The sequence below is a fragment of the Microcella sp. genome (genome assembly GCF_051860105.1).
In the GTDB taxonomy this organism is placed as follows: Bacteria; Actinomycetota; Actinomycetes; order Actinomycetales; family Microbacteriaceae; genus Microcella.
The window spans coordinates 48,917-93,262 of sequence record NZ_JBHYEO010000011.1; the positions used below are offsets into that span (position 1 = coordinate 48,917).

A 44,346-nucleotide genomic window follows, 5' to 3' on the forward strand; every position below is an offset into this window, starting at 1 on the left:
GTGGGGGGGCCCCTTTTCCCGTATCTCTAGCTGGGGGGTGGGCGCCCCCCCGGCTGTGCTCCCGGTTACTGGTGTCGGGGCGCGAACGGCGGGTCAGCTCGAGATTGACCTACGCGGCGCGTTGTCTGAGCGCCGCGAGGCTCCGTGAGCTCATGCCGAACGCGGCGTTGGGCGACAGGCCTTCCTCGCGACGGTAGGTGTAGCCGCCAATGATCGCCGCCGCGATCAATTCACCGTTAGCGACGTAATCCCCGAGGTGCCGTTCGGCCATGTGCTTGATGCTGTAGCTGCCGTAGTCGTAGTTGATGGTCTTGCGAGGTACGACGTTGCTCTCCAGCCAGTCGCGGATCTCCGCGACGTGGTTCGCGCGTTGGCGGAGTTCAAGGCGCCATCCGACAAACCGATCTCGACGAGCTTCGAGCGGCAGGTCGAAGTAGCCTGCCCCGAACCCGTTGATGCACAGGTGCGGTTCGATGGTCATCGCCACCGCGAGATCCCGGTCTGCAGGTGAAGCCCTCAGCAACGCATCCCACGACGCGTAGCCGGCGTTCACGGCGACCAAATGCTGCACCTTTTGCAAGCCGACGAGCTCTCCCTCGATCGACCCGCCGATTTCACGGTGCCGCGCCTTGGCGAGGTCCTTAAAGTAGCGAATAGTGTCCATGTTGATTCACATTTCTGGCTCGTCCGTGCTCGCATAACGGTGGAGCCAATATGTGTGATCAACGGATTTGGCACTACCGAACTACTGGAAATGGCGAAGCCTTCACGCGAGCCGCGGGCACATTCCGGTGCCACGTAGCAGTTTACGCGTGATGGCTACCGACCGGAAGCACCGGCGCCGCGCGGGGTGTGAAACCACCGCCTTACTTCCCGTGGCTCACGCGCTCCGCAGTCCGCTCGAGTAGCACTTGACGTCGACTTTCGGGGCCTAAACGCCCAATGGTCTTCATCAGAGAACACGGTCAAACTCGCATCCGATGAAAGCCGGCTTCGTTCCGCTTATGGTTTCCACTCAATCAACGGGGCGTCGCCTCGGACGTACAGGGGATGTGTCGGCTGTCCGCCCTTGTTGAGCCCGAGCACGTGCAGCGCGGGTAGCAGTGTCAATGCGTGCGCCACTCGTTCAGGCGTGGCGTGATTGCCCCAGCCGGCCACCACTGTGCCGGTCGCCCGGCTTAAGGCCAAGTCGTTCTCTGGCCCTATGGGGTCTTTCGCTGCCTTCATGACCCTCGGGTAGGTGCTGCGAAAGGCAAAGAGGTTCAGGATGAGCATGCTGCCGAAGCCGTTGCGCTGGGCACGGTTGAAGCATCGCGTAAGGGTCGGGTCGAGCTCCTTAGCGTCAGCCGTACTCGGGTTGAGGAGTACGAAGGTAAGGGTTGGCTGCGTCTCGTCCCAGACACGGGTCAGCGAGTAACGATACGCACCGCTAATGTCGGCTGTGGCTGACACGAACTTCGTCACTGACGCGCGCCTTGGGGCAGCTCTCGCTCTTCTTCGTTCACAAGCTCGAGTTTGACATCTCATCGCGACTATTTGGGTGGGCGGTGCCACCGTGGCCCGTTCGCTTGATCGTGAGCGATCACCTTTGCGGGTTAACTCGTTCGATGGCGCTTGCCCACACCCACAAGCGATGCCGCCGTCCCGCGGCGTCGATGATCTCAACATGGACCGCGACGTCATTCCACTCGACGGCTACGCCCTCGAGCTGCGCCGCGGTCGGCGTGACTGAACCCGTGCCCTGATCGGCACCGGGGCGCCGTTCGATCTAGCTGGTTGAGCGGCTAAGTCCACTTCGATGGGCGAAAGACCAACCGGTCGGTTGACGCTGGCAACCTGCTGCGCGCGTGCCGCCATTTGCTGATCGATACGATCCGCATAGCGACGATTGGTGCCCATCTGTTCAGAGTGGAACATACGTTCGACAATGCGGGCCGGGCTCCCTGCTCTGTCAGAGCTGTGAGAAATCATTGCCTCATGACCGAAGAGGAACCTGGGGTTGCCCCCGTCGGACGGTGTAATTTCCGGCAGTCGGGCGCCGTCCACCGATTCGCCTGACTGCCTGACAGACTGAAGAACCGAACATGAGCGAATCGAGAAACCGACGTGGCAAATGAAGCAGTGAGCAGCTTGGCGCTGCGCGCTGCCCAAGCTGTCGACTGGAGCGGCGCCTCACCTGCTGGGGCTCTTCTCCACAAGGTATACATCGGCCCGGACCCAGACGGACTTGGCGGACTCCAGATCGCTACGGCAACCGTTGGCGCAGAGCCAGGGCGCGGTGTGCTGGACAAGCTCTTCACTCTTCGCAAAGGCAGCCGCACCATAACGCTCGTCGTGGCAGTCACCGACGGAAACCGCACCTGGCTCTACGGCCCCGACCCGCGCGCTGAAATCATTGTTCTGGCCGCAAACCAGGCACAGCGGCAACTTCAGTCAGTGCTCGATGAGCCCGACTCGACCGCAGCATTCAACAGAATCGCGGCACTTCGCCGGCAGGTCGACTCCGGCGGCGTGGGGTGGACGAACAACGGACTGTTCGCCAAGCACCACCTCGAGCACAACGTTCCCTCCCGACTCGACTGGACGTCCAAAGGCGAACAAGCGAAGCCCCTCTTGGCACTTCGTGGCAAACAGTTGATCGACGCGCTCGGATTTCGCGCTACGGCGGGCACCGGGGACACTCAGATCCTGGCCGCCGCAACGGGAGATTCGGAGGAGCCTCGTGCGGTGGCGGTGTTGCTCGATGAATCGGAACACTTCGACGCTAAGTCCCCTCGGTATCAGCTCACGCCCATCGCGTTCGGCCTGGCCGTGGCTCAACGTCAGGGCCTTCCGTGGGTTATCGGCCTCCGCAAAGACGCACTCCGCCTATACCCAGGCACAGTCGGCGTAGGTGTCGGTCAAAAGGGTCAGGTCGAGACCTTCTTCGAGATCGACCTCTCGTCCATCGATGACGCTCAAGCCGCGCTGCTCGCCCTGGTGTTTTCCGCAGCTGCACTGGCCAAGGACGGCACTACTGACGAACTGCTACGCGACAGCGCCCGCTACGCCATAGGGCTCGGACTACGACTTCGCCAACGCATCTATGAGGAAGTCGTGCCGCCAATTGCACGCGCCGTTGCGGAAAGGCTGCCGAGCATCGGTCTAAAGATCGACACCGACGGCCTGCACACTGCGTACGCGCTCACACTACGTATCTTGTTCCGTCTGCTCTTCCAGGCCTATGCGGAAGACCGCGGACTTCTACCGTCGGGGCGAAACGAAGGCTATGACGCCAACAGCTTGAAGACGATTGCCCGACGAAATCTGGACATTGACGCAACTGACTTCGGCGACGCGGCGTCGATCTGGCTTGACCTTGTGCAGGTGTGGAACGCAATCGATCAGGGCAACAAGCAGTGGCAGGTGCCTGCTTACAACGGTGGCCTCTTCGCGTCGGCGTCCACCCACAGTTCAGAGGGTGCGCTCTTGGCGCAGCTGTCGCTACCAGATTCCGTGCTGGGCCCGGCACTGCAGCACCTTCTTGTTGACGTCACGCCTGAAGGAGTGCCGGGGCCGGTGGACTTTCGAGCGTTGAGCGTTCGAGAGTTCGGAACGATTTACGAGGGGCTTCTGGAGTCGAGCCTTTCCATCGCGGATGCTGACCTCACGACCGACCGCAATGGTGCATGGAAACCCGCAGTAGCCGACGATCTGATCGAAGCCCCGAAGGGCAGCGTCTACTTCCATGGTGCATCTGGGGAGCGCAAAGCGACTGGTTCCTACTTCACCCCCAAGGTCGTCGTCGATCACCTCATCGAACGCTCCATCACGCCAGCGCTCGAGGCCCACCTCGAGAAGATCGCCGGAAGGCTTTCTCAAGGGAAGAGCGTTTCCCGCACCGAATTCTTCGACTTCCGTGTGGCCGACCTGGCGATGGGCTCCGGGCACTTCCTGGTCGCAGCAATCGACAAGATCGAAGCGCTGATGCGCACCTTCCTGACCGAGCATGACGTTCCCGACGTGCGTCAGGAGCTCCTCACCATCGCAGGTGTCGCGCGCGACGCTCTTGGTTCCGACGAGGTCGCGAAATCCGAGGTTGAAGAGGTCGGGTTGCTGCGGCGGCAGATCGCCCGCCGCTGCATCTACGGGCTAGACATCAACCCGCTTGCCGTCGAGCTCGCGCGACTCGCGCTCTGGATCCACACCTTCGTCCCGGGCCTTCCCATGTCGAACCTGGACCACGGACTTGTATGCGCGAACAGCCTTACCGGAATCGGCACGATAGACGAAGCCATCGACTCACTCGTCGGCGCACCTGCAAGCGCAAGCGCCACGCCCACCGTCTCGATACAGGACGATGGCTTGTTCGGTGGAGTCGACACCACACGCAGCGAAACCGGCCACCAACTCATGGTGCGCACAGCGGTCACCAACTACCTCAAGGACTCGCTACCGCTCCTTGCCGACGTCGCGAACGCGGCCGAGGCAGGCAAGGCAGAAGTGCAGCGAGCCGCCGAGCTGCTGGCAGAAGCGAAAGCCAAGGCAGCCCCTGCAAGCCGCATCTTTGACGCTGCAGTCGCGGTTCGTCTCGGACTATGGTCCGTCTCCATCACAAAAGAAGAGCACATCTCTCGACTGGTCGACACGACTGAGCCGGCCACGATAGTTGCGCCACTCAAGCCCGCACACATGCCGGTGCTTTTCCCTGAGGTATTCGTCCGCGAGACCCCAGGATTCGACGTTCTCTTGGGCAATCCCCCCTGGGAAGAAGTGATGGTTGAAGAGCCAAAGTTTTGGCTCCGCGTGCGACCCGGGCTTCTAGGACTGAAGCCCGCAGAGTTGAAGGCAGAGATCGAGCGGCTCCGGAGCGATCGGGCAGATTTGCTTCCAGAGCTTCAGCGCGAGATCGACGCGGTCAACGCACTGCGAAAAGTCCTGTTGACAGGTCCGTACCCCGGCCTCGGCACGGGTGACGTAGACCTATATCAAGCGTTCGCATGGCGATACTGGCACCTGCTCCGCGAGGGCGGAACGATCGCCTTCATCACTCCCCGTTCACTTATGAACTCCGCAGGAACTGCCGAGTGGCGGAAGAATGTACTGCCGAAGTCGCGCGCCGAGATCGTCGGCCTGATCAACAATCGACAGTGGGTATTCCTGATCCACCCGCAGTACTCGATGTCCCTCAGCGCCTTGACGAAGACCCCCGACGGCAAGCTCCAAATCGCGGGTCCGTTCTCGAGCGAAAGTGAGTTCCTCGCCGGCCGTCACGATCTCGGGACGATCGACTTTGCGGCTCTGCTCGCCGCTAGCGAGCACGCCGCTCTGCCGAATCTTCCTGACTCTGACAGCGTCGAGATCTTCACCCAACTTCGAAAAGCCCCACGGCTGGACGCTGTTCGCCCCGGCTGGGACTTCCGGCCAGTTGCCGAGTTCCACGCGACGAATGATCGACCAATATTTGACGCCGGGCCCCAAGCGACGGGGCGTCTCGCAGTCCGAGGAGGTGCAGGCTTCGATATTTGGACGCCAGAAACCGCCGAGATCTACGCCTGGGCCGACCAGTCAACTGTGGAAGCCGCCCTTCAGGCGAAGCGTCGGCGGCAGATCGGACTTCGGGCAGCGGCCTTCTATGCCAAACCGTTGTTATGGGCGGCCGATCCAATGACGCTTCCATACAAGCATCCACGGATTGCATTCCGTGACGTGACCAACGCAACGAACACGCGAACGAGCATCGCCGCCTTGGTGCCGCCTGGAACCTTGTTGGTCAACAGCGCTCCGTACGCCTTTCGATTCGACGGGGACGAGAGTGCGGAGGCGTACTTGCTTGGCGTGCTCTGCTCGATTCCACTCGACTGGTACTCCCGCAAGTATGTCGAGCTACACATGAACCTCCACATCTTCAACGGTCTACCGATTCCGACCTACGACCCTGATTCGCCGATATCGAGACGGGTAGTTGTCGCTGCGGGGCGATTGGCGGCGATCGACGAGCGCTTTAGCGATTGGGCTGCACAAGTCGGTGTCGAGGTGGGCTCAGCGAAGGATGATCCGGTCAAGTCGGACCTCATCGCCGAGCTCGATGCGCTGGTGTCTTTGCTCTTTGGCCTTTCAGCGGAGCAAGTGCGACACGTCTTCGCGACCTTCCACCGAGGCTGGGACTACCAGGACAGACTCGACGCAGTGCTCGAGCACTACGAGAAATGGGCGGAGATGGCATGACCGAGGACCAACTTCCCGCGTTTGCCACCAACAACCCGTCGATGACGGTGGCGGCCGAAATCAACAAGATGTATCGGATCATCCGCACCAAGCTGGCAGTGACTCCAGCTGCGGCGATCGCCACCGCTTACATCAATCCCGGCGGTTTCGCGCTTCTCGCCGATGAGCTGGGGCAGGTACCACGAATTCGACTGCTGCTGGGCGCAGAGCCACAGGAGGACATCGTTCGCGCGATCGCCGGTGAGGACGAAGGCGCTGTCGAGCGCATTCAGGCCGCGCTCGACGAGCACGACTCGTGGATGAAGGCTGAGCGAGACACGACGGGCTTCGAACGACTGGCGTCCCGCAACGCGCAGGCACTGGTGGCGTGGCTTCGGAGCGTCAACGAACACGGCGGACCGCGCGTCGAGGTCCGGCGTTACGTCGAGGGATTCCTTCACGGCAAGGCCTACATCAGCGACGACTCGACCCTCGCCGCAGTTCTCGCGGGCTCATCCAACATGACTCTCGCTGGGCTGTCACGGAATGCTGAACTGAATCTCGGCTATCCGGCAGGCGACCCGCACTACGTCAAGAACGTGCGCGATTGGTTCGACGAGCTCTGGGCTGCAAGCGAGACCTACGATCTGGCCGGCTACTACGAACAGCAGTGGGCGCCCCATACTCCGTGGTCGGTGTTCCTTCGCATGCTGTGGGAGCTCTACGGCCCCCATCTCGATGAAGAGGCGCAGCCAAAGTCGACCGCATTCAACCTCACTCGCTTCCAAGCCGACGGTGTTGCCCGGATGGAGCGGTTGCTTGATGAGCTGGGCGGCGTTCTTGTGGCGGACGAAGTGGGTCTCGGCAAGACCTTCCTTGCTGCGGAAGTCATCCAAAAGGCCACCGAACAGAATCGTCAGAGGGTGCTCATCATCGCGCCTGCAGCGCTTCGCACGTCAATGTGGGTGCCGTTCTTGCGGAGGCACTGGTTCCGCGGCGTCGACGTCATGTCGTACGAAGAAGTCAGAAACAAGGTCGACCCCGAATCGACCGGATACGACGAAGCGTTCGTGAAGCAGGCAGAGGATTACGCACTCGTCGTCGTCGACGAAGCACATAACCTCCGTAATGCCGGCACCGCACGAGCGACTGCCGTCGACAGTGTCATCCTCAGCGGTCGGTACCCGAAGAAGACCCTGCTGCTCACCGCGACGCCGGTCAACAACTCCCTGAGCGATCTTGAGACACTCATTCGGTATTTCGTTCGCGATGATGCCCGATTTGCCTCAATCGGCATCCCGTCGATTCGCAAGTACATCCAAGCCGCTCGCGCGCTCGACCCGGAGAACCTCACCCCCGAGCACCTGTTCGACCTGATGGATCAAGTGGCCGTGCGCCGCACACGGAAGTTCGTGAAAGAGCTCTACCCCAACGAGGAGATCACCGGCCCAGACGGCAAGCCGATGCTGATCCGCTTCCCGCAGGCGAAGGTGCGGCGAATTGATTATGAGCTTGACGATTCAGACATCGAGCTGATCGACGCGATGATTTACGCCCTAGAGCTGCCCGACTTCGATGACCCCCACGATCTTTACCGCAAGCAGTCGGCTGACCCCAACCGACTGATTCTCGCGCGCTACGTGACCAGCGCCTACCGCACAGATGACGCCATGGAGGCCTACCAACTTTCCAACTCTGGTCTCCTCCGCTCAGCAATGCTGAAGCGTCTCGAGTCGTCACCACACGCCCTTCGCGCAACTCTGGACACCCTCACCCGCGCACATACCGCCTTCCTCGACGGCCTCGACAAGGGATACGTGCTCATCGGTGAAGCGCTGCGTGAGTGGGGCTCGTCCGAGTCGGACGACCTCGATCTTTTCGTCAAGGCGCTCGACGACGACGACAAAGAGCAAGCACAGCCGGTCGACCTTTACCGGGCCGATCAACTTCAAGCCGATGTGGAAAGCGACCTCGAACTAATCGGTCGCCTGCGCGCACTCGCGGAGAAGACCATCGCCGACGGCGAGCCGAAAGCGGATCAGCTCGTTAAGGAGCTGGAGGCGATCGCGACGGCCGCTCGCGCAGTGGACGCGCGTGGCGTGTCGTCGGGAGATCGCCGGAAGGTGATCGTGTTCTCCACATACTCCGACACCGTGGTCGCCCTTCACGAAGAGGTGACCGCCGCTATCGCAGCTGCTGCGGACGGCTCGCCACTTGCCGACTATCGGGACCGAGTGGCTCCACCAATTCTTGGCAACTACGCCTCGACCCAGAAGCGCGGCGACACGGGAAGCGTCGACCAGGGCGGCAGGGCATCCACGATCGCCGGCTTTGCTCCTCGGACCGCCGGCGAACTGAATGACGCCGGCGAGCCGCTGCACACCGATGACTTCGACATACTCATCACCACTGACGTGCTGGCAGAAGGCGTGAACCTTCAGCAGGCCGCACAGATCGTCAACTACGACCTGCCGTGGAACCCCATGCGAATCGTGCAGCGCCACGGCCGCGTAGACCGCATCGGTAGCAAGCACGAGACGGTGAACCTGGGACTGTTCTTTCCCTCTGATCGACTCGATGACCTCCTCGGGCTGGAACGGACCCTGCAGCGGAAGCTCGCACAGGCCGAGGCAGCGGTCGGCGCAGGAGAAGTTTTGCCTGGCCGCAAGGGCCGTGAGGTGGTCATCACAGACGCGTCGTCCCCTGACGAGATCGTCGAGCAGATCGAGGATCTGGTCGAGTCGAGGGGGTCATCTGCAGCACTATCGGGTGAGGAGTATCGACGGCGGCTTTACAACGCGTTCGATCAAGACCCTGTCTTTGGCCGCGAAGCAAAGGACTTGCCTTACGGCTCCGGCAGTGGCTACGAGAATCCGAGGCTCGAGGGCAACGCGTTCGTCTTCTGTGTGAAGATCGCCGGGCACTCCCAGCCATGGTTCCGACTGGTGCCGGTGACCGAACAGTGGGAGCCGATGCTCTATGAGGGTGAACCGATCGTTCAGTCCGACACGCTACGAGCACTCATCACCGCCGACCCGGGCGGGCCCCGAACTCCCCGGTGGATGAACGAGACGGTCTACGATCGCGCCTACGACGCGTGGGCTGTCGCGCAGGAGAGCGTCCACGCTCGCTGGCAGGAGCTCACTGATCCGAACAATCTGCAGCCTGACTCACCGAAGTCATTTCGTGACGCCTTCGATCTCGTGCGTGCAGAAGGTGGATTCCTCGATGACCAACGCGGGACGCTGCTACGCCTCCGGGCAGTGCCTTCGAAGAAGGTGGAGAAGTCGGTTCGTCGGGCGCTCAACGAGGGGCGCACCGCCCGTGAACGTGTTGAAAACGTACTCGCCGCACTCGACGCCGGCGGCATTCAGGCGCCACCACCAGTGAAGCCGTTGCCGTCGGTTGCGCTTGGTGAGGTCCGACTGGTTGCTTGGATGGCTGTGAAGGGCACGAAGACTGTTTGACGACCCTAACTGCACCCACGAAGTGGCAAAAGCTGCGTGGCTCGACCGGCGTAATCTCTAGTCGATACGCCCTCAACTAAACACCACCCCTCCAGTGTTCGATTCGGCATTAAGAGCACACCTGAGGGGGCATCCCCGTTTCGGTCGAACTTAGGAGAACAGTGAAGGCAGACGCCAAACCCCTGAAGCGGTTGCTGCCGGGCACCGATCGCTATGTCGTGCCGCTGTATCAGCGGCCCTATGTGTGGGTGCATGATGCAAACGACCCAGAAAAGGATCGGCTTGGCCCGTACTGGACCGACATCAAGGAGACCGCCGACGCCTATATGGAGCGATCGAAGTTGGTTGCTCAGGCTGACGGTGACGAGAGCCGCGTCGCGCCGATGACGCCACACTTCTTTGGTGCCGTGGTCATCGACCAGCCCGTCAAGGAAGGTGAGGTCACTACGCAGGAAGTAATCGACGGCCAACAACGCCTGACTACGACCCTACTTTTCCTGGCAGCGGCCACCAGAATGTGCGACGCGAAAGGGATGCATAAACACGCATCCAGGCTTCGTCGCCTCTGGCAGCAAGACGAGGATCTTGAGCTGACAGGCCTGGCCCGATTCAAGCTAAGCCCCACTCGACAAGATCAGGATGCGTTCTTGGCGGTGATGGAGGGCGTCTCGCTGGCGGGCAACCGCAAATCGAACGTTACTGACGCGTACAACTTCTTTGTGGGACAACTCGATGAGTGGGCTGAAGACCTTCCTGCTGGCAGCGAAGAACCCTATTTCGACGCCCTGCGGGACACGCTCTACGATCACCTATTGCTGGTCGATATTCGGCTAGAAGACGGAGACAATGCGCAGGGCATTTTCGAATCGCTGAACGCCCAAGGCGAAAAGCTTCTCGCGATGGATCTGGTGAAGAACGAGGTGTTCCGCCGTGCGAAGCGAGCAGGAACTGGAATCGACCTAGACGTTCTGGACCGTGAAACCTGGTCGCCACGTTTCTCGGAACCTTGGTGGAGAGCTTCGGTTCGACAAGGCCGGTACGTCCGACCTCGGGCCGAGCTGTTTCTCATGCACTGGCTCATCGACCAGAAAGGGAGTGACATCTCCGCGTCAGCGCTTTACATCGAGTTTCAGGCAATCGCTCGAAAGGAGATGGACGAGCCAAGTTTGGTACAGCCGTTCCTTGATCGATTCATCGCGGATGCCGACCGGTACAAGTCGTTGGACTCGCTAGCCGAGGGCTCACCAGAGCGCCGATTCTTCGACCGCCTGGCGATCGTGGACACCTCGGTGGTGTATCCGCTTGTGCTGAGGCTGTGGCGTTGGGCCGATGACGACCAGATCTCCAGAGCCGATCTGCGCCTCGCGCTCGTCGCAATCGAGAGCTACCTAGTCCGTCGCTTCGTTGTCATTCCCAGCGCCGGGAAGAACTACAACAACCTCGTACTCGGCTTGCTTCGGACGATCGGAACTGCCACTCAGCCCGTCAACAACCCCGTTCAGCAGTTGATCGGGTACCTGAGTGAGAGTGAGGAGAAGACCCGAGTTTGGCCAAGCAACGAGGCCTTTATTGACCAGCTGTCAATGCAGAAGTTCTATCAAGGGTATTCACGCCGGCGCGACGAGTTCTTGCTTCGCGTCATCGAGGATCGTCTTCGCAAGTCAAGCGCTAAGACCGAGCAGGGGAGTGCGCCAACAGGTCTCACGATCGAACACATCATTCCCCAGAGTTGGGAAGAGCACTGGCCCTTGCCTGATGCTGGCGATGACGTAGCCAACTTGCGGGCGGACAAAGTGCGAAGAGAGCGTATTCATCGATTGGGCAACCTTTCGCTTGTGACTGGCAGTCTCAATCCAGCCCTAGGCAACGATCCCTGGGCTTCGAAGAAGGCCCAGTTGCTTCAGTTCAGCACGCTGCAGCTCAATGCTGATCTGCTCACCAACCCCCTGTATTCAGTTAAATTCGATGAGGACTCCATCGACGAACGAGGCGAGAGGCTCGCCCGATTGCTTGTGGATGAATGGCCGGGGCCAGAGTCTTTCCTCTGAACACATACGCGCACACGTCAGCGACATCACCATGTGATGCAAGTCGTCGCTGTCGAACTGCTGCCGGAATCCCGAGGGCTTTGGAGAGAGGCGCCAGGACATGCAAGAGATCATCTGCCCCAACTGCGGCAAGGCCTTCACGATCGACGAGGCCGGATACGCCGACATCCTCAAGCAGGTGCGCGACACCGACTTCGAGAAGCAGCTGCACGAGCGGCTCGAGCTCGCCGACCGAGAGAAGCAGCGGGCGATCGAACTCGCCGAGACGAAAGCCGCCGGCGAGCTGCAGCAGGCTGCGGCCGCGAAAGACTCCGAGATTCAGGCGCTGAAGGCCAAGCTCGACGCGGGGGAGTCTGCCAACAAGGCGGCCGTCGAACTCGCTGAGGCGAAGCTCGCCGCCAAGCTCGCCGACGACGCCGCGAAGCTAGAAGCGGAAGTGGCGAAGAAGGTGTCAGAGATCGAGTTGCTGAAGGCGAGCATCCAGAACGGAGAACAGGCGAAGCAGCTTGCCGTCAAAGAAGCACTGAGCGCGGTGGAGCGCGAGCGCGACGAGCTGAAGAACGGGCTCGCCATGGCCACGATGGAAAGACAAGTCTCTGAGCAGGCGCTCGAAGAGAAGTACAAGCAGCAGATCAAAGATCGCGACGACGCGATCGAGCGGCTCAAAGACATGAAGGCGCGTCTGTCGACCAAGATGGTCGGCGAGACCCTTGAGCAGCACTGCGAGACCGAGTTCAACCGCATTCGCGCTACGGCGTTTCCGAAGGCGTACTTCGAGAAAGACAACGACGCGCGATCGGGCAGCAAGGGCGACTACATCTTCCGCGACAGTGATGACGCGGGCACCGAGATCGTGTCGATCATGTTCGAGATGAAGAACGAGAACGACGGCACGGCCACCAAGAAGAAGAACGAAGACTTCTTGAAAGAGCTCGACAAAGACCGCACCGAGAAGGACTGCGAGTATGCGGTGCTCGTGTCGCTGCTCGAGCCCGAGAGCGAGCTCTACAACAGCGGCATCGTCGACGTCTCGCACCGGTATTCGAAGATGTATGTGGTGCGTCCGCAGTTCTTCATTCCGATCATCACCGTGCTGAGGAATGCGGCTCTCGGGTCGCTGCAGTACAAGCAGGAATTGGCGTTGGTGAAGGCGCAGAACGTCGATGTGACCAACTTCGAGAAGGACCTCGATGCGTTCAAGACTGCGTTCGGGAAGAACTACGACTTGGCCTCGCGACGCTTCGGGGAGGCGATCACCGAGATCGACAAGTCGATCGAGCGGCTGAACAAGGTCAAGGAGGCACTGCTCGGATCGGAGCGGCACCTTCGGTTGGCGAATGACAAGGCTCAGGATGTGACGATCAAGAAGCTGACGCGGGGTAACCCGACGATGGCGGCGAAGTTCGCGGGGCTGGGGGACGGTGCGGGGGAGTGAACCCCTCTGGCCCGCGCAGTATTTTCGTTATACAATAATCAGCATGGAACGCGACGAGACCATCAACGGCAAGCCCGTCACGGAGGAGCAGATTGCCGCGTGGGCCGCTGAAGCCGAAGCGGGCTACGACGTCGCGGCACTCAAGAAGCGCGGCCGTGGGCGCCCGGGGCGTGGCGCTGAGCCTTCGCAGGTTGTCGCCCTCCGTCTGACCGCTGATGAGATCGCCATGCTCGACGCGCGTGCAGAGCGAGAGGGCAAGAGCCGGTCTGAGGTCATCCGCGAAGCGCTGACTGCGTGAGGGTTCACGACTCGGCGCTCAAGCACGGGGTGCTGCGCGACGACGCGATTCACGCCGCAACGTGGGCGCTGTGGATCGAAGACCTCGACGAAGACAGCCCTGCTCGGCAGTTGCGGCTTGGGTTTGACACGCAAGGCCGGCTACTGGAGACCGTGGTGCTCGTGTTCGACAGCGGCAACGTGCTCGTCATCCACGCGATGAAGGCGCGGCCGCAGATGCTCGATCTGCTGCCGTGAGACGGCGATCGCTTGCTCAAGTTGCGCATCGCGAGCCCGCTTGTGTCAGGGCCATGAGCTGCTGAGCCATTCGGCGAGCCCCTGCTTCTGCACCTTCAGGTTCTGGCCGGGCACATTGAGGGTCCACCCGAGGGCGCGGCGCCCGCCGACCGTTCCGGTGAGCAGCGTGGTGCGGGTCGTGCCGCCGAGAACGCGCTTCTCCTCGTGCTCGACCTCGAACATCCCGAATCGACGGAAGGTCTCGACGACCGTCTTTCCGTTGAGCACGATGAGGTCGTAGCCGCCCTGCGCGATCAGTGCGCGCAGGAACGGCAGGTCGTCGTCGACCAGGCGGTTCTGAACGTCGTTGCTCTCGATGCGCGACCACACCGGGTCGGTCGCCCATTGCACCAGGTCGAGGTGCACCGCCGTGCGGTCCTTGTAGGAGACGCCGAGAGGGTCCATCACGTAGGTCTGCATCGGCGAGAACCACGACCAGTAGGGGTTGACGTCGTAGTAGCGGTCGCAGCTCTCGGCGACGCGGAGTGCCTGCTCCTCGGTCGGCTCGTCATGCTCGCCGAGACCGAGGGCCTCGCGGTCGACGAACCGCTTCTTGGCCGGCTCGAGCAGTGGCTTGCCCTTCTTGCCCGAGCAGAACTCGCTGACGCTCGGGTTGATGCCGACGCTCGCGACGCGGGCCGAACGCGGGTCGCCGAAGCTCGTCACGGGGAGCGACCCCGGCACGATCGCCAGCCCGTCGGGGCGGGGGCGGCGGATGCGGTCGATGAGCAGCTGGTCGTCGATCAAGCGGGTCTCCTCTGGTGGGCTGCGGCGGATGTCGGTGGGTGGTGAGACAGTATCAGATGAATAATCTCAAGTCCGCGCAAACCGTGTGGTACGGTATTGACGCATTACAGCGCTAATCGTATCGACCTCCAGTTTCGGGGCTCGAGAACACAGGACCACAACACCCAGGAGGCCTTCATGCACACCACGATCCCCGCCCTCCACGTCGGCCAGGGCACCCACCAGGCCGGCCTCACCGTCTTCCCCGTCTGGGTCGATGCGCCGCGCATCGGCTCGCTCGACTGGTCTCCTGCGTCCCTCCGCATTGCCGAGCGAGCTGACGGTGCCGCTGTCGACACCCTCGAGGCCGAGAACCTCGCCGACCGCTCGCTCGTCGCCCTCGAGGGCGACCTGCTCGAGGGCGGCTGGCAGAACCGCATGCTCGCCCGCAGCATGGTGCTCGCTCCGCGCGAGCGCCGCGAGCTGCCCGCGCTGTGCATCGAGCAGGGCCGCTGGGGCGGAGCCGCCGACCACAGCGCGGGCGGCCGCCGCGCCTCGCTCGTCGTGCGCTACGGCGACGAGTCGGCGCAGCACCGCGTCGTCGATCCTGACGAACGCGGCGAGCTGCAGCGCGCCGACCGCCAGTCGCGCGTGTGGCACCGCATCGACGCCATCGAGCAGCGCCTCGGCCGCAGCGAGACGCGCTCGTTCACGCACCAGCTCGATCGGCAGAGCATCCGGGTGCCCCGCATGATCGAGGGCCAGCGCGGCGTCATCATCGGCATCGGCGGGCGCATCATGGGCCTCGAACTGTTCTGCTCGGGCTCGGGTCTGCGCTCGCGCTACGCCGGCATCGTGGAGTCCGCGGCGGTGGATGCCCGGCTCGCCGACCCCGTCGCCACCCCCGCCGAGCGGGCTCGCGCCTTCGCCCGCGCCCTGCAGGGTCGACGACTGCACGGCGGCGAGGCGGGCGAGCGCTGGTTCGAGGTCGCCCGTGATGACGACCGCATCGCCGCCACCGGGCTCGGGGTGCGGGTCGCCGGGGGCGCCGCCGGCCCGACCGAGCGCGGCCTGCTGCACCTCACCGCGCTCGACCGCGCCCACCCGCTGCTCGCCGCCGTCTGACCTGTGACGGAGTGTCTTCAGGCTGATGTGTCGTCGATGTCACATGACAACAGCGGCACATCGCCACTCGCGAGCTGGCCACCCCGGCGTACGTGAGCGAACCCGTCAATGTCAGTCCTCACGCTTACCGTTCGAGAACCCCAAGGAGACCGCATGACCCATTCCCTTCGCCCGTCCGTCTCGACCGACCGCGCGGCCGGCGTGCTGCTCGGCCTCGCCGCTGGCGATGCCCTCGGCGCCGGCTACGAGTTCGGCGACCCGCTGCCCGACGCCGCCGTCGTCGGCATGATGGGCGGGGGCGGGTTCGGCTGGGCGCCGGGGGAGTGGACCGACGACACCGCCATGGCCGTGCCCATCGCGCAGGCCGCCGCCCGCGGAGCCGACCTGCGCGATGAGGCCGTGCTCGACGGGATCGTCGCCGCGTGGATCACCTGGGTCCGCACGGCCGCCGACGTCGGCGTGCAGACCCGGGCCGTGCTCGCCGAGGCCGAGCGCACCGGGGGAACCGCGGCCGCCGCGCGCGCCGCCGCGCAGGCCCTGCACGAGCGCACCGGTCGGTCGGCGGGCAACGGATCGCTCATGCGCACCGCGCCCGTCGCCCTCGCACTCCTTCACGATGCGGACGCCGCCGCCGAGGCCGCGCGCGCCCTCAGCTCGCTCACCCACTGGGACGACGACGCGGGCGACGCCTGCGTGCTCTGGACCCTCGCCATCCGGCACGCGGTTCTCACCGGCGACCTGGATGCTCGCATCGGCCTGCCCGCCCTCCCCGCCGCACGGCGCGACCGCTGGGCCGCCCTGCTCGACGATGCCGAGCAGCGCCGGCCGCGCGACTTCGCGCGCAACGGTTGGGTCGTCGAAGCGCTGCAGGGGGCGTGGTCGAGCATCCACGGTGCGGTCGCCGCGCACTCCGATGGTGCTGCCCTCCGCGACGGGACTGCGCTGGTTGAGGGGCTCGAGCGCGCCGTCCGCGGCGGCCGCGACACCGACACGGTCGCCGCCATCGCCGGAGGGCTGCTCGGCGCGGCGTTCGGCGCGAGCTCGGTGCCGAGCGCCTGGCGGCGGGTGCTGCACGGGCACCCCGGCCTGCGCGCGCACGACCTCGTCGCCCTCGGCACTCTCGCCGCGCGCGGCGGAGAGCCCGACGACACGGGCTGGCCGACCGGCCCCCGCATGGACTACCTCGGCTGGTACCCCGAGCGCTCGCTCACCCCGCACCCGCACGACCCGGGGGTGCTACTCGGCTCGATCGTCGACCTCGACGAGTCGCCCGCCGACGCGGTCGTGTCGCTCTGCCGAATCGGGACTGACCAGCGCCGGGCGACCGACCACGTCGAGGTCTGGCTCATCGACAAGGACGAGCCGGAAGCGAACCCGAACCTCGACCTCGTGCTGCGCGACACGGTCGACGCCATCGCCGCCCTGCGCGCCGAGGGCAAGACCGTGCTGCTCCATTGCGTCGTCGCCCAGAGCCGTACGCCCTCCGTCGCCGCGCTCTATGCGGCGCTGCACCGCGGCGTGCCGGTCGAGCAGGCGCTCGCCGACGTCGTGGCGGCGCTCCCCGCCGCGTCGCCGAAGCGCTTCCTGCGCGAGGCCCTTACGCGCATCACCGATCAGGCCGCACGCTCGGCCACCGAAAGCACGGAGGCATCATGACCGACCCCACCTACACCGCCTTGCTGCTCATCATCGACCGCAGCGGATCCATGCAGGCGATCCGCGACGACATGGTCGGCGGGCTCGAGAGCCTGCTCGCCCAGCAGGCCGCCCTGCCCGGCCGACTGACCGTCGACATCGTCGCGTTCGACGACGACGTCGAGCACCAGGCGACCTTCGCCGACCCCGCGTCGGTGCGCGTGCAACTCGAGCCCCGCGGCATGACCGCGCTGCTGGATGCTCTCGGCGACTCGCTCGAAGGCTTCCGCTCGGCGCTCTCGGCCATGCCCGTGCACGCGCAGCCCGCGACCGTGCAGGTCGTCGTCGTCACCGACGGGCACGAGAACGCCAGCACGCGCTGGACGGGCGAGCGTGTCAACCGGCTCATCACCGGGCTCACCGACGAGCTGGGCTGGGACTTCGTCTTCCTCGCCGCGGGGCAAGACGCCATCGCGGTCGGCCGCGACCTCGGCTTCGACCCCGCCAGCTCGATGGCGTGGGACGTCGACGCCGACGCCGTGCAGGCCAGCAGCGCCTCGCTCGGCCGATACCTCACCGACGTGCGCGCCGGGTCGAAGAAGGAGTTCGACCGCAGCGAGCGCGTCATGGCCGCACCGAGCCGGGGTGCCGCGGATGCCGACCGCCTCGAGGACGAGAAGTAACGGCTACCCGCGCACCTTGCTGCGCACGTGCGCGGGGTCGTCGCGGCAGAACACCAGGTGTAGAGCACTGACGCTCTGTCCGCTCGCCTCGGCAATCAGGTCGGCGTAGGCGTTCAACTGCGTCCAGTAAGCCTCGACTGAGGTCTCAGTGATGCCCTGATCGGTCTTGAAGTCGACGATGACGAGCGAGCCATCATCCTCCCGATAGACCAGGTCGGCTACGCCCTCCACGATGATCGGCCCGGTCTCGGGCAGGTCGCGCACCGCCGACACGGGCAGCTCGAGCCAGTGCGGAAGCATCGCGGCGCGGGCCACCGGTTCCGCAGTCAGGGCCGAGCGGGCCATCGCCGCCACCGTGCCGGCGTCGACGCCGAGAGCATCCAGACCGGATGCGGAGGTGACCAGTCGCGCGAGCGCGTCGACATCAGCCTCCGCATCCAGCTCGCTCAATTCCATGACGCGGTGCACGGCGGTTCCCAGATCGGCGCCGCTGCCACCCTCGCCGTCGAACCGCCGCTCGACGAACAGTGCGTCGCCCTCCGCATCGGTGAAGGTGAGCGTCGGGATGAAGGGTTCTGCGCCGCCGTGGGCCATGCCGGTCACCGAGATGGTCGACGATCGTGCCGAGGCCCCTTCCCAGCGCGCGCGCTCGTCGAGCCAGGTGTCCCAGTCAACGACCGGTGCAGCCTCGCCACCACTCGTCCGGCTGCGGACTTCGGGCACGGGCGCGAGGTCGAGGGTGACACCGGCTGCGGCGCTGAGAGCGGGGGCGAGCAGGTGACCCCAGGAGGGGGCGCGCTTCGCCCGGAATCCCGACACGATCAGGTGCGACTCGGCGCGCGTGCACGCCACGTAGAGCAGCCGCAGCCGCTCTGCGAGCAGGAACTGCTTCTCGTTCTCGTAGGCGTCGCCATAGCCGGCCGACTCGAGCTGCTTCTCGGCACTGAAGGCGGCGAGCGGTCGACCGTCGTCCGTCCAGAGCAGGGTCGGGCGATTGCTGCTCCAGCCGGCGCCCATGCCGTGCAGCGCGACGATCGGAAACTCGCGGCCCTTCGACTGGTGGATGGTCGTGATGCGCACGGCGTCGAGATCTTCCTCAGGAACCGAGCGTTCGGCGACGCGTGCTTTCTCGTCCTGTTGCAGCTCGGCCCACTCCACATACTCACGCAGGCTGCCGTGGGTCGCGTCAGACCAGGCGTGCGCTTGATCGACGACGAAACGGATGCGCCGCCACACATCTCTCGAGCGCGGTGTGTCGAGCACCACTGGGCGCACGAGCCGCTCGCGGACAAGCCGCTCGATCACTGCGCCCGCCGTAAGCGTGCGCGCGTAGCGCAGCAGCAGGTCGAGAGAGCCGAGCGCCGCCGCCACGGGGTTCTCCTCCTGGCCGGCGGGCACCTCAGCCCCGATCATCCACCGCCCCCCAGCTGCGCGCCACCGCAGCAGGTCGTCGTCGCCGCACGCGTAGAGCGGCGAGCGCAGCGCCAGGACGAGCGCTGCTTCGTCGGCCAGGTTGGCGATCGCGCGCACGGCGAGTAGCAGGTCGGCGACCTCGCGGGTCGAGTACACGAGCGACGACGATTCGGCGACGAAGTCGATGCCGGCCGCCTCGAGCGCCGCTTCGAGGGCCGGCAGGGCGGTGCGGCTCGGCAGCAGTATGCACACGTCTTCGAGCCGGGCCTGCCGGCGCTCGTACGTCGTGGTTTCGCGGTTCTTCTTCTCGACCAGCCACGCAGCACCGGGCGCGCCCGGGTGGCGTCCGACGGCGCGCAGCACGGCACTCGCGATCGCCGCCGCCTCGTCGGCCTTGATCTGCGCGGCATTCCCGGCATCGGTGGCCGGCAGTACGACGACGGCGGGCCCGCCCTCGCGCGCATCCCACGCCGCACGATCGGGTGCGGGGGAGAGCGGCGTGTACCCCGGCTGGCGGTGTCCGTCGGCGACGATGAGCGTGCCAAATGCGGTGTTGATCCACTCGAGCACAGGAGCCGTCGATCGGAAGTTGGTGACCATCGACACCGCAGCACCGCCAGGTGCACTTCTGACCCGTTCGCCCTGCTCGATGTAGGTGGCGATGTCGGCCCGCCGGAAGCGGTAGATCGACTGCTTCGGGTCGCCCACCATGAACAGGCGCCCGGCGGGCGTTACCGACTCGACCCAGCCGTCAGCGGGCAGAACCGTGTCGGCCGCGATGCGCACGGCCAGCTCGGCCTGCAGCGGGTCGGTGTCTTGAAACTCGTCGAGCAGCAGGTGCGGGTAGGCGTCATGAAGCCGGGCGTGAGCGGTAGCCGCGCCCGGGCCGACGAGCAGGTCGCGCGCGAGGATGAGCAGGTCGTGGAACTCGAGGGTGCCGCGGCGACGCCGTTCGTGCGCCTCGGCCTCGAGCACCCCGCCGAGCGTCGCGATCACGCGGGTGAGGGCGGGGTCGATGGCGAGGCTCAGGGTCTCGGCCTTCAGCGTATTGATCGTGCCGACCAACTCGCGAACCTCTCCGATGTCGCGCCAGTTGGTGGTGCGCCCGGCGTTCGGGCGCGGGCGCTTGAGCGTCGCGAGCGCGGTGAGCTGGGCAGTGACGTCACCGCTCTCGGCCGCCGTCCGCAGCGCGTCGAGGCCCTCCTCGAGCAAAGGGAAACCGCGCACCATCGTGTCGTCCGGGTCGGTGCACTCCCCGCGCAGGTCCAGGATGCGCTGCAGCAGCCGCACGAGCGGCCCCACGTCGAGCGTGACCGGCCCGAGCAGCGGAGCGGGGGCATCCCGCACTCGATCCCAGGCGGCGTCGAGCTCGCGCGCGAGGTCCTCCAGGTTGCCGAGGGTCGCGCCGGCCGCCAGCAGCAGCTCGATCGCGGTCGCCGCGTCGCGGTCGCCGAACAGTGCGGCTCGCGCCCGCCGCCACCGTTGGGCGAACGCGATGCCGGCGCGCAACTCGTCCACGACCTCGATGCCCGGCGGCAGACCGGCCTCGATGGGGTTCTGCTCGAGCACGCGCGCGGCGAACGAGTGGATGGTGCCGATGGGGGCGGCATCGAGGTCGTCGAGCGCCGCATCCCGTTGCGCGGGGGTCAGCACGGTCGCGACCTGCAGCGCACTGCGCACGCGATCGCGCAGTTCACCGGCGGCCTTTTCGGTGAAGGTGATGGCGGCGATGCGGCTGACCGGAACGTCGGCGGCGATGAGCGCCAGTATGCGCTTCACCAGGTGGTGCGTCTTGCCGACGCCGGCACCCGCCTCGACGAACAGGGTCGTGGCGATGTCGGCGTCGATGCGATCGCGGGCGTCGTCGTCGATGAGACCGGTCATTCCGCTGCCTCCTCTGCGTCGAGGAAGAAGCGCCCGTAGGCGGCGAGTTCGGGTGTCTCGCGCAGCAGGCTCCATAGCCGCTCGAGGTCGGCCTCGCCGCTGAGGGTCGTGAAGCGCTCGAGGGAGCCGCCGGCCGGTCGGGCGGGGAAGACCCCCGCCCGGATCGCCCGGATGACCGCCGTTGTGTCGCTGCGCAGCACCTCCACCGATGCGTCCGTCATCGTGAACCCGAGCACGGGATCCTCGGGCGAACGGAGGTAGTCGTACTCGGTGCGCACCGTGCCCGTTGCGCCGTCGGCGTCGGCGATTCGGGCGGCGAACAGCCCGTACACCGCGAGCTGAAACTTCTGGCCGCCCGCCGTCGGGTCGTCGGCCGTGATGGTGAGCTTCTTCGGGCGCCAGCCCTTGTAGTCGATGACGCGCACGCCCTCGGGAGTGCGATCGATGCGGTCGACCTTGCCGCGGAAGCTGATGGTGAAGCCGCCGTCGAGCTCGAACTCCACCGGATCGTGCGACTCGGGGTCGTCGAGCCCGAACGGCTGCTCCGCCGACACCGGGCTCCAGGCCCCTGTGGCGACTTCGCGCCGCCACCACGCCTCGAGCTGCCCCGCAACGCGGCGACGGTCGCGCGTCTCGAGGTGCGGGATCCAGGTAGTGCGGCGATGCCCGTCGAAGGCCTTCTTGCTCTGTTCCAGCAGCAGCGCGAGCGTCGCTGTCGACGGGCCGCCGGCGAGGGCCGCCTTGGTGAAGGACTCGAGTGCCTCGTGCTGGATGTTGCCGAGTTCGAGCAGCGAGGGTTCGAAGTCGTCGACCTGCAGGTCGAGGGCTCGCACGCCGAGGATGCGCCGCACGAAGAAGAACAGCGGACTCGCGACCCACTCCTCGAGCTCGGTCGCGGCGATCGGGGCGTCGGTGTACGGGATGAGGTCGGAGACGTCGACCAGGTTGCCGGTGAAGCGGGTGAAGCGACCGCGGCGGCGATCATCGCGCATCGCGCGCGCACGGTCGAGCAGTTCGACCGCGGGGGCGGCCCGCCAGTCACCGTCGGTGCGTTCGGCCCGGATGCGCCACTCGGCCTCCGTGGGCGGAACCGTCGACGACGCTGGAGCACCGGTCAGCAGCGCATCGTGGTGGGCGCGCACGAGCAGCGTCTCGTGAGCATCCGGTACCCCCGTCAGCCAGCGGGATGCCTCGCGCTCGCCGCCGCTGCGCAGGTCGCCACGCGGCACGATGATCGTCAGCGATGTGCGTGCGCTCGCGAGGGTCTCGATGAACCGCTGACGGGCGACGGATGCTCGCTCGCGCATCGTCGGCAACCCCCACTGCTGCCGCACGGTGTCGGGCAGCAATGCGTCATCGCGGCCGCGCGCCGGCGCGATCCCCTCGGCCAGACCGACGACGAACACGTGGTCGAGGTCGCGCGCGACGCCCGCCGCGAACGACCCGAGCGCGACACCCGCGCCCTGCTGGCCATGCCGCGCACGGGACTCGACGAACTGGGTCTCGAGGGTGCTGCGCACGGCGGCGAGGGTCGGTCGCGCGCCCGCGATCTCATCGAGGGCGGCAAGCTCGCCGATAGTGCGGACGAGCTGCTCGCGGGCGAGGAGCAGCTCGGGGGGCTCGACGGCGATGGGGACGGCGAAGTGGGTCTCGACGAGCATGTGGAGGGCATCCGTCACCTCGGCCCAGTTAGCGCAGGCGGCGACCTCGCGGATGCTCGCCGCAATCGCCGCCAGGTACTCGTCCCACAGCGTCTGCCGTTTCAACCGCTTCTGCTGCTGCTCGTCGAGCGTGCCGCGCGCGGTGCCGTCGGCCCTGTCGGAGTCGGGCTCGGTGTTGCCGAAGAAGACGCCGCGCTCGGGATCAACCGGCTCATCGATGCGATCGCGGGCCATGATGCGCTCGGCTTCGGCGCTCGAGGGCAGCGGCTTCTCGCTCCAGCGGAGCACGCCGTCGGCGAGCACGTTCAGCACGGCCAGCGGGTCAAGATCATCCGGGTCGAGCGCGAGCAGGCGCAGCAGGCTGCGGCCGAGCGGGGTGTCGGCGAGCGTGCGAGCCCCGGGGCCGCTCACGGTGACGCCCGCCTCAGCGAGGTGGGCGTGGAGCAGCGTCCGGTAGGGCTCTCCCGAACCCCAGAACACGCCGATGCGGTGCCCCTGCACACGGTTGCGGAGCAGTTCGACGACGAGGCGGGCGACCGCTCGAGCCTCCTCGTCGGCGTCGCTCGCCGAGACCAGCCGATACGGCACGACATCGTCGCCGGTCGCCGCGAGCGGCACCTCGACGACGTCGTCGAGCGCCCGCAGGGATTCCGCCATCCGCCGATCGGCGTGTGGCGCCATGTCGTTGTGCCCGACGAGGATGATCCTGCCGAGTCGGCGTCGAACCGTCGGGTCGGCAAGAGCGTCGCAGGCGATCGTGAGGGCCTCCGCCGGCACGAGCCAGCCCCCGATGAGGGCCTGCATCGCTGCCCGGTGGATACGGACGACCTCACCTGCAAGACCGGGCGCCGCATCGAACAGGGCATCGTCTGTTCCGTCGAGCTGCTCGGAAGCGCGCGCGAGCGCCCGTACCGTCACCGGTTGATCGGCGACCTCGGCGAACGGCCCGGGCTCGGCGATGAGGGCAGCGCGAATCGCGGCTTGTCGGGCGGCCGGGGTGAGGGGCCGTCGCCCCGCACCGCGCGGGCTGCGAGCGACGAGGTCGGCGACCAGATCGGGGAGGGTTCTCGCCGTGACCCCGAGCGCGCCGCGTCCGCCGTGCGCGGTCCGTGCGATCACCCGCCGTGCGTCGACCGCGCTCGCCCGGCTTGGGGTGATGACACACACCGGCGCGAGCGAATCAGTGGCCTGGGCCCGATCGACCGCCTCGACGATGAGGTCGAAGGCGATCGCCGCGGGGGAGCGATCCATGGGTCTCCAGTGACTCGTCAGGGGTGAGGGAGCTTCGTGATTGCCACGCTACCGTTTGCCCCCGACGCGGAACAGGGTCAGTGATGCGCGACGCGAGCCGATCGTCAGAACCGCACGATCGACAGCTCGCGGCCGCCGGGGCCGTGCAGCGAGATCGACTGCAGGTGGGCATCCGGCCCGATGCGGTTCTCGGCGCGCTCGTAGGTCGAGACGAGCCCGCGGAACGTCCACAGCGCGGCGGACTCGTCGGCGAGCACCCTCGCCACCACGCCCCCGGGGCCGCGGTCGAGGCGGATCGTGTGGCGGGCATCCGACGGAACCTGCTCGAACGGCAGCCAGCCATCGCGCGACTTGCGCTGAGCCGAGGTCGTGAGCAGCCGGTCGGCGGGCACCTCGTCGCTGCGCGAGCGGGAGGTGCGGCGAGCACCGGTGCGCACCGCCTCCTCGTGCTTCGCCCGGCGCGCGGCGACCTCGTCGGCCGTCGGCTTGCGGAAAAGCCGCGACGGCTTGCCGACCGTTCCCGAGGTGTACTCGCCCGTCTCGACGAGCAGGGGCTCCATCATGCGGCGGAAGGTGTCGCGCTGCGGCGTCGACGGGTCGACGGCCGTGTGCAGCAGCAGCAGCTCGCGCAAGGTGAAGGCGGGAGGCATGAGGTTCCAGGGGTCGGGCATCGTCGCGTAGTCGGTGCGGATGCGCTCGACCGCGATCGCCAGGATGCGCCCGTGGTCGAAGTCGAGCGGGTCGGCGAGGTCGATGGGCACGCCCGCATCCGAGGGCAGACGCTCGGCGGGCAGCGCCATCGCGTGCGCGACCGACAGCACCCAGCCGCGGTCGTCGCGGTGCGGCTCGTCGAACACCTGCAGCTGCCGCGGCTCGCCGCCGCCGATGCCCGCCTTCGCGGCGAGCGAGCGCCGCACCGCGTCGACGAGCCGCTCGCCCTCGTGCAGGAACGTGCCGGGAAGGCGTCGACGTCCCTCGCGGCCGTCGACGAGCACGACGCACAGCTCGTCGCCGCGGACAGTGAAGACCGCGGTGTCGACGGCGACCGAGGGGCGCGGGTAGTCGGTCAGCGGGCGCGCGGGCGACGACGGGGGAGCATCCATGCGTCATATTCTCGCACGATCGCGCTAATCATCGTGCGCGCCGCTCAGAACCCGCGCCCGGCTTCTTTCAGCCGCTCCACCCGCTCCGCCACGGGTGGGTGCGAGCCGAGCCACTGCGCGAGCAGCCCCTCGCCGACGGTGTTGACGAAAAACAGCCCGCGCACCTCGAACGACGCGGCCTGCACCGTCGACGGGTGCGCGTGGATCTTCTCGAGCGCCCGCACGAGCCCCTCCGGGAAGCGCGTGAGCTCGACGCCGCTCGCGTCAGCGAGAAACTCGCGGCGGCGCGAGACGGCCGAGCTGATGAGCGGGCCGAGCACGAAGGCCACGGCCGCGAAGGCGGTGCCGACGACGATCATCACGAGCCCGAGCATCCCCATGATGAGGCCCAGGCCCAGCTTGAACTCGCTGAGGATCGACCGCACCAGCCCCCAGCCGAGCACGAGCAGCACGCCGGCGACCGAGGCGATCGAGCCGACGAGGGCGAACGTCGTGAGGGTGACGCGGCCGTCTTGGTTGACGATGTGCGCCACCTCGTGCGCGACCACCGCTTCGAGCTCGCTGTCGTCGAGCAGGTCGAGGGCTCCGGTCGTGACGCCGATGACCGCGTTCTTGGGGCTGAGCGACGCGGCGAACGCGTTGGGGGCGGGGTCGTCGATCACGCCGATGCGCGGCATCGGGATGCCCGCTCGAATCGCCGTCGTCTCGACCACCTTATGCAGCCGGGGTTGCTGCTCGGCGTCCACGGCCGCCCACCCGGCGGTGTTCGCGGCATCGCGCGTGGCGTGGCTCAGCGACCACCACTGGGGTAGATGGCACAGCGAGCGGGCAGAAGATCAGCAGCAGCCAGAACGGCCACACGTCGCCGACCACCCACGCGCTGAACACCCCGAGCCCGATCACGGCGACGCAGAACAGCGCGATGAGCAGGATGCTCCACCGCTTGTTGCGCGCGATCTGGCGGTACATGACGCGAATCTACCGGGCACTGCCGACCATGGCTCATCATCGGTACAGTCGTCATACCCCGACGAAAGCGAGAGCCTTGTGGTCTCCCTGCGCACACTTCTCATCGCCTGCGTCATCACCGCGCTGGTTGCCACCGGCGGCGGGATGCTGGGGGCCAGCATCCTGCTCGCACCGAGCACCCCGGCCCCTGCCGTCGAGGGCCCCGTCGAGCCAGGCCCTCCCGGGGCGGATGGCCGTGACGGGGTCGACGGGAGTGACGGGGTCGACGGGAGTGACGGGGTCGACGGGCGGGACGGGGTCGACGGGAGTGACGGGGCCCTGGGGCCTGCAGGGACGGCGGGTGCTCGGGGGGCAGGCGGCCCGGAAGGGCCGATGGGGCCGTTCGGGCCGCAGGGGCCGCGCGGGCCTGCGGGGGAGCAGGGCCCGGAGGGCCCGGAAGGGCCGGAGGGTCCCCGGGGCGTTCCAGGGCTTCTCGACTATGCCTACTTCACCGCCGAGACGGCGTTTACGGCTACGGAGAGCGACGACTTCTCTCTTCCTCTCACCTGGGCCGCGGGATCAGAGGGCTCTTCGATCGGGTCCGTGGATGGGGGCGGCACCATCACGCTGGAGCCCGGCCTGTACCGGTTGACGACCATGCTGAGCTTCGAATCCCTGGCCTTTGGCCGTTACGCAACGCTGACGATCACCACGACCTACCCCGACCGTGGCTACGGGCCGTACAACCCGTCACGGGTTCCCTTCGACACCGAGATCGGCACCCAGAGCGTCTCGACGGAGGCGACGCTTGTGCTGGACTACGCCACCGAGGTCACGGTGGACGTCGATGTTCTGACGGCGGACGGGGATCTCATGAGAGATGTCGGCGGGTGGCTGATGATCGAGAGCTTCGGGTCAACGTTCCGCTAAACCACCGGACGGGGCGCGACGTGGGGTCGTCCGCTGTCGCGGGCGCCGCTCAGTCGCGCGGTTGTCGGCGCCGGATCGCACCGGCTCCTCCACCGCGTGGGTGACCACGCCTCCCTGCCCCGAGCGACTGAGCGGCGGGCCACGGGAGGCGCGCACCGGGCATCCTGCCCCGCATGACCGGAGCCTTCCGCACCTACCAGCCCACCATCACGCGCCCGATCACCGATGACGACCTGCAGACCCCCGAGGCGCAGCTCGCGGTCGCGCTCGGGGCGGCGATCCGCTGGCAGCTGTGGTTCTTCTTCACGCCCGACGAGCACGGGTTCGGCGGGCTCGCCATGCCCTGCGACGACCTGCCGCGGCGCGTGCCCGCCGAGGCCGCCGACGCCCTGTTCACCGTGATCGACGGCGTCGCGCGACACACGGGTGCGACCGAGCTCATTCTGGCCCTCGAGCGGCGCGGCGGCCCCGACCCCGGCCGCCTCGATCGCGAGTGGATGCTCGTCGCAGCCACCGCCGCCGACCGCGCCGCCGTGCGCCTGCGCGCGGTGCTCATCAGCCACACCCGCGGAGTGCGCGAGCACGCCCCGCCTGCCCCGACCCTGCCCTTGTCAGCGTTGTCGGAAGAGACTCTCGGCGCTTAGTTCACTACACTTAGTCAACATGGGCGATCAGGTCAACGTGCACGAGGCGAAGACACGCTTGTCAGAGCTGCTCGCGCGAGTCGAGCGCGGTGACGAGATCGTGATCGCACGCGGCGGTCGGCCCATCGCGCGACTGGTCGCGTTCGAACCGTCGACCGTGCGCGAGCTGGGCTTTCTCCCCGGCCTCGACACACCCGAATCGTTCTTCGACCCGCTGCCCGAGACGGAACTTGCAGCCTGGGAGGGCGGCATAGGCTCCGACGTCGAAGAGACCTCGGCGTGACGCTACTGCTCGATACCCACGTGCTGATCTGGGCGCTCGGAGCGCCTGATCGTCTTCCGCGCGACGTGCGTGCCCGACTCGAAGACGCGCGGGAGCACCTCGTGGTGTCGGCGGCGAGTGCCTTCGAGATCGCGACGAAGCACCGGCTCGGACGACTGCCAGAAGCTGCCGCCCTCGTGCATGGCTTCGAGCAGCAGGTCGATCGTCTGGGCGCCGAGGTGATGGCCATCGAGGCCAACCATGCCATCACGGCGGGCTCGCTCGAGTGGGCTCATCGCGACCCGTTCGATCGCATGCTCGCTTCTCAAGCCATGAGCGAGGGCTTCGAACTGGTCACAGCCGACAGCGCTTTCCAGGGTGTGCCCGGCCTCGCCGTGCTGTGGCAGTGAGGCAGCTCAGCGGGCGCCGGGCATCCACGATCAGTTCGATTAGTCGTCGAGAACGAACGTGATCTCCATCGTCACCTGGTAGGCGCCGACAGCTCCGTTCTGGATGTGCAGCTTCTGCTCTTTGATCCACGCACCGCTGACGCCGCGCAGGGTGCTGTTGGCGCGCTCGACGCCGACGCGCACGGCGTCTTCGAAGCTCTTCTCCGAGCGGGCGGTGATGGTGGTGACGCGGGCGACAGACGACATGGTGGATCCCCTTCGGTACTCGGGGCCCGGGTCGAGCCCGCGAGGGGGCCAGTCAACTCCTGCGCGGGGCTCGCGTCTAGGGGTTGACGGCGGCGCCCGCCGGGCGCGAGCGGCGATGCTGGCGGCCGCAGACTCCCGAAATGACGGAATCGTGACCGACTTTGCTCGTGAAGTTCCTTGCATTCGGGAGTCTCCCGAGAGTGATCGGTTGGCTTGCAGGCGGGCGCGCAGCCGCCGCACGACCTCGACGCGCGCCTGGGCCGCCTCGCTGAGACCGGGCCCTTACGTGGCGGTCGACTCGATCTCGTAGGTGAACGAGCCGGGCACGCCCGACCAGGTCACGCGCAGCAGGGCGGCCGGCCCGACCTCGTCGTAGGCCGTGCACACGAACGAGCTGCCGAGCGATCCCGGCACCTGCGAGGGGCAGATGACCGAGTAGTTGATGCCCTGCGCGCGCAGGTCGGTCGCGATCTGCGTCTCCACCGCGCGCAGCTCGGTGAGCGAGACCGCCCGCGGCAGGGCGAACGACGACAGGCTGAGCGCCGCTCCGACGAGCAGCGCGGTGACCACGTAGACCCACGTGGGGCCGGTGCCCGAACGGGTGGTGCGATACACGTGGATGCCGCGGGCCATGAGGTAGAAGAAGGGCCCGGCGATGATCCACGCCACCGAGGGCCGGAACTCGTGCCCGAGCGCTCCGAGACGCCGGTAGTCGAGAATCGCCGCGAGCACCACCCAGAGCAGGCCGACGAGGGCGAATCCGGAGGCGACGACGGGAGTGGCGCTGGATGCTCCGCCGTCGGTGAGCCACCAGGTCAGGGCGACGAGCCCGAGCTGCAGCAGCGGCGAGAGGGCGAGCATCCACGCCCCGCCCGTCGTCACGCCGGTCACCACGCGGGCCGCCGATGAGCCGCGTGCCGAGCCCCACGAGCGCGTCATCGGCTCGTAGTCGACGCTCGCGAGGTCAGCAGCCGAGGTCGGCTGAGCGAAGGTCGCCGACGAGGTCCACGGGGTCGTCGCCGACGCCGGGAGGGGCACCGCGGTGGCGAGCGCGCCGGGCACAGCGAGCGGTGCCGGGGTCGCAACCGCGCTGGGCACCGCGAGCGGAGCCGGAGTCGCGCTGGGCACAGCGAGCGGGGGGAGACCCGACACACTCGGCGGCGGCGCGTCGTCGAACCCCGGGAACCCGGTGACAGGGATGGAGCCCGAGGTCGGCGGCACGAGGCGCACCGGTTCGGAGATCGGCATCGAACCGCTGCGCCGCGGGCCCGGAGTCGTGGCGGGAGAGGCCGGAGGCGGATCGGCGAAGGGCGGCGGAACATAGGGCGCTGAGGAGAGCGGCGCTGAGGAGAGCGGCGCCGGTGTGAGCGGCGCTGGGGCGAGCGGCGCCGGCGGGGGCGCCGCCGTGACGGGAGGCGCCGCTGAGACGGGAGGCGCCGTGACTACGGGAACGGGGTCAGCAGCCGCCGCCGGAACGGGCGGGGGTGCCGCAGCCGGATTCGGCTGCGTATTTCCGGTCCACGCGGTGCCATCCCACCAGCGGATGAGGGCGGTGTCGTCCGGGTCCGTGTACCAGCCCGCAGCGGGAGTGCTCACCGTGCCCCTCCTTCCCTGACGTCTTCTCAGGGACAGCGTAGAGCGTTCGAGGCGAGTTTGACCCCTGCGGCGCGTCAGACCTGGCTGGAGGCGTTGAGGTCGCCGCCGAAGTCGGCGTCGTCGTCGAGCTCGTCGCGGCGCGGCTGCTCGACGCCCACGATCGGCGGCGGCGTCTCCTCGCCGGCCTGCTGCTCGGCGGTGGTCTCGTCTCCCGGGTTCCCCTGCCCGGCACCGATGTCGCCCTGTGCGCCCGGGTTCTCGCCCTGCGTCACGTCGTGCTGCGGGTCGTGGTCGTTGCTCATGATGGTTCCCCCTTGCTCGTTCTCGACTCGAGGGCTCGAGGCGATGCGCCCCACTCAATCGGGCATCCACGGTTCTGACAACGGGGTTGCCACCCGCCGACCGCGGGGCTAGGGTTCGCCGATATGACGCGTGCCGCATCGATCGTGGCCGATTACGCCTACGTCGCCCGGTCGCGATTGCGGTACTGGCGGTACGGCGCGCGGCCCCCCGCCCCGATCGAAGCGGGTCCGGATGCTCCGCCTCCCGTTCTGCTGATCCCCGGCGTGTTCGAGACCTGGCACTACCTCAAGCCGATCCGCGACCGCCTGGCCGCCCTCGGGCATCCCGTGCACAGCGTGCCCGAGCTCGGCTTCAACCGTCACCCGATCCCGGAGATGGCGGCCCTGCTCACCGCCTACCTCGAGCACCGCGACCTCACGGGCGTCACGATCGTCGCGCACAGCAAGGGCGGGCTCATCGGCAAGACCATGCTCGTCGCCGACGAGCGCGCCGAGGTCAGCCGGCTCACGCGCATGATCTCGATCAACACGCCCTACGGGGGCAGCCCGCTCGCGCGCTTCGCGATGGGGCCGTGGCGCGAGTTCGTGCCGACGCGACCCGTCATCACCGAGCTCGCGGCGGCGGCGAGCGTCAACGCGCGAATCACCTCGCTGCATTCGACGTTCGACCAATACGTGCCCGCCGGCAACTCGGTGCTCGACGGCGCCGAGAACGTCGTGCTGCCGTACGTCGGGCACTTCCGGGTGCTGGGCCTGCCGAGCGTCATCGACGAGATCGTGGCGCGCGTGCCCCGCGGCTGAGTCCCGCCAATAGAGGAAGAATTGTGCGTCTATCTGCGAGAATCGCGCCATGCCCGCCGCCCAGACGCTGCCCACGACGGATGCCCTTCCCGCGATCAGCCTGAAGCTGCTGCCCGCGGCCATCGTCGTGACGAGTGCCATCCCGCTGTTCGGCTTCGAGAACCGGTTCGTCGGCTACCCGTGGCTCGTGATCGGGCTCGTCGTGGCGTACTTCGTCGACCGCGAGCTCATGCGCGATCTCGGCATCATCGCCGCGGGCCTCATCGTCGTGAGCACCGTGAGCGTCAAGGCCGACATCTCGTGGCCCAACTTCTTCCTGCTCGGCTTCGTGCTGAGCCTCGCCGTCGCGGTGCCGTTCGTGATCGACCGGTTCGTGTTCACGCGGAAGGTCATCCGGTTCCCCTGGCGCAGCGGCCAGAAGTGGCAGCCGTGGGAGAAGTCGTACCTCTTCGCTGTGCCCTTCCTCGGCTGGCTCATCCTGCCGTTCTACTTCATCACCTCGGGCGCCTACCAGAACTGGCCGGCCGTCAGCGAATCCAGCGAGGTGCTGCGCCTGTTCATCGGCGTCAACGCCGTCGGCATCTGGGACGAGCTGTTCTTCATCTGCACCTGCTACGTGCTGCTGCTGCGGCACTTCCCGGTGCTCACCGCGAACATCCTGCAGGCGATCGTGTTCGTCAGCTTCCTGTGGGAGCTCGGCTACCAGGCCTGGGGCCCGCTCATGACGATCCCCTTCGCGCTGCTGCAGGGGTGGATCTTCCACCGCACCAAGTCGCTCACCTACGTCATCATCGTGCACCTGCTGTTCGACCTCGTGGTCTTCCTCGCCATCGTGCACGCGCACAACCCGGGGGTCTTCCCGTTCTTCCTCGTGCCGAGCCCGGGGTCGTAGGCACCGGTCGTAGGTAACGACTGCTCATGGCGGGCCGGCGCGCGCGCCCGCAGGCTGGGGGCATGACCACGAAGAACCTGCGCCTGCTGGCCGTCGCCGCCGCGCTGACCCTCGCCCTCACCGGATGCTCCACCGCCGCCCCCGTCAGCACCGACGAGATCATTCCCGACGCCGCCGACGCGGGCGACACGGGCGGTGACGCGGGCGGCGGCAACGACGGGCAGGTCACCGTGATCGGCGCCGACCTCACCTCGAGCACCGCAGCGCTGCTCGCCGAGGTCTACGCCGAGGGTCGCGACCCGATTCCCACGGTCGAGTTCCTCGACGCCACGACCGTGCGCTTCGCCTGGCCGGCCGGTTCGCTCAGCGAGAGCGACGCGCTCGGCAACTGCCAGATCGCCTACGGCGCGCTCAACGGCGAGGGCATCCGCGTGCTCATCGCCGTCGGAGACGCCGAGGCCGACTGCACCGCCGACGTTGAGGGCTGAGCCGCCTCCGCGCCCGAGCCGCGCGGCCCCGTGTTGCCCGCAGCCCTAGCGGCATCTCCACAATTCAGGAGTTCGGGATGCTCGCGCCCGGTCGACACGCCGTGCGAGCATCCCTAACCGCCGTTTCAGAGCCAGCAGTCCTGAATTGTGGAGACGCCGCGCGGCACCGGGGTTCCTGAATTCTGGTGAGGGCGGGGTGGGGCAGACTCGGGGGGTGAGCCTGCTCGAGTCGATGCCCCGCCCCTACGAGGCCGGCGCGGCGTTCGACGCGATCGAGAACTGGGCCGTCGGGCGCGGGCTCACGCTGTATCCGGCGCAGGAGGAGGCGATCTTCGAGCTCGTCGCGGGCGCGCACGTCGTGCTCGCCACGCCGACGGGTTCGGGCAAGAGCCTCGTCGCCGTCGCCGCCCACGCGATCGCCCTCGCGCAGGGGCAACGCACGTACTACACGGCGCCGATCAAGGCGCTCGTGAGCGAGAAGTTCTTCCAGCTCGTCGAGATCTTCGGGCCTGAGAACGTCGGCATGGTGACGGGGGACTCGAGCGTCAACGGCGATGCGCCGATCATCTGCTGCACGGCCGAGATACTCGCCAACCAGGCGCTGCGAGAGGGCGCCGACCTCGCGGCGGGCATCGTCGTCATGGACGAGTTCCACTACTACGCCGACGTCGACCGCGGGTGGGCGTGGCAGGTGCCGCTGCTGACGCTCACGAACGCGCGCTTTCTGCTCATGAGCGCCACGCTCGGCGACGTGACGCCCATCGCCGCCGACCTCGAGCGCCGCACGGGGCATCCCGTGAGCGAGGTGACGCACACCGAGCGGCCGATCCCGCTGACGTTCGAGTACGTGAAGACCCCCGTGCACGAGACCGTCGAGACGCTGCTCGAGAACGGCCAGGCGCCGATCTACATCGTGCACTTCAGTCAGGCGGCCGCGATGGAGCGCGCGCAAGCCCTGTCGAGCATCCGGATCGTGTCGCGCGAGCAGCGGGACGAGATCGCCGAGGCGATCGGCGACTTCCGCTTCGCGACGGGCTTCGGCACGACGCTCAGCCGGCTCGTGCGCGCGGGCATCGGCGTGCACCACGCCGGCATGCTGCCGAAGTACCGCCGGCTCGTCGAGGTGCTCGCCCAGCGCGGGCTGCTGCGCGTCATCTGCGGCACCGACACCCTCGGCGTGGGCATCAACGTGCCGATTCGCACGGTGCTGCTGACAGCCCTCAGCAAGTACGACGGTGTCAGGATGCGCCAGCTGAGCGCGCGCGAATTCCATCAGATCGCGGGGCGCGCCGGTCGCGCCGGGTACGACACGGCCGGGCTCGTCGTCGTGCAAGCGCCCGACCACGAGGTCGAGAACCACCTCGCGACGACCAAGGCGGGGGATGACCCGAAGAAGAAGAAGAAGATCGTGCGCAAGGCCGCGCCCGCGGGTTTCGTCACGTGGAGCGAGACGAGCTTCGAACGCCTCGTGGGCGGGATGCCCGAACCGCTCGAGAGCCGCATGCAGGTCTCGGCGGCCATGCTCATCAACCTCATCGCCCGCGGGGGAGACGTGTTCGCGAACGCCCGCGCGTTGCTGACCGAGAACCACGAGCCGCCGCAGCGGCAACGTGAACTCGTCAAGCGCGCGCTCGGCATCGCCCAGACGCTCGTGCGGGCCGAGGTCGTCGTCATCGACCGCAGCGTCACGCCCGCCGCCATCACCCTCACGGTCGACCTGCAGCCCAACTTCGCGCTCAACCAGCCGCTGAGCCCCTTCGCGCTCGCCGTCATCGGCGTGCTCGATCACGCCGACGCCGACTACCCGCTCGACGTCATCAGCGTCATCGAGGCGACTCTCGACAACCCCCGGCCGGTGCTCGCCCAGCAGCAGTTCGCGGCGCGCGGTGAGGCGATCGGCGCGATGAAGGCCGAGGGCCTCGATTACGACGAGCGCATGGAGGCGCTCGACGACGTCGAGTACCCGAAGCCGCTCGACGAGCTGCTCACGGCCATGTTCGAGACCTTCGCGAGCACCCAGCCGTGGATCCGCGACGTCGAGCTTCGCCCCAAGAGCGTCGTGCGCGACCTCTACGAGAAGGCCATGACCTTCACCGAGTACGTGAGCCACTACAAGCTCACCCGCAGCGAGGGCCTGCTGCTGCGCTACCTGAGCGACGCCGACCGCGCCATCCGCCAGACGGTGCCCGACGAGGCGAAGACCGACGAGCTGCGCGACATCATCGAGTGGCTGCGCGAGCTCGTGCGCCAGGTCGACTCGAGCCTGCAAGACGAGTGGGAGCAGCTGAGCTCTCCCCACTCCGAAGTTGTGGAAGGCGCGCCGACCCTGCCGCCCCGGCCGCCGGATGTCACGACCAACCGGCGGGCATTCCTCGTGCTCGTGCGCAACGAGCTCTTCCGCCGCGTGCAGCTCGCGGCGCTGCAGCGCGACGACGACCTCGAAGCGCTCGACCCCGACGCGGGCTGGCCCGAGGCGCTCGACGCCTATTACGCCGACCACGAGGAGATGCTGACGGGCGGCACCGCGCGCAGTGCATCCCTGATTCAGATCGATGAGAGCCCGGAACGCGATGATCCGGATGCTGCGGGCACGTGGAGCGTGCGCCAGGTCATCGACGACCCGGCCGGCGACCACGACTGGGGCATCGACGCGGTCGTCGATCTGGCGGCGAGCGTCGAGGCCGGATTCGCCGTGGTCAGGGTGCTCGGCCTGCGCCGGCTGTAGCCCGGCCGACCGCCGCCCGCGCTACAGGATCGCGTCGCGCAGCAGGTCGTAGACGGGGGTGAACAGCCCCACGTTGACGAGCACGGCCGTGATGGCGAGATTCGTCAGCAGCGGCCACCAGCCGCGGCCCGCCGCCTGCCGGCGCACGACGATCGTGCGCGCCGTGAGGTACCCGAGCGCGCCGAGGAAGGCCCAGGCCCAGTGCGCCCGACGCAAGTGGCCCCACTCGTGCAGCGTGATGCGGTCGCGGCGCACCCACATGATGATCCACAGCACGGGGATGATGGTCGCGCCGGCGATCCAGATCCACGGGGTCGACTCGAAGCCCGAGAGCACGATCGCGGCCGTCTGCGCGACCACGGTGACGAGAGGGGTCACGGCGAGCGCCCAGGCGGCGGGTGTCGTCGTGCGCTCGGGCGCGTAGTCGATCGACGACGCCGTGGTGTTCCACAGCTCGTCGGGGCGCTGAGCGCGAACGCCGAAGGTGCCGAGCGGGTTCGGGGCGGAGGCGGGCGTGCCGAGCGCGGGGGAGGCGGGAGACACGGAGCCGGGCGACACGGTGCCGGGTGACCACGAGTACGGCGCCGAGTAGATGTAGGGCTCGGGCGCGGCGGGCGCGGCGATCACGGTGGACCCAGTCGTGGCAGTCTGCGCACCGACCGCCGAGGCGGAGGCCGGGGCCTCGACGAGGGTCTCGACGACCGGCTTGGGCCGCGTGTGCCGGCTCCAACGCTCGCCATCCCACCACCGGAGGCGCAGCGCCATCTCGGGGTCGTCGTACCAGCCGGCGACGGGTGCGTGCTGTTCGGTCATCGGGCGTCCTCGGGTGCGCCAACGAGGGCGAGTGGAGTTTGCCCTCTGGTTCCCTATCGTATCTCGAACGGGGTACAACTCCAGGGGTGCGCGGTCCCCCTTTGGGGGGACTCACGTGTTCACTTTCGTGGTGCCGAGACGCCCGTCACGGCCCGAGTCGGCCGAGCATGCGCCACACCGTCGACGTGAGCGGAGGGTGATCGAGGGCGATCTGCCGAAGTAGGCGGTAGTCGCGCGCCCGCGTCGGCAGGCGCCCGTCGTCATCGCGGATGCGCTCGGCCCGGAGCATCCACACCACCAGCTCGTCGACGGTAGGCAGCTCGGTCATAAAGTCCCACGGGTCTTCGCCGCCGCGCGCCCGGGCATGGATGACCGTCTGCAGCTCGTCGTGGGCTTCGGCGCGCAGCACCTCGAGGCTCGCGCCTCGCCGGCTGCGCGTCTCATCCATACCTCGACCCTACGGCGGCGGCGTGGACGAATGCTGGGGCGGCATGCCCGCACCGGCTCAGATGAGCGAGAGCAGGACCGTCTGCACACCCTCGGGGTCGAGCAGCGACCAGGTGACCAGCACTCCGAGCTGCGTCGCCGCCCAGACGACGAGCGGCCAGGATGCCGCACCGGTCGTGCGCTGCACGCGAACTCCGCGCACACCCAGGTAGAGCGGGGGAGCGAGCACCGCGGTGATCCACGGCGCGGTGCGCAGGTGACCGGAGCGCTCCATCAGTCGAGTGTCTTGATCGGCGAGCGCGCCCATGAGCACGAGCGGGAAGATCACGGTGAGCGCGCGCGTCCACGCCGAGCTCTCGGCCGGCAGTGTCGAGAAGACCCAGAAGATCATGAGCGCCTGTGTGACGGGCATCGTCGCCATGAGCCATACCGACACCGTGTGCACGCGCAGGCCCAGGGGGTTGCGGGTTCCCCGCGCGGCAGCGCCCTGCTGCTCCGCCAGGGCGCGCGTGCGGAACGGCTCGTAGCCGGCGGTCTCGGCATTCGCGGGGCTCAGCGGAGAGGCCGTGCTACGGGTGGGTGCCGAGTGCGGGCTCCGGAGCCCGGCGGCCGGGTCGACAGGGTGCAGCGGCATGCTCTCCGCGGCCCGAGCCGACTCGCGCGGGGAGACCGTGGCGGGGGCTGAGCCGACGGCGGAGTAGGAGAGCGCGCTCGCCGTCGCCGCAGTGAGGGTCTCGGTCGACACCTCGGGGCTGACCGGCGTCTGAAGTGGGGCCGTGTGGTGCGTCCACGCGGTGCCGTCCCACCAGCGGCGCTGCAGAGCGTTACCGCTCGGGCCGGTCCCGACCGGGTCGGGGTACCAGCCCGCCGGTACCCGGATCGTCGTCGTGGTGCTCATCGTGGTCCCCCATGGTTTCCGGTCCCCCGACCGGATCTCGTGTTCCGACCGGCCCCCCTGGCCGACCGGTGTGCCGCGGTGTATTCGGGTTCCACGCGACGAACGATTGCTCGCTCTGATGATGCTGTTCAATTGTGACCCGGAGGCGGTTCGGGCCGCCCCGGGAGCATTCGGTTATCGAATGATGCTGAAGATGCCCCAGTCGTCGACCTGCCAGGCGATCCAGCCGTTCGAGCGCTGCAGGCTCGCCGTGATGACGATCGGGTTGCCGCTCGCGTCGGTGGCCGGGCAACGGATCTGCTGGCCGATGAACAGCGGCGGGCTCGGCGGGCACTCGACCTGCATGGTGCCGCCGATGCTGCGAGCGGCGAGCTCGATGCTGTTCGACGCTTCAGCGGCGAACACGCTCGGCAGCGCCGCGATGATGAGGCCCGGAACGGCGAGGATCGACGCACCGACGAGCCCGCTCAGCATCAGGAAGACCGCGAGCGGCCCGTAGCCGGCCCCCGAGATGCGGCTGAGCCGCACGGCGCGGGCGACGAGGTAGAGCGGTGCGGAGCCGAGAGCCCACAGCCAGGTCGCGGGCCGGTCGACACCGCGGCGCCGCAGCGAGCGGTAGTCGAGCAGGGCCAGTACGAGGCTGATGGGGTACGGCGCGAGCCAGATGATCGCCATGAACAGCACGCTCGGGCCGGTCGAGAAGGCGGCGAGCACGAGCAGGCTGAGCAGCAGCTGGAGCATGGGCAGCAGGGCGATCGCCCACACCTCGACGCTCTGCAGGTGGGGCGCGGTCGTGCCGAGCGACTGGTGGGTGCCGCGACGGCCGGGGTCGGAGGCCGAGACCGGTGATTCCGTCCAGCTCGGCACGAAGGCGGGGGCGCCCGGAGCCGAGCTGTAGCCCGGGGCCGACCCGTATCCGGGTGCCGAGGAGAAGGCCTGCGGAGCGGAGCCCGCACCGGCGGAGACGGGCGCGCTCGCCTCGTCCTGCAGCGGGATCCAGGGTGTGCTCGTGGCCGCGCTCGCGCTCGCGGCGGACTGCGCCCGGAGGTCGGCGAAGGCGGCGGCCGCGAAGGCGTCGGCGGCGCTCGCCGCGCTCGCCGCACGGGCAGCGCTCGCCGCGGCGTCGGAGGCGGTGTCGGAGGGAACCGCGGCGGAGGGTGCCGAGGCGGACGGCACCGACGTTGACGGCACCGATGCTGACGGCACAGACGCCGAGGGTGCGCTGGGCTCAACGAGCGTCGGCGTGTCATCGGCGGCGGGCGGGGCCAGTTGGCGCAGCACCGCGGCGGTGGGCTGCTCGATGGGCGTCTCATCCGCCCCCGCAGGGTCGGAGTCGCGGCGCGAGCGGCGCGAGGGCAGCTCGTCGTCGGCGAAGATCGTGGGGGCGGCGGGCTGAGCGGGCATCATCGGCTGCCGGGCGTCCGAGACGTGCTCGGTCCACGCGTGGTTGTCCCACCAGCGCAGCTGCGGCAGGCCCAGCGGGTCGGGGTACCACCCCGCCGGCACACGGCCGTAGTCGTCGTCAGACACGTCAGATCCCCCTCTGATGCCGAACCCGAATCCGGCGACGTCAGTCTATGCGGAGCGCGCCGGATATGGGGAGGAATCGTCACCCCCCCAGTGCGGGTGTCCCCCGGTCGGGGTACAGCTCTTCGAGCGAGGAATCGAGCCACTGCCGGCCCGTCTCGACGCGCCGCGGCTCGGCGAGCGCCGGGCCGTCGACCCAGCGGCGCGCGACCCGCAGGCCGTGCAGGGCGCTGAGCACCCAGAGCTCGCAGCCGGCGAGGTCGTCGGGGCGGGCATCCTCGTCGGCGATCGTCACCCCCGCGGCGCGGGCCGCCTCGAGCACGAGGTCGGCGGTGACGCTCGGGATGCGCGGCAGCGCGCCGCTCGGACGCACGAGCGTCTCGCCCCGCCACCAGAGCAACCCGCTGTAGGCGCCCTCGACGACGCGGCCGCGGGCATCCACGATGATCGCCTCCCCGGCTCCGCTCGGCTGCACCGCCACCCGGAGGGCCTGCAGCGCGTCGAGGTCGGGGCCCTTCACAAGCGGCCGCGTGCGCGGGTCGCGGGGGGCGGTCGCCACGTCGACCTCAGTGCTCGTCGCGGGGGTGGGCCGCAGGCGCAGGCTCAGCTGCGTGCCCTCGGCGCGGTCGCGCAGCTCGACCCGCGGAAACCAGTCGCCCGTGGGCGGCAGAGCGGCGACAGCGTCGGCCCAGAACTGCTCGGCATCGTCGCGGTGCTCGGCCACTGCGGCGATGTAACGGGCGCGGTGCCTCTCGAGACCCCGCACGCGGCCCTCGACCACGCGCCACGAGTCGGCGACGAGCAGCCGGTCGGTTGCGCCCGGATCGCACCACTCGAGGTCGACCCACGGTGCCGTGCCCGCTCCGGCCCCCGGCCGCCACGGGTGCAGGCCCTCGCCGAGCGCGCTCATAGCATTGAGGGTATGCGGCGCGGCCTTCTCGAGCACCCGATCGCGGCGCCGCCGAGCGCCGAGGCGCTCTTCCTCGCGCTCGCGGCCGAGAACCCCGAAGCGCACGGCCTCGTCTGGCTCGACTCGGGGCTCGGCGCCCGCACCGGCCGCAGCCTCATCGCGCTCGGTGAGCGCGTGCCGCTCGACGACTCCGGCGACGTGCTGCCCGCGCTGCGCACGGCGCTCGCCGCGATGCCCGCGGTCGCGGCCGGCGACGCGCTGCCGCTCGGGCTCATCGGCTGGTTCGGCTACGAGCTGCGGGGCGAGACCATGGGCATGCCCGTTCCGCCGGTGCCGGGCCATCACCGCGCGGCCTGGCTGCGCGTCGACCGCGGCGTTGCGCTCGACCACGCCGCGGGCACCGCGCGACTCGTGGCGCTCGACGTCGCGGGCACCGGCGAGTGGAGCGGCGAGCTCGACGACTGGCGGCAGAGCATGCTCGCGCTCGTCGAGCGAGCGGCAGCGGCATCCGCACCGCCTCTGGCGCCACCGGCGCCGCTCCGTCCGGTCACCTGGCGCGATGCCGACGACCATTACGCCGAGCTCGTGCGCCGGTGCCAGCACGCGATCCGCGAGGGCGACGCCTACCAGCTGTGCCTGACCACCCAGGCCGATGTCGCGACGGCCGACGGCGCCGCGCTCGACCCGGTCGCGATCTACCGGCGTTTACGCCGCTCGAGCCCCGCCCACCACGGGGCGCTCGTGCGCATCGGGGCCACGACACTGCTCAGTGCGAGCCCGGAGACCTTCCTACGCGTCGCTGGCGGCGTCGTGACGACCCGGCCGATCAAGGGCACGCGCCCCCGCGCCGCCGACCCCGAGCGCGACGCGGCGCTCGCCGCCGAGCTCGCCGCGAGCGACAAGGAGCAGGCCGAGAACCTCATGATCGTCGACCTCATGCGCAACGATCTGGCGCGCATCAGCGAGGTCGGCTCGGTCGTCGTCACGGGCCTGCTCGAGGTCGAGAGCTACGCCCATGTGCACCAGCTGGTCAGCACCATCGAGGGGCGGCTGCGGCCGGGCCTCGATGCGCTGGATGCTGTCGCCGCCTGCCTCCCCGCCGGTTCGATGACGGGCGCACCCAAGCGCCGCGCCATCGAGCTGCTCGCCGGGCTCGAGGCCGGCCCCCGTGGCATCTACTCGGGAGCCTTCGGCTACCTCGGCGCCGATGGCACGGCCGATCTGGCCATGGTCATCCGCAGCATCGTGGTCGAGGGTGATCGGGCGACGATCGGTGCCGGTGGCGGTGTGACCGCGCTGAGCGAGCCCGAGGCGGAGGTCGCGGAGATGCGGCTCAAGGCCGCGGCGCTGCTGCGGGCCCTGACCGGTGAATCCGCCGGATAGCACCCGGTAATCTGGGAACTTCCGCACCGCCACCGCACCGCCACCACCGCGGCCGCCCTGATGACATCGACGTGAGACGAGACCCCGACGTGACCGACGAGCTGCCCGACGAGAACGCCTACGACCCCGCGCGCATCGAAGCCCACTGGGCGCCGATCTGGGATGCCCTGCAACCGTTCACCGTCGACGACCCCGCCGACTCCAAGCCGCGCAAGTACGTGCTCGACATGTTCCCGTACCCGAGCGGCGACCTGCACATGGGCCACGCCGAGGTCTACGCGCTCGGTGACGTGGTGGCGCGGTACTGGCGCCAGCAAGGCTTCACGGTGCTGCACCCGATCGGCTGGGACTCGTTCGGGCTGCCCGCCGAGAACGCCGCCATCAAGCGCGGTGCCGACCCCCGGCAGTGGACGTACGAGAACATCGCGCAGCAGAAGGCCTCGATGCAGCGCTACGCGGCCTCGTTCGACTGGACCCGGGTGCTGCACACCTCCGACCCCGACTACTACCGCTGGAACCAGTGGCTCTTCCTGAAGATGTACGAGAAGGGCCTGGCGTACCGCAAAGACAGCTGGGTGAACTGGGACCCGGTGGATCAGACGGTGCTCGCCAACGAGCAGGTTCTCGCCGACGGCACGAGCGAGCGCTCGGGCGCCGTCGTCGTGAAGAAGAAGCTCACGCAGTGGTACTTCAAGATCACCGACTACGCCGACCGCCTGCTCGACGACCTCAACCAGCTCGAGGGCTCGTGGCCCGCCAAGGTGCTCACGATGCAGCGCAACTGGATCGGCCGCTCGACGGGCGCCGATGTCGACTTCGTGATCGAGGGCCACCACAGCCCGGTGACGGTGTTCACGACGCGCCCCGACACGCTCTTCGGGGCGACGTTCATGGTCGTCGCGCCCGACAGCGACCTCGCGGCCGAGCTCGCCGCGGGCTCGACCCCCGAGGTGCGCATGGCCTTCCAGGCGTACCTCGAGGAGGTGCAGAAGAAGACCGAGATCGACCGTCAAGACACGTCGCGCGAGAAGACCGGCGTCTTCCTCGACCGCTGGGCGATCAACCCCGTGAACGGCGACCGCATCCCCGTCTGGGCCGCCGACTACGTGCTCGCCGACTACGGCCACGGCGCGATCATGGCCGTGCCCGCGCACGACCAGCGCGACCTCGACTTCGCGCGGGCGCACGGCCTGCCCGTCACGGTCGTCGTCGACACGAACGCGCCCGTCACCGGCGCGATCCCGGTCATCACGCCCGAGATGCTCGAATCGGGCGAGATCCCTCCGCTCGACCCGCTCGCGACCGGCGAGGCGCTCACGGGCGACGGCCGCATGATCAACTCGGGCCCGCTCGACGGCCTCAGCAAGCAGAACGCCATCAAGCGGGCGATCGAGCTGCTGGAGGAGCGCGGCACGGGGCGGGCATCCAAGACCTACCGCCTGCGCGACTGGCTCATCAGCCGTCAGCGGTACTGGGGCACGCCGATTCCGATCATGTACACGGACGACGGCACCGAGGTTCCGATGCCGCTGGATGCCCTGCCGCTGCTGCTGCCCGACGCCGAGGGCATCGACATGAAGCCGAAGGGCACCTCGCCCCTCGGCGGGGTCGAGGAGTGGGTCGCGACGACCACGCCCGACGGCCGCCCGGCCCGCCGCGACACCGACACGATGGACACCTTCGTCGACTCGTCGTGGTACTTCCTGCGCTTCCTCAGCCCCGGTGACAGCACGCAGGCCTTCGACCCGGCCGAGGCCGAGAAGTGGGCGCCCGTCGATCAGTACGTCGGCGGAGTCGAGCACGCGATCCTGCACCTGCTCTACGCGCGCTTCATCACGAAGGTGCTGTTCGATCTGGGCTATGTGAGCTTCACCGAGCCGTTCAGCGCTCTGCTCAACCAGGGCATGGTGATTCTCGACGGCGCAAAGATGTCGAAGTCGAAGGGCAACCTCGTCTACTTCACCGAAGAGCTCGACAGCTACGGCGTCGACGCCGTGCGCCTCACGATGGCGTTCGCCGGCCCGCCGGAGGACGACATCGACTGGCGCGACGTGTCGGTGACGGGCTCGCAGAAGTTCCTCGCGCGCGCCTGGCGCCTCTCGGGCGAGGTGACGTCGCCGGTGGATGCCGACCCGGCTCTCGGCGACCAGGCCCTGCGCCGGGTGACGCACCGGTTCCTCGCCGAGGTGCCGGCGCTCATCGAGGGCTTCAAGTTCAATGTCGCCGTGGCGCGCACGATGGAGCTCGTCAACGCGATCCGCAAGGCCGTCGACTCGGGCCCCGGCCCCGCCGACCCCGCCGTGCGCGAGGCCGTCGAGGTCGTCGTGGTGGCGCTCTCGCTCTTCGCGCCCTACACCGCGGAGGACATGTGGGATCGCCTCGGGAAGCGCGATGAGGCGGCAGGGCGCGACGGGCTCGTCGCCTTCGCCGGGTGGCGCAAGGCCGACCCGCTGCTGCTCATCGAGGAGTCGGTGACGGCGATCGTGCAGGTCGACGGCAAGGTGCGCGACAAGCTCGAGGTGAGCCCCACGATCGGCAACGACGAGCTCGAGGCGCTCGCCCGGGCCTCCGAGGCCGTTCAGCGAGCCATCGGCGACCGCGCGATCGCGCAGGTCATCGCGCGCGCCCCGCGCGTCGTCAACATCGCGACGGTGAAGTAGGCGCTCCCGCGCGGGGTTCCCCCGAGCACGGGCGAGCGCCGCGCGGGCCTAGCCTGCCGCGGTGACCCAATCCGCAGCATCCGACGGGCCGCCCCGCCGCACGCCGCGCGTGCGCGCCGCGCTCGGCGGGGTTGTCGTGCTCGCCCTGCTCGGCGTCGGCGCGGCCGTCGTCGGGTCGGTCGTGACGCCGGGCGGGCAGACGCTGACGATCGATGCCTCCGGCACCGACACCGACACCGACACCGACACCGACACCGGCGACGACGCGGGGCCG

Annotated in this window: 36 protein-coding genes; 20 read left to right on the forward strand and 16 right to left on the reverse strand. The window is 68.2% G+C overall.

The window, feature by feature from the left end; all coding sequences use genetic code 11:
- Positions 1 to 109: 109 nt before the first annotated feature.
- On the reverse strand, positions 110 to 664 hold the full coding sequence (locus ACTIE9_RS07980; protein WP_439565051.1) for a hypothetical protein: 555 nt from the start codon (positions 662 to 664) through the stop codon (positions 110 to 112).
- Between the two features lie 338 nt (positions 665 to 1,002).
- Entirely contained in the window at positions 1,003 to 1,464 is a 462-nt protein-coding gene (locus ACTIE9_RS07985; protein ID WP_439565052.1) for a DUF1643 domain-containing protein, read from the reverse strand.
- Between the two features lie 642 nt (positions 1,465 to 2,106).
- On the opposite strand from ACTIE9_RS07985, the gene ACTIE9_RS07990 reads away from it, so the two are divergent.
- The 6 genes from ACTIE9_RS07990 to ACTIE9_RS08015 all read left to right on the forward strand — a co-directional run bounded on the left by ACTIE9_RS07990 (position 2,107) and on the right by ACTIE9_RS08015 (position 13,670).
- Positions 2,107 to 6,207, forward strand: a complete 4,101-nt coding sequence (locus tag ACTIE9_RS07990) for an Eco57I restriction-modification methylase domain-containing protein (protein WP_439565053.1) — start codon at positions 2,107 to 2,109, stop codon at positions 6,205 to 6,207.
- The gene (locus ACTIE9_RS07995; protein WP_439565054.1) at positions 6,204 to 9,653 is read left to right on the forward strand and encodes an SNF2-related protein; all 3,450 of its coding nucleotides are present in this window, start codon (positions 6,204 to 6,206) and stop codon (positions 9,651 to 9,653) included. The genes ACTIE9_RS07990 and ACTIE9_RS07995 overlap by 4 nt, the downstream gene beginning before the upstream one ends.
- A 161-nt stretch (positions 9,654 to 9,814) precedes the next feature.
- Positions 9,815 to 11,701, forward strand: coding sequence for a DUF262 domain-containing protein (locus ACTIE9_RS08000; protein WP_439565055.1), 1,887 nt, complete (start codon positions 9,815 to 9,817; stop codon positions 11,699 to 11,701).
- 100 nt (positions 11,702 to 11,801) lie between these two features.
- A complete protein-coding gene (locus ACTIE9_RS08005) occupies positions 11,802 to 13,136 on the forward strand; it encodes a DUF2130 domain-containing protein (protein ID WP_439565056.1) in 1,335 nt (444 codons plus the stop codon).
- Positions 13,137 to 13,179: 43 nt separating this feature from the next.
- Complete coding sequence (locus ACTIE9_RS08010; protein WP_439565057.1) at positions 13,180 to 13,434, forward strand: ribbon-helix-helix domain-containing protein; 255 nt, start codon at positions 13,180 to 13,182, stop codon at positions 13,432 to 13,434.
- Entirely contained in the window at positions 13,431 to 13,670 is a 240-nt protein-coding gene (locus tag ACTIE9_RS08015) for a toxin (RefSeq protein ID WP_439565058.1), read from the forward strand. The genes ACTIE9_RS08010 and ACTIE9_RS08015 overlap by 4 nt, the downstream gene beginning before the upstream one ends.
- A 45-nt stretch (positions 13,671 to 13,715) precedes the next feature.
- Here ACTIE9_RS08015 and ACTIE9_RS08020 read toward each other — a convergent pair whose 3' ends face one another.
- Complete coding sequence (locus ACTIE9_RS08020) at positions 13,716 to 14,456, reverse strand: hypothetical protein (RefSeq protein ID WP_439565059.1); 741 nt, start codon at positions 14,454 to 14,456, stop codon at positions 13,716 to 13,718.
- Positions 14,457 to 14,633: 177 nt separating this feature from the next.
- On the opposite strand from ACTIE9_RS08020, the gene ACTIE9_RS08025 reads away from it, so the two are divergent.
- The 3 genes from ACTIE9_RS08025 (at position 14,634) to ACTIE9_RS08035 (ending at position 17,878) form a co-directional block, all read left to right on the forward strand.
- Entirely contained in the window at positions 14,634 to 15,560 is a 927-nt protein-coding gene (locus ACTIE9_RS08025) for an ARPP-1 family domain-containing protein (protein WP_439565060.1), read from the forward strand.
- Positions 15,561 to 15,713: 153 nt separating this feature from the next.
- A complete protein-coding gene (locus ACTIE9_RS08030; protein ID WP_439565061.1) occupies positions 15,714 to 17,216 on the forward strand; it encodes an ADP-ribosylglycohydrolase family protein in 1,503 nt (500 codons plus the stop codon).
- Entirely contained in the window at positions 17,213 to 17,878 is a 666-nt protein-coding gene (locus ACTIE9_RS08035; protein ID WP_439565062.1) for a VWA domain-containing protein, read from the forward strand. The genes ACTIE9_RS08030 and ACTIE9_RS08035 overlap by 4 nt, the downstream gene beginning before the upstream one ends.
- 3 nt (positions 17,879 to 17,881) lie before the next feature.
- Here the strand turns inward: ACTIE9_RS08035 and ACTIE9_RS08040 are convergent, their stop codons facing one another.
- From ACTIE9_RS08040 to ACTIE9_RS08060, 5 genes are all read right to left on the reverse strand, one after another.
- On the reverse strand, positions 17,882 to 21,175 hold the full coding sequence (locus tag ACTIE9_RS08040) for a UvrD-helicase domain-containing protein (RefSeq protein WP_439565063.1): 3,294 nt from the start codon (positions 21,173 to 21,175) through the stop codon (positions 17,882 to 17,884).
- On the reverse strand, positions 21,172 to 24,087 hold the full coding sequence (locus ACTIE9_RS08045; protein WP_439565064.1) for a PD-(D/E)XK nuclease family protein: 2,916 nt from the start codon (positions 24,085 to 24,087) through the stop codon (positions 21,172 to 21,174). Before ACTIE9_RS08045 ends, ACTIE9_RS08040 begins: the two co-directional genes overlap by 4 nt.
- A 104-nt stretch (positions 24,088 to 24,191) precedes the next feature.
- Positions 24,192 to 25,190 (reverse strand): NUDIX hydrolase, encoded by a 999-nt coding sequence (locus ACTIE9_RS08050; RefSeq protein ID WP_439565065.1) that lies wholly within the window; start codon positions 25,188 to 25,190, stop codon positions 24,192 to 24,194.
- A gap of 44 nt (positions 25,191 to 25,234) precedes the next feature.
- Positions 25,235 to 25,903 carry a M48 family metalloprotease gene (locus ACTIE9_RS08055; RefSeq protein WP_439565066.1) on the reverse strand — a complete coding sequence of 223 codons (669 nt, stop codon included), beginning with the start codon at positions 25,901 to 25,903 and terminating at the stop codon, positions 25,235 to 25,237.
- Position 25,904: 1 nt separating this feature from the next.
- A complete protein-coding gene (locus ACTIE9_RS08060; RefSeq protein WP_439565067.1) occupies positions 25,905 to 26,159 on the reverse strand; it encodes a hypothetical protein in 255 nt (84 codons plus the stop codon).
- 582 nt (positions 26,160 to 26,741) lie between these two features.
- Here ACTIE9_RS08060 and ACTIE9_RS08065 point away from each other — a divergent pair.
- The 4 genes from ACTIE9_RS08065 to ACTIE9_RS08080 all read left to right on the forward strand — a co-directional run bounded on the left by ACTIE9_RS08065 (position 26,742) and on the right by ACTIE9_RS08080 (position 28,384).
- A complete protein-coding gene (locus ACTIE9_RS08065) occupies positions 26,742 to 27,068 on the forward strand; it encodes a hypothetical protein (protein ID WP_439565068.1) in 327 nt (108 codons plus the stop codon).
- 173 nt (positions 27,069 to 27,241) lie between these two features.
- Positions 27,242 to 27,712 (forward strand): hypothetical protein, encoded by a 471-nt coding sequence (locus ACTIE9_RS08070; RefSeq protein WP_439565069.1) that lies wholly within the window; start codon positions 27,242 to 27,244, stop codon positions 27,710 to 27,712.
- A 19-nt stretch (positions 27,713 to 27,731) separates the two neighbouring features.
- Positions 27,732 to 27,995, forward strand: coding sequence for a type II toxin-antitoxin system Phd/YefM family antitoxin (locus ACTIE9_RS08075; RefSeq protein ID WP_439565070.1), 264 nt, complete (start codon positions 27,732 to 27,734; stop codon positions 27,993 to 27,995).
- Entirely contained in the window at positions 27,992 to 28,384 is a 393-nt protein-coding gene (locus tag ACTIE9_RS08080; protein WP_439565071.1) for a type II toxin-antitoxin system VapC family toxin, read from the forward strand. Before ACTIE9_RS08075 ends, ACTIE9_RS08080 begins: the two co-directional genes overlap by 4 nt.
- A gap of 39 nt (positions 28,385 to 28,423) precedes the next feature.
- Here ACTIE9_RS08080 and ACTIE9_RS08085 read toward each other — a convergent pair whose 3' ends face one another.
- From ACTIE9_RS08085 to ACTIE9_RS08095, 3 genes are all read right to left on the reverse strand, one after another.
- Positions 28,424 to 28,630, reverse strand: a complete 207-nt coding sequence (locus tag ACTIE9_RS08085; protein ID WP_439565072.1) for a dodecin family protein — start codon at positions 28,628 to 28,630, stop codon at positions 28,424 to 28,426.
- Positions 28,631 to 28,912: 282 nt separating this feature from the next.
- Complete coding sequence (locus ACTIE9_RS08090; RefSeq protein ID WP_439565073.1) at positions 28,913 to 30,226, reverse strand: DUF2510 domain-containing protein; 1,314 nt, start codon at positions 30,224 to 30,226, stop codon at positions 28,913 to 28,915.
- Between the two features lie 74 nt (positions 30,227 to 30,300).
- The gene (locus ACTIE9_RS08095; RefSeq protein ID WP_439565074.1) at positions 30,301 to 30,528 is read right to left on the reverse strand and encodes a hypothetical protein; all 228 of its coding nucleotides are present in this window, start codon (positions 30,526 to 30,528) and stop codon (positions 30,301 to 30,303) included.
- Positions 30,529 to 30,651: 123 nt separating this feature from the next.
- Between ACTIE9_RS08095 and ACTIE9_RS08100 the strand changes: the two genes are divergently transcribed.
- From ACTIE9_RS08100 to ACTIE9_RS08115, 4 genes are all read left to right on the forward strand, one after another.
- On the forward strand, positions 30,652 to 31,329 hold the full coding sequence (locus tag ACTIE9_RS08100) for an esterase/lipase family protein (protein WP_439565075.1): 678 nt from the start codon (positions 30,652 to 30,654) through the stop codon (positions 31,327 to 31,329).
- 49 nt (positions 31,330 to 31,378) lie between these two features.
- Positions 31,379 to 32,221 (forward strand): CPBP family intramembrane glutamic endopeptidase, encoded by an 843-nt coding sequence (locus tag ACTIE9_RS08105; protein WP_439565076.1) that lies wholly within the window; start codon positions 31,379 to 31,381, stop codon positions 32,219 to 32,221.
- Between the two features lie 62 nt (positions 32,222 to 32,283).
- Positions 32,284 to 32,709 (forward strand): hypothetical protein, encoded by a 426-nt coding sequence (locus ACTIE9_RS08110; RefSeq protein ID WP_439565077.1) that lies wholly within the window; start codon positions 32,284 to 32,286, stop codon positions 32,707 to 32,709.
- 232 nt (positions 32,710 to 32,941) lie between these two features.
- Positions 32,942 to 35,434 carry a DEAD/DEAH box helicase gene (locus tag ACTIE9_RS08115; RefSeq protein WP_439565085.1) on the forward strand — a complete coding sequence of 831 codons (2,493 nt, stop codon included), beginning with the start codon at positions 32,942 to 32,944 and terminating at the stop codon, positions 35,432 to 35,434.
- Positions 35,435 to 35,455: 21 nt separating this feature from the next.
- On the opposite strand, the gene ACTIE9_RS08120 is transcribed toward ACTIE9_RS08115, so the two are convergent.
- The 5 genes from ACTIE9_RS08120 to ACTIE9_RS08140 all read right to left on the reverse strand — a co-directional run bounded on the left by ACTIE9_RS08120 (position 35,456) and on the right by ACTIE9_RS08140 (position 40,029).
- Positions 35,456 to 36,247 (reverse strand): DUF2510 domain-containing protein, encoded by a 792-nt coding sequence (locus ACTIE9_RS08120; protein ID WP_439565078.1) that lies wholly within the window; start codon positions 36,245 to 36,247, stop codon positions 35,456 to 35,458.
- Between the two features lie 145 nt (positions 36,248 to 36,392).
- Positions 36,393 to 36,695, reverse strand: coding sequence for a tryptophan synthase subunit alpha (locus ACTIE9_RS08125; protein WP_439565079.1), 303 nt, complete (start codon positions 36,693 to 36,695; stop codon positions 36,393 to 36,395).
- A gap of 57 nt (positions 36,696 to 36,752) precedes the next feature.
- Positions 36,753 to 37,592 (reverse strand): DUF2510 domain-containing protein, encoded by an 840-nt coding sequence (locus tag ACTIE9_RS08130; RefSeq protein WP_439565080.1) that lies wholly within the window; start codon positions 37,590 to 37,592, stop codon positions 36,753 to 36,755.
- 174 nt (positions 37,593 to 37,766) lie between these two features.
- Positions 37,767 to 39,122, reverse strand: coding sequence for a DUF2510 domain-containing protein (locus tag ACTIE9_RS08135; protein ID WP_439565081.1), 1,356 nt, complete (start codon positions 39,120 to 39,122; stop codon positions 37,767 to 37,769).
- 79 nt (positions 39,123 to 39,201) lie between these two features.
- Positions 39,202 to 40,029, reverse strand: coding sequence for an aminotransferase class IV (locus ACTIE9_RS08140; RefSeq protein WP_439565082.1), 828 nt, complete (start codon positions 40,027 to 40,029; stop codon positions 39,202 to 39,204).
- A gap of 12 nt (positions 40,030 to 40,041) precedes the next feature.
- Between ACTIE9_RS08140 and ACTIE9_RS08145 the strand changes: the two genes are divergently transcribed.
- The 3 genes from ACTIE9_RS08145 to ACTIE9_RS08155 all read left to right on the forward strand — a co-directional run.
- Complete coding sequence (locus tag ACTIE9_RS08145) at positions 40,042 to 41,412, forward strand: anthranilate synthase component I family protein (protein ID WP_439565083.1); 1,371 nt, start codon at positions 40,042 to 40,044, stop codon at positions 41,410 to 41,412.
- Between the two features lie 89 nt (positions 41,413 to 41,501).
- Positions 41,502 to 44,072: a leucine--tRNA ligase gene (gene leuS / locus ACTIE9_RS08150; RefSeq protein ID WP_439565086.1), complete on the forward strand. Its 2,571-nt coding sequence runs from the start codon at positions 41,502 to 41,504 to the stop codon at positions 44,070 to 44,072.
- Between the two features lie 61 nt (positions 44,073 to 44,133).
- On the forward strand, positions 44,134 to 44,346 hold a 213-nt coding region (locus tag ACTIE9_RS08155), incomplete at its 3' end, for a hypothetical protein (protein ID WP_439565084.1).

What these genes read in the sequence shown, in the direction of transcription:
- ACTIE9_RS08120 (WP_439565078.1), bottom strand. Translation starts at nt 36,247, where the DNA reads ATGACCGAACAGCACGCACCCGTCGCCGGCTGGTACGACGACCCCGAG.
- ACTIE9_RS08115 (WP_439565085.1), top strand. Translation starts at nt 32,942, where the DNA reads ATGCCCCGCCCCTACGAGGCCGGCGCGGCGTTCGACGCGATCGAGAAC.
- ACTIE9_RS08045 (WP_439565064.1), bottom strand. Translation starts at nt 24,087, where the DNA reads ATGGATCGCTCCCCCGCGGCGATCGCCTTCGACCTCATCGTCGAGGCG.
- ACTIE9_RS08075 (WP_439565070.1), top strand. Translation starts at nt 27,732, where the DNA reads ATGGGCGATCAGGTCAACGTGCACGAGGCGAAGACACGCTTGTCAGAG.
- ACTIE9_RS08005 (WP_439565056.1), top strand. Translation starts at nt 11,802, where the DNA reads ATGCAAGAGATCATCTGCCCCAACTGCGGCAAGGCCTTCACGATCGAC.
- ACTIE9_RS08025 (WP_439565060.1), top strand. Translation starts at nt 14,634, where the DNA reads ATGCACACCACGATCCCCGCCCTCCACGTCGGCCAGGGCACCCACCAG.
- ACTIE9_RS08140 (WP_439565082.1), bottom strand. Translation starts at nt 40,029, where the DNA reads ATGAGCGCGCTCGGCGAGGGCCTGCACCCGTGGCGGCCGGGGGCCGGA.
- ACTIE9_RS08010 (WP_439565057.1), top strand. Translation starts at nt 13,180, where the DNA reads ATGGAACGCGACGAGACCATCAACGGCAAGCCCGTCACGGAGGAGCAG.
- ACTIE9_RS07995 (WP_439565054.1), top strand. Translation starts at nt 6,204, where the DNA reads ATGACCGAGGACCAACTTCCCGCGTTTGCCACCAACAACCCGTCGATG.
- ACTIE9_RS08110 (WP_439565077.1), top strand. Translation starts at nt 32,284, where the DNA reads ATGACCACGAAGAACCTGCGCCTGCTGGCCGTCGCCGCCGCGCTGACC.
- ACTIE9_RS08030 (WP_439565061.1), top strand. Translation starts at nt 15,714, where the DNA reads ATGACCCATTCCCTTCGCCCGTCCGTCTCGACCGACCGCGCGGCCGGC.
- ACTIE9_RS08085 (WP_439565072.1), bottom strand. Translation starts at nt 28,630, where the DNA reads ATGTCGTCTGTCGCCCGCGTCACCACCATCACCGCCCGCTCGGAGAAG.
- ACTIE9_RS08070 (WP_439565069.1), top strand. Translation starts at nt 27,242, where the DNA reads ATGACCGGAGCCTTCCGCACCTACCAGCCCACCATCACGCGCCCGATC.
- ACTIE9_RS08035 (WP_439565062.1), top strand. Translation starts at nt 17,213, where the DNA reads ATGACCGACCCCACCTACACCGCCTTGCTGCTCATCATCGACCGCAGC.
- ACTIE9_RS08130 (WP_439565080.1), bottom strand. Translation starts at nt 37,592, where the DNA reads ATGAGCACCACGACGACGATCCGGGTACCGGCGGGCTGGTACCCCGAC.
- ACTIE9_RS07980 (WP_439565051.1), bottom strand. Translation starts at nt 664, where the DNA reads ATGGACACTATTCGCTACTTTAAGGACCTCGCCAAGGCGCGGCACCGT.
- ACTIE9_RS08145 (WP_439565083.1), top strand. Translation starts at nt 40,042, where the DNA reads ATGCGGCGCGGCCTTCTCGAGCACCCGATCGCGGCGCCGCCGAGCGCC.
- ACTIE9_RS08040 (WP_439565063.1), bottom strand. Translation starts at nt 21,175, where the DNA reads ATGACCGGTCTCATCGACGACGACGCCCGCGATCGCATCGACGCCGAC.
- ACTIE9_RS08060 (WP_439565067.1), bottom strand. Translation starts at nt 26,159, where the DNA reads ATGTACCGCCAGATCGCGCGCAACAAGCGGTGGAGCATCCTGCTCATC.
- ACTIE9_RS08100 (WP_439565075.1), top strand. Translation starts at nt 30,652, where the DNA reads ATGACGCGTGCCGCATCGATCGTGGCCGATTACGCCTACGTCGCCCGG.
- ACTIE9_RS08095 (WP_439565074.1), bottom strand. Translation starts at nt 30,528, where the DNA reads ATGAGCAACGACCACGACCCGCAGCACGACGTGACGCAGGGCGAGAAC.
- ACTIE9_RS08125 (WP_439565079.1), bottom strand. Translation starts at nt 36,695, where the DNA reads ATGGATGAGACGCGCAGCCGGCGAGGCGCGAGCCTCGAGGTGCTGCGC.
- ACTIE9_RS08050 (WP_439565065.1), bottom strand. Translation starts at nt 25,190, where the DNA reads ATGGATGCTCCCCCGTCGTCGCCCGCGCGCCCGCTGACCGACTACCCG.
- ACTIE9_RS08105 (WP_439565076.1), top strand. Translation starts at nt 31,379, where the DNA reads ATGCCCGCCGCCCAGACGCTGCCCACGACGGATGCCCTTCCCGCGATC.